The organism is Mycobacterium sp. IDUB_17, assembly GCF_055419465.1.
The window spans coordinates 1,416,130-1,471,963 of the sequence record NZ_JBVAXS010000001.1; the positions used below are offsets into that span (position 1 = coordinate 1,416,130).

Annotated in this window: 58 protein-coding genes and 1 tRNA gene (2 of these 59 running past the window's edge); 29 read left to right on the forward strand and 30 right to left on the reverse strand. The window is 66.5% G+C overall.

Annotation, left to right across the window (positions count from 1 at the left end; genetic code table 11):
• Positions 1-33 carry the end of a metal-dependent hydrolase gene (locus ACZYZ7_RS06775; RefSeq protein ID WP_135455171.1) on the forward strand. It extends 867 nt beyond the left edge of the window, so only the last 33 of its 900 coding nucleotides appear in the window; the start codon falls outside the window, past its left edge; its stop codon occupies positions 31-33.
• An 11-nt stretch (positions 34-44) separates the two neighbouring features.
• A complete protein-coding gene (locus tag ACZYZ7_RS06780; protein WP_450071695.1) occupies positions 45-1,163 on the forward strand; it encodes a PDR/VanB family oxidoreductase in 1,119 nt (372 codons plus the stop codon).
• Positions 1,164-1,167: 4 nt separating this feature from the next.
• On the opposite strand, the gene ACZYZ7_RS06785 is transcribed toward ACZYZ7_RS06780, so the two are convergent.
• Positions 1,168-1,665, reverse strand: a complete 498-nt coding sequence (locus ACZYZ7_RS06785; protein WP_450071696.1) for an NUDIX hydrolase — start codon at positions 1,663-1,665, stop codon at positions 1,168-1,170.
• A 298-nt stretch (positions 1,666-1,963) separates the two neighbouring features.
• Here ACZYZ7_RS06785 and ACZYZ7_RS06790 point away from each other — a divergent pair, with 298 nt between their 5' ends.
• A complete protein-coding gene (locus ACZYZ7_RS06790; protein ID WP_450071697.1) occupies positions 1,964-2,263 on the forward strand; it encodes a hypothetical protein in 300 nt (99 codons plus the stop codon).
• 101 nt (positions 2,264-2,364) lie between these two features.
• Entirely contained in the window at positions 2,365-3,135 is a 771-nt protein-coding gene (locus tag ACZYZ7_RS06795; RefSeq protein ID WP_450071698.1) for an SGNH/GDSL hydrolase family protein, read from the forward strand.
• Here ACZYZ7_RS06795 and ACZYZ7_RS06800 read toward each other — a convergent pair.
• From ACZYZ7_RS06800 to ACZYZ7_RS06810, 3 genes are all read right to left on the reverse strand, one after another.
• A complete protein-coding gene (locus tag ACZYZ7_RS06800) occupies positions 3,132-3,533 on the reverse strand; it encodes a DUF732 domain-containing protein (protein WP_450071699.1) in 402 nt (133 codons plus the stop codon). The two genes, ACZYZ7_RS06795 and ACZYZ7_RS06800, sit on opposite strands and share 4 nt — an antisense overlap.
• A gap of 44 nt (positions 3,534-3,577) precedes the next feature.
• Complete coding sequence (locus tag ACZYZ7_RS06805; protein ID WP_135455180.1) at positions 3,578-4,141, reverse strand: hypothetical protein; 564 nt, start codon at positions 4,139-4,141, stop codon at positions 3,578-3,580.
• A 71-nt stretch (positions 4,142-4,212) separates the two neighbouring features.
• Entirely contained in the window at positions 4,213-5,013 is an 801-nt protein-coding gene (locus ACZYZ7_RS06810) for a ketosteroid isomerase family protein (RefSeq protein ID WP_450071700.1), read from the reverse strand.
• 89 nt (positions 5,014-5,102) lie between these two features.
• Here ACZYZ7_RS06810 and ACZYZ7_RS06815 point away from each other — a divergent pair, with 89 nt between their 5' ends.
• From ACZYZ7_RS06815 to ACZYZ7_RS06825, 3 genes are all read left to right on the forward strand, one after another.
• Positions 5,103-5,489: a hypothetical protein gene (locus ACZYZ7_RS06815; protein ID WP_135455184.1), complete on the forward strand. Its 387-nt coding sequence runs from the start codon at positions 5,103-5,105 to the stop codon at positions 5,487-5,489.
• 113 nt (positions 5,490-5,602) lie between these two features.
• The gene (locus tag ACZYZ7_RS06820) at positions 5,603-6,040 is read left to right on the forward strand and encodes a hypothetical protein (RefSeq protein ID WP_450071701.1); all 438 of its coding nucleotides are present in this window, start codon (positions 5,603-5,605) and stop codon (positions 6,038-6,040) included.
• A gap of 101 nt (positions 6,041-6,141) precedes the next feature.
• The gene (locus ACZYZ7_RS06825; RefSeq protein ID WP_450071702.1) at positions 6,142-7,812 is read left to right on the forward strand and encodes an acyl-CoA synthetase; all 1,671 of its coding nucleotides are present in this window, start codon (positions 6,142-6,144) and stop codon (positions 7,810-7,812) included.
• A gap of 26 nt (positions 7,813-7,838) precedes the next feature.
• Here ACZYZ7_RS06825 and ACZYZ7_RS06830 read toward each other — a convergent pair whose 3' ends face one another.
• Genes ACZYZ7_RS06830 through ACZYZ7_RS06840 form a run of 3 tightly spaced genes read right to left on the reverse strand, consistent with a single transcriptional unit; the run spans position 7,839 to position 10,319 of the window.
• Positions 7,839-8,297, reverse strand: coding sequence for an SRPBCC family protein (locus ACZYZ7_RS06830; protein WP_450071703.1), 459 nt, complete (start codon positions 8,295-8,297; stop codon positions 7,839-7,841).
• A 4-nt stretch (positions 8,298-8,301) separates the two neighbouring features.
• The gene (locus tag ACZYZ7_RS06835; protein WP_450071704.1) at positions 8,302-9,486 is read right to left on the reverse strand and encodes a cytochrome P450; all 1,185 of its coding nucleotides are present in this window, start codon (positions 9,484-9,486) and stop codon (positions 8,302-8,304) included.
• A complete protein-coding gene (locus ACZYZ7_RS06840) occupies positions 9,483-10,319 on the reverse strand; it encodes a mycofactocin-coupled SDR family oxidoreductase (protein WP_463740518.1) in 837 nt (278 codons plus the stop codon). Before ACZYZ7_RS06840 ends, ACZYZ7_RS06835 begins: the two co-directional genes overlap by 4 nt.
• A gap of 114 nt (positions 10,320-10,433) precedes the next feature.
• On the opposite strand from ACZYZ7_RS06840, the gene ACZYZ7_RS06845 reads away from it, so the two are divergent.
• From ACZYZ7_RS06845 to ACZYZ7_RS06865, 5 genes are all read left to right on the forward strand, one after another.
• A complete protein-coding gene (locus ACZYZ7_RS06845) occupies positions 10,434-11,027 on the forward strand; it encodes a TetR/AcrR family transcriptional regulator (protein ID WP_135455196.1) in 594 nt (197 codons plus the stop codon).
• Positions 11,024-12,544 carry an AMP-binding protein gene (locus ACZYZ7_RS06850; RefSeq protein WP_450071706.1) on the forward strand — a complete coding sequence of 507 codons (1,521 nt, stop codon included), beginning with the start codon at positions 11,024-11,026 and terminating at the stop codon, positions 12,542-12,544. The genes ACZYZ7_RS06845 and ACZYZ7_RS06850 overlap by 4 nt, the downstream gene beginning before the upstream one ends.
• Positions 12,545-12,809: 265 nt before the next feature.
• A complete protein-coding gene (locus tag ACZYZ7_RS06855) occupies positions 12,810-13,331 on the forward strand; it encodes a hypothetical protein (protein WP_135460087.1) in 522 nt (173 codons plus the stop codon).
• A 6-nt stretch (positions 13,332-13,337) separates the two neighbouring features.
• Positions 13,338-14,669, forward strand: a complete 1,332-nt coding sequence (locus tag ACZYZ7_RS06860; RefSeq protein ID WP_450071707.1) for a Dyp-type peroxidase — start codon at positions 13,338-13,340, stop codon at positions 14,667-14,669.
• Complete coding sequence (locus ACZYZ7_RS06865; RefSeq protein WP_450071708.1) at positions 14,666-15,670, forward strand: hypothetical protein; 1,005 nt, start codon at positions 14,666-14,668, stop codon at positions 15,668-15,670. Before ACZYZ7_RS06860 ends, ACZYZ7_RS06865 begins: the two co-directional genes overlap by 4 nt.
• A 19-nt stretch (positions 15,671-15,689) precedes the next feature.
• Here the strand turns inward: ACZYZ7_RS06865 and ACZYZ7_RS06870 are convergent, their stop codons facing one another.
• The 3 genes from ACZYZ7_RS06870 to ACZYZ7_RS06880 form a co-directional block, all read right to left on the reverse strand.
• A complete protein-coding gene (locus ACZYZ7_RS06870; RefSeq protein ID WP_450071709.1) occupies positions 15,690-16,748 on the reverse strand; it encodes a hypothetical protein in 1,059 nt (352 codons plus the stop codon).
• A 123-nt stretch (positions 16,749-16,871) separates the two neighbouring features.
• Positions 16,872-17,372 (reverse strand): nuclear transport factor 2 family protein, encoded by a 501-nt coding sequence (locus tag ACZYZ7_RS06875; RefSeq protein ID WP_450071710.1) that lies wholly within the window; start codon positions 17,370-17,372, stop codon positions 16,872-16,874.
• Positions 17,369-18,169, reverse strand: a complete 801-nt coding sequence (locus ACZYZ7_RS06880) for an SDR family NAD(P)-dependent oxidoreductase (protein WP_450071711.1) — start codon at positions 18,167-18,169, stop codon at positions 17,369-17,371. The genes ACZYZ7_RS06875 and ACZYZ7_RS06880 overlap by 4 nt, the downstream gene beginning before the upstream one ends.
• 60 nt (positions 18,170-18,229) lie before the next feature.
• Here ACZYZ7_RS06880 and ACZYZ7_RS06885 point away from each other — a divergent pair, with 60 nt between their 5' ends.
• Positions 18,230-19,084 (forward strand): SDR family oxidoreductase, encoded by an 855-nt coding sequence (locus tag ACZYZ7_RS06885; RefSeq protein ID WP_210115664.1) that lies wholly within the window; start codon positions 18,230-18,232, stop codon positions 19,082-19,084.
• On the forward strand, positions 19,077-20,378 hold the full coding sequence (locus ACZYZ7_RS06890; protein ID WP_450071712.1) for a spinster family MFS transporter: 1,302 nt from the start codon (positions 19,077-19,079) through the stop codon (positions 20,376-20,378). Before ACZYZ7_RS06885 ends, ACZYZ7_RS06890 begins: the two co-directional genes overlap by 8 nt.
• Before the next feature lie 6 nt (positions 20,379-20,384).
• Here ACZYZ7_RS06890 and ACZYZ7_RS06895 read toward each other — a convergent pair whose 3' ends face one another.
• The gene (locus ACZYZ7_RS06895) at positions 20,385-20,780 is read right to left on the reverse strand and encodes a DUF4267 domain-containing protein (RefSeq protein ID WP_450071713.1); all 396 of its coding nucleotides are present in this window, start codon (positions 20,778-20,780) and stop codon (positions 20,385-20,387) included.
• Positions 20,781-20,898: 118 nt separating this feature from the next.
• Here ACZYZ7_RS06895 and aceA point away from each other — a divergent pair, with 118 nt between their 5' ends.
• Positions 20,899-23,181 carry an isocitrate lyase ICL2 gene (aceA, locus tag ACZYZ7_RS06900; RefSeq protein WP_463740519.1) on the forward strand — a complete coding sequence of 761 codons (2,283 nt, stop codon included), beginning with the start codon at positions 20,899-20,901 and terminating at the stop codon, positions 23,179-23,181.
• Between the two features lie 140 nt (positions 23,182-23,321).
• Positions 23,322-23,630 (forward strand): hypothetical protein, encoded by a 309-nt coding sequence (locus ACZYZ7_RS06905; RefSeq protein WP_450071714.1) that lies wholly within the window; start codon positions 23,322-23,324, stop codon positions 23,628-23,630.
• A gap of 67 nt (positions 23,631-23,697) precedes the next feature.
• Here the strand turns inward: ACZYZ7_RS06905 and ACZYZ7_RS06910 are convergent, their stop codons facing one another.
• From ACZYZ7_RS06910 to ACZYZ7_RS06925, 4 genes are all read right to left on the reverse strand, one after another.
• A complete protein-coding gene (locus ACZYZ7_RS06910; RefSeq protein ID WP_450071715.1) occupies positions 23,698-25,086 on the reverse strand; it encodes an HNH endonuclease signature motif containing protein in 1,389 nt (462 codons plus the stop codon).
• 85 nt (positions 25,087-25,171) lie between these two features.
• Complete coding sequence (locus ACZYZ7_RS06915; protein WP_450071716.1) at positions 25,172-26,473, reverse strand: acyltransferase family protein; 1,302 nt, start codon at positions 26,471-26,473, stop codon at positions 25,172-25,174.
• Positions 26,474-26,477: 4 nt separating this feature from the next.
• Complete coding sequence (locus tag ACZYZ7_RS06920; RefSeq protein ID WP_450071717.1) at positions 26,478-27,740, reverse strand: hypothetical protein; 1,263 nt, start codon at positions 27,738-27,740, stop codon at positions 26,478-26,480.
• Positions 27,741-27,794: 54 nt separating this feature from the next.
• Positions 27,795-28,001: a three-helix bundle dimerization domain-containing protein gene (locus tag ACZYZ7_RS06925; protein ID WP_450071718.1), complete on the reverse strand. Its 207-nt coding sequence runs from the start codon at positions 27,999-28,001 to the stop codon at positions 27,795-27,797.
• Positions 28,002-28,085: 84 nt separating this feature from the next.
• Here ACZYZ7_RS06925 and ACZYZ7_RS06930 point away from each other — a divergent pair, with 84 nt between their 5' ends.
• Both ACZYZ7_RS06930 and ACZYZ7_RS06935 read left to right on the forward strand, forming a co-directional pair.
• A complete protein-coding gene (locus ACZYZ7_RS06930) occupies positions 28,086-28,340 on the forward strand; it encodes a hypothetical protein (RefSeq protein WP_450071719.1) in 255 nt (84 codons plus the stop codon).
• Between the two features lie 92 nt (positions 28,341-28,432).
• Entirely contained in the window at positions 28,433-29,083 is a 651-nt protein-coding gene (locus ACZYZ7_RS06935; protein WP_450071756.1) for a glycoside hydrolase, read from the forward strand.
• A 9-nt stretch (positions 29,084-29,092) separates the two neighbouring features.
• On the opposite strand, the gene ACZYZ7_RS06940 is transcribed toward ACZYZ7_RS06935, so the two are convergent.
• Positions 29,093-30,256 carry an oxygenase MpaB family protein gene (locus tag ACZYZ7_RS06940; RefSeq protein WP_450071757.1) on the reverse strand — a complete coding sequence of 388 codons (1,164 nt, stop codon included), beginning with the start codon at positions 30,254-30,256 and terminating at the stop codon, positions 29,093-29,095.
• Positions 30,257-30,388: 132 nt separating this feature from the next.
• Between ACZYZ7_RS06940 and ACZYZ7_RS06945 the strand changes: the two genes are divergently transcribed.
• Entirely contained in the window at positions 30,389-31,027 is a 639-nt protein-coding gene (locus ACZYZ7_RS06945) for a TetR/AcrR family transcriptional regulator (RefSeq protein ID WP_450071720.1), read from the forward strand.
• A 1-nt stretch (position 31,028) separates the two neighbouring features.
• Here ACZYZ7_RS06945 and ACZYZ7_RS06950 read toward each other — a convergent pair whose 3' ends face one another.
• The 5 genes from ACZYZ7_RS06950 to ACZYZ7_RS06970 form a co-directional block, all read right to left on the reverse strand.
• Positions 31,029-31,349 carry a DUF732 domain-containing protein gene (locus tag ACZYZ7_RS06950; protein WP_450071721.1) on the reverse strand — a complete coding sequence of 107 codons (321 nt, stop codon included), beginning with the start codon at positions 31,347-31,349 and terminating at the stop codon, positions 31,029-31,031.
• Positions 31,350-31,428: 79 nt separating this feature from the next.
• Entirely contained in the window at positions 31,429-33,420 is a 1,992-nt protein-coding gene (locus ACZYZ7_RS06955; protein WP_450071722.1) for a serine/threonine-protein kinase, read from the reverse strand.
• 1 nt (position 33,421) lies between these two features.
• Positions 33,422-34,363, reverse strand: coding sequence for a glutamate ABC transporter substrate-binding protein (locus ACZYZ7_RS06960; RefSeq protein ID WP_450071723.1), 942 nt, complete (start codon positions 34,361-34,363; stop codon positions 33,422-33,424).
• Positions 34,363-35,670, reverse strand: a complete 1,308-nt coding sequence (locus tag ACZYZ7_RS06965) for a hypothetical protein (protein ID WP_450071724.1) — start codon at positions 35,668-35,670, stop codon at positions 34,363-34,365. Before ACZYZ7_RS06965 ends, ACZYZ7_RS06960 begins: the two co-directional genes overlap by 1 nt.
• A gap of 103 nt (positions 35,671-35,773) precedes the next feature.
• The gene (locus ACZYZ7_RS06970; RefSeq protein ID WP_450071725.1) at positions 35,774-37,138 is read right to left on the reverse strand and encodes a flavin monoamine oxidase family protein; all 1,365 of its coding nucleotides are present in this window, start codon (positions 37,136-37,138) and stop codon (positions 35,774-35,776) included.
• 429 nt (positions 37,139-37,567) lie between these two features.
• Here ACZYZ7_RS06970 and ACZYZ7_RS06975 point away from each other — a divergent pair, with 429 nt between their 5' ends.
• The 3 genes from ACZYZ7_RS06975 to ACZYZ7_RS06985 all read left to right on the forward strand — a co-directional run bounded on the left by ACZYZ7_RS06975 (position 37,568) and on the right by ACZYZ7_RS06985 (position 41,686).
• The gene (locus ACZYZ7_RS06975) at positions 37,568-38,140 is read left to right on the forward strand and encodes a hypothetical protein (protein ID WP_135455241.1); all 573 of its coding nucleotides are present in this window, start codon (positions 37,568-37,570) and stop codon (positions 38,138-38,140) included.
• 211 nt (positions 38,141-38,351) lie between these two features.
• The gene (locus ACZYZ7_RS06980; protein ID WP_450071726.1) at positions 38,352-38,798 is read left to right on the forward strand and encodes an MmpS family transport accessory protein; all 447 of its coding nucleotides are present in this window, start codon (positions 38,352-38,354) and stop codon (positions 38,796-38,798) included.
• On the forward strand, positions 38,795-41,686 hold the full coding sequence (locus ACZYZ7_RS06985; protein WP_463740520.1) for an MMPL/RND family transporter: 2,892 nt from the start codon (positions 38,795-38,797) through the stop codon (positions 41,684-41,686). Before ACZYZ7_RS06980 ends, ACZYZ7_RS06985 begins: the two co-directional genes overlap by 4 nt.
• Positions 41,687-41,803: 117 nt before the next feature.
• On the opposite strand, the gene ACZYZ7_RS06990 is transcribed toward ACZYZ7_RS06985, so the two are convergent.
• Positions 41,804-42,271 carry a hypothetical protein gene (locus tag ACZYZ7_RS06990; protein WP_450071728.1) on the reverse strand — a complete coding sequence of 156 codons (468 nt, stop codon included), beginning with the start codon at positions 42,269-42,271 and terminating at the stop codon, positions 41,804-41,806.
• 148 nt (positions 42,272-42,419) lie between these two features.
• Positions 42,420-42,716 carry a hypothetical protein gene (locus ACZYZ7_RS06995; RefSeq protein ID WP_286175046.1) on the reverse strand — a complete coding sequence of 99 codons (297 nt, stop codon included), beginning with the start codon at positions 42,714-42,716 and terminating at the stop codon, positions 42,420-42,422.
• 148 nt (positions 42,717-42,864) lie between these two features.
• Between ACZYZ7_RS06995 and ACZYZ7_RS07000 the strand changes: the two genes are divergently transcribed.
• The 6 genes from ACZYZ7_RS07000 (at position 42,865) to ACZYZ7_RS07025 (ending at position 46,472) form a co-directional block, all read left to right on the forward strand.
• Positions 42,865-43,605 carry a hypothetical protein gene (locus ACZYZ7_RS07000; RefSeq protein ID WP_463740521.1) on the forward strand — a complete coding sequence of 247 codons (741 nt, stop codon included), beginning with the start codon at positions 42,865-42,867 and terminating at the stop codon, positions 43,603-43,605.
• Complete coding sequence (locus ACZYZ7_RS07005) at positions 43,602-43,964, forward strand: hypothetical protein (RefSeq protein ID WP_463740522.1); 363 nt, start codon at positions 43,602-43,604, stop codon at positions 43,962-43,964. The genes ACZYZ7_RS07000 and ACZYZ7_RS07005 overlap by 4 nt, the downstream gene beginning before the upstream one ends.
• A 70-nt stretch (positions 43,965-44,034) precedes the next feature.
• Positions 44,035-44,436, forward strand: coding sequence for an ester cyclase (locus ACZYZ7_RS07010; RefSeq protein WP_463740523.1), 402 nt, complete (start codon positions 44,035-44,037; stop codon positions 44,434-44,436).
• Between the two features lie 6 nt (positions 44,437-44,442).
• Positions 44,443-44,679 carry a hypothetical protein gene (locus tag ACZYZ7_RS07015; protein ID WP_463740524.1) on the forward strand — a complete coding sequence of 79 codons (237 nt, stop codon included), beginning with the start codon at positions 44,443-44,445 and terminating at the stop codon, positions 44,677-44,679.
• Between the two features lie 327 nt (positions 44,680-45,006).
• Positions 45,007-45,705, forward strand: a complete 699-nt coding sequence (locus ACZYZ7_RS07020) for an MspA family porin (protein ID WP_463740525.1) — start codon at positions 45,007-45,009, stop codon at positions 45,703-45,705.
• A 74-nt stretch (positions 45,706-45,779) separates the two neighbouring features.
• On the forward strand, positions 45,780-46,472 hold the full coding sequence (locus ACZYZ7_RS07025) for an MspA family porin (protein WP_463740526.1): 693 nt from the start codon (positions 45,780-45,782) through the stop codon (positions 46,470-46,472).
• Between the two features lie 322 nt (positions 46,473-46,794).
• Here the strand turns inward: ACZYZ7_RS07025 and ACZYZ7_RS07030 are convergent, their stop codons facing one another.
• The 4 genes from ACZYZ7_RS07030 to ACZYZ7_RS07045 all read right to left on the reverse strand — a co-directional run bounded on the left by ACZYZ7_RS07030 (position 46,795) and on the right by ACZYZ7_RS07045 (position 52,790).
• Entirely contained in the window at positions 46,795-49,968 is a 3,174-nt protein-coding gene (locus ACZYZ7_RS07030; RefSeq protein WP_463740527.1) for an adenylate/guanylate cyclase domain-containing protein, read from the reverse strand.
• A 375-nt stretch (positions 49,969-50,343) separates the two neighbouring features.
• A tRNA-Pro gene (locus ACZYZ7_RS07035) sits at positions 50,344-50,420 on the reverse strand.
• A gap of 91 nt (positions 50,421-50,511) precedes the next feature.
• A complete protein-coding gene (locus tag ACZYZ7_RS07040; RefSeq protein ID WP_450071735.1) occupies positions 50,512-51,888 on the reverse strand; it encodes an APC family permease in 1,377 nt (458 codons plus the stop codon).
• Positions 51,889-51,899: 11 nt separating this feature from the next.
• Entirely contained in the window at positions 51,900-52,790 is an 891-nt protein-coding gene (locus ACZYZ7_RS07045) for a carbon-nitrogen hydrolase family protein (RefSeq protein ID WP_450071736.1), read from the reverse strand.
• A gap of 100 nt (positions 52,791-52,890) precedes the next feature.
• Between ACZYZ7_RS07045 and ACZYZ7_RS07050 the strand changes: the two genes are divergently transcribed.
• Positions 52,891-53,652, forward strand: coding sequence for a FadR/GntR family transcriptional regulator (locus tag ACZYZ7_RS07050; protein ID WP_450071737.1), 762 nt, complete (start codon positions 52,891-52,893; stop codon positions 53,650-53,652).
• On the opposite strand, the gene ACZYZ7_RS07055 is transcribed toward ACZYZ7_RS07050, so the two are convergent.
• From ACZYZ7_RS07055 to der, 3 genes are all read right to left on the reverse strand, one after another.
• Positions 53,649-54,566 (reverse strand): sulfite exporter TauE/SafE family protein, encoded by a 918-nt coding sequence (locus tag ACZYZ7_RS07055; RefSeq protein ID WP_450071738.1) that lies wholly within the window; start codon positions 54,564-54,566, stop codon positions 53,649-53,651. The genes ACZYZ7_RS07050 and ACZYZ7_RS07055 overlap by 4 nt on opposite strands.
• Positions 54,567-54,809: 243 nt before the next feature.
• Positions 54,810-55,577 carry a sulfite exporter TauE/SafE family protein gene (locus ACZYZ7_RS07060; protein ID WP_450071759.1) on the reverse strand — a complete coding sequence of 256 codons (768 nt, stop codon included), beginning with the start codon at positions 55,575-55,577 and terminating at the stop codon, positions 54,810-54,812.
• Positions 55,578-55,662: 85 nt separating this feature from the next.
• On the reverse strand, positions 55,663-55,834 hold the 3' portion of the coding sequence (gene der / locus ACZYZ7_RS07065) for a ribosome biogenesis GTPase Der (RefSeq protein WP_135455288.1). It continues 1,247 nt past the right edge of the window; the window shows 172 of its 1,419 coding nt (coding positions 1,248-1,419); its start codon lies beyond the right edge, outside the window; it ends in the stop codon at positions 55,663-55,665.

The following is a 55,834-nucleotide window of genomic DNA, read 5'->3' on the forward strand; positions in this document are numbered from 1 at the left end:
AGTTCGCCTGCGGCGCGGGCCGCGCACCTGTGACGGGCTCAGCCATGCCGACGCTGTCACTGATATCCCGATACCGCCGGCTGCCACCGAGCATGTCGGGCCGTTTTCGCCACGATCCGATGCTCGGCGCCGCCGGTGCCGCCATCGCCACCATCTGGACGGTGGGCCGGCTCGTTCGGCGCACCAGTCCGCCGCCACCGGAGCTGGATCGCACGATCGCGCTGACGGTGACGGGCCGGCAGGTGGTGGCCCACGATCAGGACGTCATCGCGCTGACCCTGGCCGCCGCTGACGGCGAGAAGCTGCCGCAGTGGTTTCCGGGTTCGCATATCGACCTGCACCTGGCCAGCGGTCGGGTGCGGCAGTACTCGCTGTGCGGCGATCCGACGGTTACCGACAGTTATCGAATTGCGGTGCGGCGCATCCCCGATGGCGGCGGTGGCTCCGTCGAGGTGCACGACAGCCTGCAGATCGGCAGCCGGGTCAGCACCCACGGCCCACGCAATGCATTCGCCCTAACGGTGCCCGGCTACGGGTCGCCCACCCAGCGGTTCCGCTTCATCGCAGGCGGAATCGGCATCACCCCGATCCTCCCGATGCTCGGGTTGGCGGCGCGGTTGGGTATCGACTGGTCGATGGTCTACGCCGGGCGCAGTCGCGACAGCCTGCCGTTCCTGGACGAGCTCGCCCGGTTCGGCGACCGCATCGAGATCCGCACCGACGATGTCGACGGCCTGCCCAGTGCCGAGGATCTTCTCGGTGACTGCCCCGACGGCACCACGGTGTATGCCTGCGGTCCGGCCCCGATGCTGACCGGAATCCGGGCCGCACTCACGGGCCGGGACGACGTGGAGCTGCATTTCGAAAGATTCGCGGCGCCACCGGTTGTCGACGGTGCCGAGTTCTCGGTGACCATCGCCTCCACCGGCACCTCGGTGACCGTCGGAGCCGACGAGACCCTGCTCGCCGCGTTGGGCCGGGCCGGGGTGAATGCCCCGTACTCATGCCAACAAGGTTTCTGCGGAACGTGCCGGATCCGGGTGACCGACGGGACTGTGCAGCATCGCGATACGTTGTTGACCGACCCCGAGCGCGAAGCGGGCTACCTGCTGACCTGCGTGTCACGGGCCGAGGCCGGGGACCGGCTGACGCTCGATCTCTGAGTCGTCACCCGGCTTCCGGGTGACCCTCTCCGTAGCCGGCCAGCTCGGGCGCGGCCATCAACCGGTCCAACAGGGGACGCTGCCCATTCAGCAGCTTGGCGCGCGCTGTCGCCACCGAAACCCAAGCGACACGGTCGATTTCGGGGAACTCGACGAACCGCCCCGACCCTTTGGGCAACTCCACCGTGAACGTGTTGCTGACGGCCGTGGTGGTGTCGAAGTCCCCGTGCACCGCGAAGGCGGTGACCACCTTGCCGCCCGCCTGGCGTACCGGTTCGAGATCGATGCGCGGGCCTGCGGGTGGCGGGGCACCGAGCTCCTCGGTGAATTCACGTTGGGCCGCCGCCCAGGGATCTTCGCCGTCGTCGTACTCCCCCTTGGGCACCGACCACGCCCCGGCATCCTTGCGGGCCCAGAACGGCCCGCCGGGGTGGGCGATCAGCACCTCGACATCGGTTCCGGTGAAGCGGTACAGCAGCACCCCGGCACTCAGCTTGGCCACGGGTTGCACGCTACGCGGTGACGCCATTCCGGCAACATCGGTGATGCAGACCACTTTGCCAGATGTGCGTAATTCCAGTCACTTCGGCGTCGGCATCACGAACCCCGCCTGGCACCCATCCCCCAATTCCCGAATGTGACGCACCCCTCGTCAAACACTTTCGTACAGCCGGAATTTTATTTGTGAACTGCCGGTTAACTCTTAGGTAACACCTAAGAGAACTTGCTACGGCGCCAACCGACATGCGCTAACGGCGCGCCGCATGCGGCATAACAGAACAAGAAAGAAGGCACCAAAGATGATGAGACTCGGATTTGCTACAGCACTGGTCGGCGCAGCAGCCGCGGCGGTGATCGGCCTGGCCGCGCCCGCCCAAGCCGCACCCACCGGCCCGGGCAATGCCCAGCAGACCATCAGTCAATTGCAGTCGCAGGGCTACAAGGTGATCGTCAACCACGTCGGTTCCACCCCGTTGGACAAGGCCACCGTGGTCGCAGTGCGGCCGGGACAGACCTTCAGCAGGACGGATTCCAGCAGCCCGGGCGGCGATCTGCAGACCACCGTGCTCAACAGGACAGTTTACGTAGATGTGAAGTAAGCCCAAACATTGCGAAACATCAAGGAGGGGCGCCCTTTTCGGGCGCCCCTCCGACGTGTCTGGGTGCAAGGCCCGATCTGGTGCGCGCTAGAGTCCCCAGAGTGCGACGTTTCACCCGGTATGTCGCCCTCGGCGACAGCCAGACCGAAGGACTGTGGGATGGCGACGACACCGTCGGCCTGATGGGTTTCGCCGATCGGCTCGCGGTGCGCCTCGACGGGCTCTACCCGGGGTTGGGTTATGCCAATCTCGCCATTCGCGGCCACCGGATCGGCGATGTACTCCACACGCAGCTGCCCACCGCGATGTCCATGGGGCCCGACCTGGTCACCGTCTGCATCGGGATGAACGATGTGACCCGGCCCGGGCGCACGTTCACTCGGGCGTTGGGCGATCTCGAGCGCGTCTACCGCACGCTCGCGGAATCCGGGGCCACCGTCGTCACGACCACGTTCCCGGACATCACCCAGATCCTGCCCGTCGGCCGACTGCTCGGAAAGCGGGTGGTCCAGATCAACGACGCGATCAACGAGGCCGCCGATCGGTACGGCTTCCACCTTGTGGATCTGTACTCGGCACCCTCGATGCGCGAGCCGGAAACCTGGAGCCCCGACCGGGTACACGGGTCGGCGAAGGGACACCGCCTGTTCGCCGCCGCAGCTGCCGAGGCGCTCGGATTGCCTGGCAGTAACCATGATTGGGCGCTGGCAACCAGCCCCGACCAGACTCAGTCGTTCCGGTCCCGGGCGTACTCACAGGTGCTGTGGACGCAGAACATGCTCATGCCGTGGCTGTGGCGTCACTTTCGCGGGCAGTCCGGCGGCACCGGCCGCTTGCCGCGGCGGCCCGCCCTGATGTACCTGAGTGCCTAACCGAAGCCGAGGATCGACCAGGCGAGATCGGCCGGGCCGCCAGTCAGATTGCCCTCACCGGCCTTGGCCACCATCGCGGGGCAGAACGTCGAGATCGCGATCCCGGTGAACATCGTGGCCGGCCCCAGTGACATCCCGCCGGTATCGGCGACCTTGGCCGCCACATCGGCGGCGTTCTGACCCGGCTCGGCAAGCATCGGGCACACCGACTGCCCGAGCGTGACGGCCTGAGCCGGATCCACCGCGCCCACGCCCGCCTGACTCAGCGCATCGACGAAAGTCTGATCAACCGGATCGGCGTGGGCCGGCGCGGCGATCATCACAGCTGCGACCCCAGTCACCAGCGATGCCCCGACACTCGCGAGCACTCGACTGGACCGGATCACGTTGCGCTGCATGGCTTGAATCCTACGGGCCGTCACGCAGACGGCCCGCCGAGGTGTCAGATCCCGCCCCAGGCCGAGTCGAGTTCCTTCGCGACGTCAATCACCTTGGCCTGCTCGGATTCCGGGCTGTCGATCTCACCTGCCACGTGCGCGGCGATGAACCGTTTGATCTCCGCGTCGACTCCCGCCAGGATGCGCAGCACCTCGGCACGCAACGACTTGGAGGTGACATGGATCGAGATGTCGGACGGCCGCGGCTTCTTGACGTCGAGGATCAGCAGCAGCGGCTCGGCGGCCAACGCCGAGGCGCGCAAGGCGATCTCGCCGAACACCATGAACTTGGGGCGGTCGATGCGCAGGTCGATCACCATGTCGATCTCCAGCGGGATCCGGATGGAGAACGTGATGGTTTCGCCCACGATGCGACTCACCCGGGGCTTCTGGATCTTGACCCGCGCGGTGACCTTGGCGATCTTGCCTGGTCCCTGGCCGATCGGGCCCAGTTCGAACGCGTCGCCGGCGATCGCCCCGATGGCGTCGCCGACCCGGTCCTCGGATACGGCCACCTCGAAGAACCGCCGACCGAATTCCTCGTAGGTGATGTAAGCGTGATCAGCCATGATCCTTCTACGGTCTCACGCCGGGATGTGGGGACGGTGCAGCCGGGCCCGTGTGCGTGTTCATGCCGCGTTCACGTCGCGTCAGCGAAGTACCGCAACCTGGCGACCGCGCGCGGCCCGCTATCCAGATCGGCGATCAGGATGGCCCGGCGGCCGTCGCGGTCCAGCCCGGCCACCAGACTCGACCCGGACGCGATCAGTTTGCGCCAGGACGCGCCGGAGGTGAGTTCCACCAGACCGGACGCACTCAACGGTCCGTCGTCGCCGGCACAGATGACGGTGTCGGCACCCAGCCGCCGTTGTACGGCCACCGCGTCCCCGGCACACAGGTCGTCGAGCAATCCGGCGATCACGCGCTTACCCGCCCGGCCGGCGCCGCCCATCCCCTTGGCGAACCCGAGCGTGCCCGACGGCCCCTGGTTACGCAGCAACGCCACGCTCAGGCGCAGCCCGACCGGCACCGCGCCGAGTCCTGCCCGGGCGAATTGCCCGATCATCGCGGGCAGCTCCCAGTAGGCCTGCAGCTCGGCGATACGCGGCCCGGCCGACGCGGGAACCACCGCGTAGCGCAGGTAAGCGGGGATCCGCATGGTGACCGACGGGCTCATGACGACCTCGAGCTCGAGGTCGCGGATGACCGTCGACCCGCTGACGATATCGACGTCTCGGTGGAAGGTGATGCCGCGCGGGGCGATGAAGGTGTCGTAGAACCGCTCGATCTGCGCGGGCCCGCGGTGTGGCCGTGAACCCACCGGGTCCTCGACCTGTCCGCCCGCAGCGAACAGCCCCACCCATCCCTGCCGGTCGTGCGCACCCGCTGCCTGCGGTGACAACTCGACAGTGGTCAATAGCTCGTCCCGTGTGAAGACCATATGGATCGTTTACCATCCCGCCCGGCCGCGCGTGCGCGCACACTGGTGTTGGACACGTGGGATTACCCACAACCACCGAGGAGAACGCAATGAGTGGCAGTGGACCGTTCGGGTTCGACCCCGAGGACTTCGACCGCGTCGCCCGCGAGGCGGGCGAAGGGTTACGCGATGCCCTCGACGGGTTGGGCAAATTCTTGGGCAACCCCGGTCAGGGCGGCGGCTGGGCAGGACTGCTGGATGAGGTGTCCCGGTTCTCGCGGCCGAGGACACAACCGGAGACCACCGGCGAGAAGGGTGACGGGGTGTGGGCGATCTACACCGTCGACGACGCCGGCGGTGCCCACATCGAGCAGGTGTACGCATGTGAGCTCGACGCCCTGCGGGCCAACGCCGGCAACACCGATCCCACCCGCCGGGTGCGGTTCTTGCCCTACGGCATCGCGGTCAGCGTGCTCGACACCGATACCGGTGAGTAACAACGACCCCAAATGTCGACTGATCGCCTTGGCGACCGGCTAGGCTTCTGGCCCAAAGTCAACGAACTGGCCAGCCTGATGCGACTGGCGGTCGGCAATGCTGAGGGTGGAACATGATTCGCGAACTCTTCGCCACGACGGCGGTCGCCGCGGCGGCACTGGCAACAGCGATCTCGGCAGCGCCGGGCGCCATGGCCGACGACGGCAGCAACATGTATCCCGACAATCCAGGCCGCTACCCCACCGATGTCCCGGGGATGAGCTACGAGGCTTCCAACGGTGCTCCCTGCTACAGCTGGGAGCGCAACGTGTTCGGCCGCGGCCCGGGCGGCACCGCCATGCAGTGCAAGTGGATTCCCAACCAGTGGCCACCGGTCTACACCGGCTTCTGGACCTACGCCTACCCGTTGAACGGCGTGCAGGAGATCGGGTCGCCGTGCCCGGGGCCGCAGGAGGCCGCTCAGTCGCCTGACGGCCGGCCGATGCTGTGCCTCGGACCGCAAGGGTGGCAGCCCGGTGTGCTGACCGGAGACGGGTTCTTCCCGGTCTGACGGGTACCTTCGCGAGCTGAGGCGCGCGTCACATCCCCCCGGCCATACAGCCGGGTGGTGCATGTATGGTCGTGGGGCCCGAATCCGTGACCAGGAGTGCCATGAGCGACGTCAAGTTCGACCTGTCCACAGTGTTCTCCACGGTGGCCAAAGCCGTGCCCGATCAGACCTTCCTGGTGTGGCGGGACCGCCGCTTGAGCTACGCCGAGTTCGACGCGCGCGTCGACGGCTTCGCCCACTATCTGGTGTCGGCCGGCCTCGGCACGCACACCGAGCGGGATGGGTTGGCCGGGCACGAATCAGGTCAGGACCACCTCGGCATCTACCTGCGCAACGGCAACGAGTACCTCGAGTCGATGATCGGCAGCTACCGCGCCCGGGTGGCACCGTTCAACGTCAGCTACCGCTACGTGGAGGAAGAACTCCTCTACCTGCTGAAGGATTCGAACGCCCGGGCAGTCATCTACAACGCCGAGTTCGCGCCCAGGGTGGCCGCGATCCGCGACCAGCTGCCGAATCTGCGGGTGCTCATCCAGGTCGCCGACGAATCGGGCAACGAACTGCTGCCGGGCGCCGTCGATTACGAGACGGTCCTGAAAACTCCTGCGCCACAGGCGGGAATGCCGACCCCGTCGGGCGATGATCTCTACGTCCTCTACACCGGCGGCACCACGGGCATGCCCAAGGGCGTGCTGTGGCGCCAGCACGACATCTTCCTGTCCTCTATGGGTGGCCGGCCGTTCGGCAGCGACACCTTCATCGCGTCGTACGAGGAACTCGCCGAGCGTGCCCGCACCGCGGGTGGCGGCTTGTCGCTGCTGATGATCCCGCCGTTCATGCACGGCGCCGCCCAGTGGGCCGCCTACAACGCCATCACCATGGGCGGAAAGCTCGTCATCCCCGACGATGTGGTCCGCATGCGCCCCGACAACGTGCTGACACTCGCTGCGCGCGAACGGGTGCTCAGTATCCCCGTCGTCGGCGACGCGATCGCCCGGCCGCTGATCGACGAGATCGAGAAGGGCGACTACGACCTGTCCGGTCTGTTCACGATCAGCAACGGTGGCGCGCCGCTCTCGCCGACCGTGCGCGAGCGAATCCTGGCCGCACTGCCACATCTCATGCTGATCGACGCGGTGGGCGCCTCGGAGTCCGGCGCACAGATGAGCACCGCGTCGACCGCGGGCACCGAGTCCGAGGCGGCCACCTTCAACGCCCAGTCCGATACCGCGGTGGTCGCCGAGGATATGTCCCGAGTGCTCGGCCCCGGCGAAGGCGGCGGCTGGCTGGCGCGGCGCGACCTGATCCCGCTGGGCTACCTGGGCGACGAGGCCAAGACCGCACGCACCTTCCCCACCATCGACGGAGTGCGCTGGTCGGTTCCGGGTGACCGGGCAAACGTCTTGGAAGACGGACGGATTCAGCTGCTGGGCCGCGATTCTGTCACCATCAACTCCGGCGGCGAGAAGATCTTCGTCGAGGAGGTCGAGCGGGCCATCGCCGCGCACCCCGCCGTCTACGACGTGGTCGTGGTCGGCCGCCCCTCGGAGCGTTGGGGCAACGAGGTCGTGGCGGTCGTCCAGTTCGCCGAAGGCGCCTCGGCCACCGATGAGGAACTCGTGGCGGTGTGTGAGCGTGCGATCGCGCGCTACAAGATCCCGAAGGCCTTCGTCCGGTCACCCCAGATCGTGCGCTCCCCCGCCGGCAAGGCCGACTACCGCTGGGCGAAGTCGGTGGCCACCGAGCACGCCGAGGCGGTCGCCACCTCGTAGTCCGAGTAGTCCCTTTCGCGAACCGCTCAGACCGCGAACAGTTTCCCGATCGCCGCGAGCATCGTGGCGTGGGCGTCCACCGCCTGCTCCACGGTGATCGCCAACAACGGCCTGGGCGCGGCAATGGTCAGCTCCTCGGTGATCCGGGTTCCGGTCTCTGTTGCCGCGAAGTCCACTTGGCTGTCCAGTTGCACCTGCGGGAACTGCCGAGCCTGCGCGGTCACCGCGCCTGCGGTGGGAACGATGAGCCGTGTCCGGTAGGTGATCGGAAGTGCAAACGGCCCCAATGGGATTCGATCGCGGATCTGATAGTCCTGCTGATACCCGTCGGCCAGGTCCACCCGGGACGTGCTGCGCACCCACTGCACGAGCGGGTGCACCTGCGAGATGTTGTCCAGGTCGACGTAGAGGGCCCGCACCTGCTCGGGTGGTGCGGGCACCTCACCGCTGACGCTGCGCCGGGCCCGTCCGATCCAGATGTTCACGTGCTCAGTTCACCACAAGGCGCAGTTGCTCCCAGCCGCGCACCGTGGAGGTCGGAGCGAGTTGCGCACTGTCGTAGTCGATCTCCCACTCGGGGAAGCGGTTGAGCAGCTCGTCGAGCGCGACGCGACCTTCCAGCCGGGCCAGGTTGGCACCCAGGCAGTAGTGCAACCCCTTGCCGAAGGTCAGGTGACTGATGTTGTCACGGTGGATGTCGAAGGTATCGGGGTTGCGGTAGCGACGCGGGTCGCGGTTTGCGGCCCCGAACAACAGCAGCATCGCGCTCCCGGCCGGCACCGTGGTGCCGTCGTACTCGAAATCCCTTGCCAACCAACGTGCCACGTGCGGTCCGGTTGGTTCGAAGCGGAGTGTCTCGTCGACCGCTCGGGTCAGCAGTGAGCGGTCCTGGGTCACCTCGCGACGCTGGTCGGGGTGTTCGGCGAGCACTTTCGCCAGCCAGCCGATGAGCCGGCCGGTGGTCTCGTTGCCCGCCCCGGCCACCACCTGGGTGTAGTGCAGGACCTCTTTGCGCTCAAGCTTGCGGGTGACACCGAACTGGTCGGTGAACTCGACGTTGAGCAGCGCCGTCATCAGGTCGTCGGAGGGGTTGTTGGCCCGCCACTCGACGTAGTCGGCGTAGATCCGGCCGTCGGCGATACGGTCGGCCTGGACGACCTTCATCGGCGCGCCGGGCCTGGTGCGCAGATTGGCGTCGTTGGCATCCCGAACCTCGATCTGCTCGGATTCCGGTATACCGAGCAGCATTCCGATCACCCGCATCGGCATCATCGAGGCCAGTTCGGCGATGATGTCGAATCCGCTCGAGCCGACCAGCGGGTCCAGACAGCGCACGCAGAACTGCCGGATCTGATCCTCGATCTCGGCCATCCGCCGCGGCGTGAACACCCGCGACATCAGCCCGCGCAACAGGGTGTGCATGGGCGGGTCTTCGAACATCATCACGCCCGGGGGCATGTCGAAATCGGACTTGACCAGTTCGAGGATGTCACTTCGGCTGTTGGAAAAGGTTTCCCAGTCCGACAACGCCTTTTCGACATCGGCGTGCCGCGACAACGCCCAGAAGTCGTAGCGCTCGTTGTGATAGATCGGCGCCTCGTCGCGCAGGCGGGCGTACACCGGATACGGGTCGGCGACGATGCCGACGTCGTACGGGTCGTAATAGACGGTCATTTCAGGCAGCTGCCGGCATCGACGGGCAGGGTGACCCCGGTGATGTACCGGGCTTCGTCCGACGCCAGGAACAGCACCGCATTGCTGATGTCCTCGGGCGTGACCCACGGGATCGGCAGCATGTGGAAGGTCTGGCAGATCGGCGCCAGATCGTCGGGTCCGGGATTCTCCAGATCCGGCCGGAACATGCGGTAGGTCTTCTCGTTCATCAGCATCGGGCTGTTGACGTGGGTCGGATGCACGGAGTTCACCCGGATCGAATGCGGGCCCAGCTCGACCGCGAAGCTGCGCATCAGGCCGACCACGCCGTGCTTGGCCGCGACATAGTGCCCCGTGAACGGGTAGGCCTTCGACCCGGCCACCGAACTGGTCAGGATGATCGAACCGCCGCGCCCACCCGCGAGCATGTGGGGCACACCGGCTTTCACCGTCTTCCACACCCCGCTCAGGTTGACGTCGATCATCTCCTGCCAGAGGTCCTCGTCCATCCGGTCCAGCTTCACCCCGGTGGTGCCGATGCCCGCGTTGGCCGCGATGATGTCGAGCCGGCCCAGCTGCTCGACGCCGCTGTCGACCGCTGTCTTGAGTGCGCTGAAATCGCGCACGTCGACCTCGGCGGTGACGATGCGTCGGCCCAGGTTCTTGACCAGATCGGCGGTCTCGGCGAGGTCCTCGGCCGTGGCGCCCGATGCCGGTGACCGGTCGAAGGTCGCGCAGATGTCCACGGCGATGATGTCGGCGCCCTCGGCTGCCAGCCGCACGGCATGGCTGCGCCCCTGCCCGCGTGCCGCCCCGGTGATCAGTGCAACCTTGCCGTCGACCCGTCCTGTCATTGCCCACCTTCGTTGCCGGGGCAGGTGCCACCGCACTGCCGAGATTGGGCGATCGCCCAATAATTACACTCAGGCCATGTCTAGCAGTCGTCGCCGCGCATGGTCAAGGGTGCGATGAGTACGCAAAAGGCCCCTTCCGGACGCGATTCGACCACCCGACGAGCGCTGATCCGGGCCACCGCCCAGGTCATGCTCGAAGAGGGATACGCCGCGGCGACGTCGCGGCGGGTGGCCGCGAAGGCCGGGGTCAAGCCCGCACTCGTGCACTACTACTTCCCCAGCATGGACGACCTGTTCGTGGCGGTGTTGCAGGCCGGCGCCGAGACGAACCTGAGCACCCAGCAGGAGGCGTTCGCCGAGGACTCCCCGCTGCACGCGCTGTGGGAACTCAACAGCGCGCAGGGTGCGGCGCTGTGGATGGAGTTCATGGCGCTGGCCAACCACCGCAAGGCCATCCGCAGCGAGATCGCCGGCTACGCCGACCGGTTCCGTGACCTTGAGGAGTCGGCGATGGCCTCGGCGCTGCGGGCCCACGGCGTCGACACCGACGAGTTCCCACCCGTGGTGATGTCGATGATCGTGGCGAGCCTGGCGCGCATCCTGGTGCTCGAGCAGGGCCTGGGCATCAGCCGCGGCCACAGGCAGGCACAGGATTTCGTGCGGCGATATCTGGACCGGTTCGAACTCCCCCCGGGTGGCCCGGCATGACCCTTCTGCATGAGTTGATCTCGGCGGCGGCCGCCGGTGCGCCTCAGCGCCGGGCCGTGGTGACCGACGACGGCACCACCGCGACATTCGCCGAGTTCGATCGCCAGATCCGTGGTGTCGCAGGCTGGGTGGCCGCCCGGACCGCCCCGGGCGACCGGGTCGCCGTGGTCGCCGACAACAGCGCGGCCTACGCCCAGCTGTATTACGCCGTACCGCGCAGTGGACGCGTACTGACGCTGATCAATCAGCGTCTCAGCCCGGCCGAGCAAGCCGCGCAGTTGGCCACCGCCGCGCCCGCCCTGTTGCTCGGCGACGAGCGCTATCTGTCGGCCCTGGCGGGCACCGGCGCTCCCGTCGAGCAGGCAATCGCGTTCGAAGACGAGCGGTGGCGGACCGCCCCCGCGGCCGATCTCCCCTGCCCTGAGGTCACGAACCCCGACGATCCGGCCTGGCTGTTGTTCACCAGCGGATCCACCGGTATTCCGAAAGCTGTTGTGCACAGCCACCGTTCGATCCTCACAGCGGTATGGGGGTCGGTCGAGGGCCGCTCCGTGCAGCCCGGCGGGGTGTATCTGCTGCCGTTCCCGATGTGTCACATCGCCGGATACAACATGCTGGTCCAGCATGCGGTCGCCGCCACCGTCGTGCTGTGCGCACAGTTCCGCCCGGAGGGTTTCGCACAGCTCGTCCGCATGCACGGGGTGACCTCGTGCTCGCTGGCGCCGACGATGCTGCACTCGCTGCTCGGCCATCTGAGCCGCACCGGGACCGAGTTGCCGAGCCTCCGGGCGATCGCCTACGGATCGGCCGCGATGCCGCTGGATCTGCTGCGCCGGGCCATCGAGATACTCGGGGTGGACTTCCACCAGGGCTACGGGATGACCGAAACCGGTGGGAACATCACGTTTCTCGGTCCCGACGACCATCGGGCCGGAGCCGCGGGGCGACCCGAGTTGCTCACGAGCGCCGGCTATCCGCACCGGGACGTCGAGATCGGGATCGCCGGCCCCACCGGCGGACTGCTGCCGTCCGGACAGGTCGGCGAGATCGTGGTGCGCGGCGCGCAGGTGACCCCCGGATACTGGCCCGACGGTGTGACTACCGAAGACGGTTGGCTGCACACCGGCGACATGGGCCGCACCGACGCCGACGGCCGACTGTTCGTGGTCGACCGGCTCAAGGACATCATCGTCACCGGCGGCGAGAACGTGTCGTCACGGGAAGTCGAGGATGTGTTGTCGGGCCACCCCGCGGTAGACCAGGTGGCCGTGGTCGCCGTCCCCGACGACTACTGGGGCGAGGCGGTGTGCGCGGTCATCGTCCTGGTGCAGGGACACCGACCTACTGCCGACGAGCTCGTCGACCACGTCCGGACAGAGATCGCGGGTTTCAAACGACCGCGGGTGGTGCTGTTCACCGACGCGCTACCGCTGACCGGCAACGGGAAGGTCGCCAAGGACCAGGTTCGCACCTTCGCTCGCGCTGCCGTGGACCGGCGCGGCGCCCAGGACGCGTAACAGATCGGGCCGCTGCCCAACCTCTGGCGCCCTGTCACTCGGGACGGTCGTGGCCTACCCCTCGAACGGCCCCGACACAGCGGACAATACGCCCGGTACGCGTGTTATCCAGGTTTTCTGAGAAATGCCCCGTCAAATTTAATGACCCGTCAACATATTCGCCGTTGGCGGGCCCCCGGCAGTGCTAGCGTTCCGCGTTATCTGAGATCGCATAGGGGGTCCCAAATTGACTGCCACAAATCCTGACTGGACCAAACCGGCTGCGATGGCCATCCCGCCGGAGGGGTACTTCGAACTCGAGGAGGGCCGCTACGGGCCCACCTACCCGAGAACTCCTGCCTGCCACGGCTTTTCCATCATCGCGAAGGTAAAAGAAGGCCGTGAAGAGGTGGTGCGCGCATACGGCAAGCAGATCGAGGAGGCGATCGCAGCCAGCCCGGACGTGCTGGCGCCGCTGCGGCTGCATTATTTGCGTTGGGTACTTTTCGACGTCGGCTCGGGACTGCATTTCCAATATCAGGGCATCTTCGACACCGACTTCGACAAGTACACCGAGGACGCGGTGCAATTGTTCAGCGCCACCGGCATCACCACCGTGTTCACCAATCTGGAGGGGTTCCCCGAGGACTGGAAGGAGAACCCCCAGGCATTCATCGAGTTCGTCCGGGCCCATCAGGTCCCGAGCTTCCTGGAGTACGGCGAATACCCGTACGTGACTGCCGACGAGATCAAGAAAGCACTGCGGCTCAAGGCCGCCTTCTCCACCATGCTCGATCAGATGCAGTAGCCGGCCGTGCTCGAGTTCGACGAGATCCAGCACATCCTGCTGACCCGTACCCCGGCCATCACCGGGCGCTACGAGTTCCTGACCTTCGACACCCCGGAAGGCGGCCGGGCCTGGCTCACCGAGCTGCTGGACAAGGTGCAGTCTGCGTCGGACGCGATGTCCACCATGGACGAATCCGACCGGTGGGTGACGCTGGCGTTCACCTGGACCGGACTGCGGGCACTCGGTGTCGGTGAGGAGTCGTTGGCCACGTTCCCGGATGCGTTCCGGCAAGGCATGGCGCAGCGTGCCACGATCCTTGGCGATACCGGCGAGGCGGCTCCCGAACACTGGTTGGGCGGTCTGGCCGGGGAGGATCTGCATGCGATCGCCATCCTGTTCTCCCGTACCGACGAGCAGTTCCACCGCTCCATCGAGGAGCACGACAAACTCCTGGACCGAACCGCCGGGGTGCGGAGCCTGTCCTATCTGGACCTGAACGCAACCCCGCCGTTCAACTATGCCCACGACCACTTCGGGTTCCGTGACCGGTTGTCCCAGCCGGTCATGAAGGGTACCGGGGAGGAGCCGACGCCGGGTTCAGGTGACCCGCTGGAGCCCGGTGAGTTCATCCTCGGCTATCCCGATGAGGATGGATCTATCCCCAATCTGCCGGAACCGGAAGTGCTTTCACGCAACGGCAGTTACATGGCCTACCGCCGGCTCGAGGAGCACGTCGGGTTGTTTCGGGACTACCTTCGCGAGCGGTCGGATTCGCCGGAGGCCGAGGAGCTGCTGGCCGCGAAGTTCATGGGCCGGTGGCGCAGCGGCGCTCCCCTGGTGCTGGCACCCGAGCACGATGATCCCGAGCTGGGCGCAGATCCCATGCGCAACAACGATTTCAACTACAGGGAGATGGACCCCTTCGGCTATGCCTGCCCGCTGGGGTCGCATGCGCGCCGGCTCAACCCACGGGACACCGCGCACTACATGAACCGGCGCCGGATGATCCGGCGCGGCGCCACGTACGGTCCGGCCCTGCCCGACGGTGCACCCGATGACGGAGCGGATCGCGGCATCGCCGCGTTCATCATCTGCGCCGACCTGGTGCGCCAGTTCGAATTCGCGCAGAACGTCTGGATCAACGACAAGACGTTCCACGAACTGGGCAATGAGCACGACCCGATCTGCGGCACCCAGGACGGAACCCTGGACTTCACCATCCCCAAGCGGCCGATACGCAAGGTGCACAAGGGAATTCCGGCGTTCACCACACTCCGGGGTGGCGCCTACTTCTTCCTGCCGGGCATGTCGGCGCTACGGTTTCTGGCCACCGCGGGTGGGGAGGCAGCCTCATGACCGGTGCCCGCACCTACAACCAGACGCATGTTCCGCGCCGGCACGACGGACGCCGCCGGATCAGCATCTACTGGACGTGGAGCTACCCGTGGGAAGCCCAGCGCGATCCGGCGGCCATGGAGAACCGGTTCTCCACGATGACCGAGGTCCGCAATGTGCTGTGGCCGGCTTACGAGACACCGGAATACGATGCCGCCGCCTTCCTGCAGGGCATCGCCGGCACGCTGGAGTTGTTCCACCGTTCGACGCTGGCTTTCCAGGAGTTGGCCGGTGACGTCACCGGGCATCCGGTGGCAGTGTTCCAGCGGATCGATCAGGCCGGATACCGCCTTCCGATCGATGAGCGGGTGCTCGACGATTGCGACACCCTGATGGTGTTCGGCCTCGACCACATCCTGTCCGAACAAGAGGCCGACCCGGCCGAGGTCGCGGCGATCCGCCGCTGGCTGCAGCGTGAGGGCACCTGCCTGCTCCTGGCGCCGCATCACGATGTCGGTGACACCGACGACTACGCCCGGCGCCAGGTGGAGTACCTGCATCACGGCGATCCGCTGGTGCCGCGGCAACAGCGCTTCGGGCAGTACACCCGCTCGCTGATGGCGGCGCTGGACGTCCCGGTGCACAACGTCTGGGGATTGCGCCCGGCAGTCGTGGAAGGCACCACCGAGATCGCGCCGTTGACGGCACTTCGCGATCTGGACTCCCCCGGACTGCTTGCCGATGTCACCACCTTCAACTTTCACCCGCACCTGCCGCATTACGAACTGACCGCGCCGGAAGGCGCTGCGCTGCGGGTGCTGGGGCGCCAACTGGTCGACCCCAACCGGCCGCATCCGTTCACCGAGGCGGGCAACTCCGAGTTCAACGCGCTGATCTGGATGCCGCCGGCGGCCGGCCGGGCCGGCGACATCGTGCTGGTCGATTCCACCAATTTCACGACGTTGTTCGGCGGCACCGACAGCCTCAGGCATTTCTGGAACAACCTGGCGACCATGCCGTGATTCGGGCGGCGGCTCCCCGCTAGGGCATCGCGCCGAGGAACCACAGGTCCGCTGGTGCGGGTGCGGGTGCGGGTGCGGGTGCCGGTGCGGGCAGTGGCACTGACGCGGGGCCGGGCGCCGGGTCTGTCGCAAGGTGCGGCTCGACCGCTGGTGGCCCGACGATCGGCCCGGTGACCGTCGCCGGGATGTGCTGCACCGGAGCGGCGCTCACTGGAACGGCAACCGGGACCGGCTGCTGGAGCTGCCTCGGGTCGACCGGCACCTGCGCGACGACCGGCACCGCCCCATGCGCCACCGGAATCGCTTGGGGTGCAGCGTTTTCCGCCGCAGCGACAGGCTGGACGGCCACCGCGGGCGGGGCGATTTCCGCCGACAGCGTCGACACCAACGGTTCGGCCGGTTCGGTGATCGGTGTCCGGGCGGCCCGCTCAGCCACGGGCTGCTCGTCGGGCAGCGCCACCGATCGTGCTGCCTCGCGCGGAGTGATCACGGTGACGAGCTGCGGTTCTGCGGCCGCAGAAATGTCAGCATCGTCGGTGGCCGGGACCGGTACCGGTTCGACGTACTGCGATCCCACTGTGAGCAGCCCCGTGGCAACCGCCGCTGCCGTGGCGGCCAGGGCGCGCGCGGCGGCGTACCTGCGGGGCGCCGGAGGCCGGACCGCGACCGGCCTGGGCGCCCTGACAACCGCGTTTGTCGCGACGGCCAGTGCTGCGGACCGCGCGGCCCGCAGCTGCGTGTCCGTCCCGGGGTCGTCTGCGTCGGTGGTGTCGGACGAATCGGGGACGAGCCGCACATCGTGGAATCCCGCGGCGGCAAGCAGGTCGAGGAGTTGGACCACGTGATCGTCGGCGACCGGGCCGACGGCCGAGACACCGATCGCGGCCACATCCTGACCGCTGGAGGCGGCGATCGCCTGGGCACTGCGGGCTGCGGCGGCAGCCCGGGCGGTCAGCTGGTCGGCGGAGTCGACATCGAACGCGTCGTCATCGAGCAGGGTCGCGTCCGCGCAGCGGCCGTCGACGAGTGCCCAGGCGATGCCGTGTGGAGTCACCGACAGCCCCAGCACTGCCTTCACCCTGCGACCTCGATTCCCCTCGTGCGGCCGACACCCGACCGCGACGAGCGTAAGTCGCCCCGCCTGCATCGGCATCTCGTAGGAGGGATCGGTAACCGCTTGGGCACCGAGAATTCATCTGGGTCAGATCGCGGGCTCTCCGGCCACGCCGGCGATCAGCAGCCGGTGTGCTGCCGGGTCGCCGTTGAGCAGGCGGCTGGACCGCCGGGTGATCTGCCAGTGCCCTTCTTTGCGGGCCAGTTCGAAGTGATTGGCCGTCGCCCGCCACACCACATATTCACTGGACCCCTCGGGGGTCTCGCGGCGGACGAGCACCAGCGACTCACACACGGCCACCGCGGTGTCGGCGTCGACGGTGACGACGGCGGGGCCGAGAAAGTGACTGCAGCCGGTGGCCACCAGGGCGCGGTGGGATTCCGAGCTGACCATCGCGTGGACGTCTGCCCGGCTGGCCATCGCCCAGCCTTCGACCTCATAGCGACCGTCGGTCGCCCACAGCGCTGCGGTTCCGTCGGCGTCGGCGGCGTCCACGTGCGGGCCGTATGACGCGATCAACCGGGCGATGTCGCGTTCGTCCTCGAGGCGGCGCAGTCGCGCCTCGAGCGCAGCCACCTCGGATGTCATTGCGGCGCCCGCTGATTGATCAGGTTGCGGATGGCGGCATCGGACTTGAGCACCACCTGAGCCCGGTCCGGCGCACTGTTCATCTCGGCGCGTTTGGCGTTGCCGCCTGCCACGTGAACCGGCCCCGCACCGAGGTGGTCCAGCCCTTCCCGGGCCACCTCGGCCGGATCGTTGATCCGCATTCCGGGTGCCTCGAAGTTGAGACCGGCGCGCTCCATCGCCGGGGTGCGGGTCACGCCGAGCACCAGCTCCAGCACGTCGACGTTGTACTCGCGCAACTCCAGCCACAGGCTCTCGGCGAACAGCCGGCCGTACGCCTTCACCCCGCCGTAGACGGTGTGCCGCATCGACCCCGCGTAGCCCGCCAGTGAACCCACCAGCAGGATGCCGCCCCGGCCTCGCGCGGCCATCGGCCGGCCGAAGTGCTGGACCAGCTCCATCATCCTGGTGATGTTGAGGTCGACGACCTTCTGGAAATCGGCCAGCGGCGCGTCCAGGAAACGTTCGCTGCAGGTGTTGGCGCCGGCGTTGTAGATCAGCAAGCCGACCTCCAGGTCGGCGGTCGCATCGGCGATCTCGGAGACCGACGCATCGTCCACCAGATCCACCGCCATCGTGCGCACCCGCACGCCCAGATCCCGGCAGCGCTGCGCGGTGGCTTCCAAGGGGCCTGGCTTACGCGCCAGAAGCACCAGGTTGAACCCGTCTTCGGCGAGCATACGAGCGAACTCTGCGCCGACCCCCTCGGAGCCGCCGGCGATAACAGCCCACGGGCCGTATTTGGGAAGGTCGGTCATGTCTCGGATGCTATCTTTGGCCGCCGAACTGCCCCACGGTCGGGCGGCAAGGAGGCGATCATCGGCACATACGCGGTTACCGGGTCCGCATCCGGCATGGGATTGCAGGCCGCCGAACGGCTGCGAGACCTCGGGCACACCGTGATCGGCGTGGACCTCAAGTCCGGTGAGGTGGTGGCCGATCTGTCCACCCCGCAGGGGCGCCGGGCAGCGGCCGATGGCGTGCTGGCGGCGTGCGACGGGGTGCTCGACGGGGCGGTGCTGGCCGCCGGGCTGGGCCCCGGACCCGGCGCTGACCGGAACCGGTTGATCGCCGAGGTCAACTTCCTCGGCGTGGTGGAGTTGCTGGATGCCGTGCGTCCCGCGCTGGCCGCCGCTGACCGAGCCAAAGTCGTTGTGATTTCGAGTAATTCGACGACAACCGTCCCGATCGTTCCACGCCGGACGATTCGGGCTCTGTTGGCGCGTGACACCGACAAGGCGGTGCGCTCGTTGCGACTGTTGGGTCGCAACGGGTCGGCCCTCATGTACGCGGCCTCGAAGATCGCCGTGAGCCGCTGGCTGCGGACCACTGCGGTCAGCACAGGGTGGGCCGGTGCCGGGATCCGGCTCAACGCGCTGGCTCCGGGGGCGATCCTGACCCCGCTGCTCGAGGCCCAACTTGCGGATCCGCGCGAAGGTGCCGCCGTGCGGCGGTTCCCGGTGCCGGTCGGCGGCTACGGCGACGCCGGCCACCTGGCCGACTGGATCTGCTTCATGCTGTCGGACTCGGCCGATTTCCTCTGCGGCAGTGTGGTGTTCGTGGACGGAGGCTCCGACGCGTTCTTCCGCCCTCGGGACTGGCCGACGTCCGTGCCGGCGCGCGGTCTGCCGCAGTACCTGTGGCGGTTCGCCCGCGGCGTAAGACATGAGTGAGACCGGCCCGGCGCCGCTGGTCGCCGTGCCGCCAAGGAAAGCCGGTGGGCACGGGCCGCGACGGGCGTGGGCGGCGGTCGCGCTGCTGACACTCGTCGGGACCCTCAACTACGTCGACCGGTTCCTGCCTTCGGTGCTGGCCGAGCCCATCAAACACGACCTCGCCCTGTCGGACACCGCGATCGGGGTGATCAACGGCTTCGGCTTCCTCATCGTGTACGCGGTGCTGGGCATCGCGGTGGCCCGGGTCGCCGACCGCGGAACGTACGGCGCGGTGGTCGCTACCTGCCTGACGCTGTGGGGCACCATGACCATGCTCGGCGGTGCCGTGCAGTCCGGATTTCAGCTCGCGCTTACGCGGGTGGGTGTCGCGGTCGGCGAGGCGGGCAGCACCCCGGCCGCGCACGCATACGTGGCCCGCAACTTCGCCCAGGACCGCCGGGCCGCGCCGCTGGCGGTGATCACGCTCGCGATCCCGCTGGCCAGCGGCGCCAGCCTGATCGGTGGCGGACTGTTGGCCGAAAACCTGGGCTGGCGAACGGCTTTCGTGGTGATGGGCGGGCTCAGCGTGGTGTTCGCACCGTTGGTGTTGCTGGTGGTCGGCTCACGTCAGGCGCTGCCGGATGCGACACCCCGGGAACAGGTCGCGACGGTCAAGTGGTGGGCACTGCTGCACAAACGCAGCTTCCTGTCACTGGTCGGCGGCACGGCGTTCATCGCGGCGGCCGGCTACTCGCTGACCACCTTCTCCCCCGCCTTCCTGATGCGAACCCGCTCCATGTCGCTCAGTGAGGTCGGGCTGGAATACGGCCTGGCCACCGGACTGGCCGGGGTGTTCGGGCTGGTGATCGTGGGCCGATTGGCCGACCGGCTGGCCGTGCGCGACCCGCGCTGGCTGCTGTGGATCGTGGTGCTGACCACGGCCCTGCTGCTTCCCGCCTCGGTGTTGGCGTTCACCGTCGAAAGCCGCCTGGCCTGCGTGTGGTTCCTGGCCCTCAGCTACGTCATCGGCACCGCGTACATGGCGCCGTCGATCGCCGCCATCCACCGTCTGGTGCTGCCCGAGCAGCGGGCCACCGCATCGGCGATCTTCTTGTTCTTCAATGCCACCCTGGGCGCTGTCGGCCCGTTCGTCACCGGCCTCATCAGTGACACGCTGACCCCCGATCTGGGCGCCCACGCGCTGGGCCGGGCACTGCTCATCCTGGTGCCGGTGCTGCAGCTGCTGGCCATGGGCTGCTATCTCATGGGAACGCGGTGGTACCGCAGCGACATCGTCGAGGCGGGTTCTTAGATCGACCTAGCCCGCAGCCGGGCCGGTCGCACGCTCCCGGCGGCGGGTGGCGCCCCACAGCCCCACCGCGATGCCGACCACCGCACCTCCGAGGCCGATGACCTGCTGCGACCGCGGCAGCTGGTCGTGTACCGCCATCCCGCCGAGCAGGTCGGCGGCGTCGGCGCCGCCGGAGGCCAGGAACCACCCGCGGGTGTTCTTGCCCCGCAGTCCCGCCGCCAGCAGCAGGCCGCCGATCAGCGCATCGCGATATCCCATCGACCGCCACATCAGCTGCGCGGTCGCATCTGGTGTTTCCCTTCCGCCCCATAACCGGTCGGCCCGCTTCGGGTCGACGAGAAACGAGACGCCCGACGCGAATCGGATGGCACCAGCGGCCAGCGCGGCCCGGTCGATCGACATGGCGTGCAGCCTAGAACCTCGAGCCACGGTGGGTGGCGGTCCTGAGAAATCTCCCAACCGGCTCCGGTGTCACGACTTGCCAGCAATGATTGGGGTACCCGAGTTCAGGAGCGCACCCATGGCCACCATCGAAGCCAACGCACAGACCAACTCGTCGTTCCAGGAGGATGTCGAGGCCACCCAGGTCTACATCGACAGTCCTCGGTTCGCAGGCATCACCCGGCTGTACTCAGCACGTCAGGTCGCCGAGCAACGCGGCACGATCCCGTCGGACTATCCGGTGGCCCGTGAGGCCGCCACGGCGTTCTTTCTCTACCTTCGCGATCTGTTCGCCCAGAAGATGAGCATCACAACGTTCGGGCCCTATTCACCGGGTCAGGCAGTGGTGATGAAACGGATGGGGATCAGAGGGATCTACCTCGGTGGATGGGCCACCTCGGCCAAGGGGTCGATCAGTGAGGATCCCGGGCCCGACCTGGCCAGCTACCCGCTGAGCCAGGTGCCCGACGAAGCGGCCGGGCTGGTGCGGGCGCTGCTGACCGCAGACCGCAATCAGCAGTATCTGCGGCTGCGGATGACCCCCGAACAGCTCGCGGCCACCCCGGCGGTCGACTACCGGCCGTTCATCATCGCCGACGCGGACACCGGTCACGGTGGCGATCCGCATGTGCGTAATCTGATCCGCCGCTTTGTCGAGTCCGGGGTGCCGGGTTATCACATCGAGGATCAGCGTCCCGGCACCAAGAAGTGCGGACACCAGGGCGGCAAGGTGTTGGTGCCCTCGGATGAGCAGATCAAAAGGCTCAACACCGCGCGATTCCAGCTGGACATCATGCGGGTGCCAGGCATCATCGTCGCGCGGACCGACGCCGAGGCCGCCAATCTGATCGACAGCCGCGCCGACGAGCGCGATCAGCCGTTCCTGCTGGGGGCGACGAACCTGTCGGTGCCCACCTACAAGTCGTGTTTCCTGGCGATGATGCGCCGGTTCTACGACCTCGGTGTCACCGACCTCAATGGCCATCTGCTCTATGCGCTGCCTGCCGGCGAGTACGAGACCGCCGAGGCCTGGCTGGAACGCGAAGGCATCATGAGCACCATCGCCGAGGCCGTCAAGGGCCACCGCGCCGGACATTCGGTGGATGCCATGTTCGACAAGGTCGAGTCGGCGTTCGTCGAGGCGTGGCAGGCCGACGCCGGTCTGAACACCTACGGCGAGGCAGTTGCCGAACTTCTGGAGTACCGCGCGAAAGAAGGTGAGCCTGTCGCGATGAGTGCCGCGGACTGGCGTGCCTTCGCCGCGCGGGCGTCCTTGTACACGGCGCAGGAGAAGGCCCACGAATTGGGCGCCGACGTGGCCTGGGACTGTGAACGGGTCAAGACCCCCGAGGGCTACTACCAGGTTCGCGGCGGCATCCCGTACGCGATCGCGAAGTCGTTGGCGGCCGCGCCGTTCGCCGACATCCTATGGATGGAGACCAAGACCGCAGATCTGGCCGATGCCAAGCAGTTCGCCGATGCGATCCACGCCGAGTTCCCCGACCAGATGATGGCCTACAACCTCTCACCGTCGTTCAACTGGGACACCACCGGGATGACCGATGACGAGATGCGTGCCTTCCCAGCCGAACTCGGCAAGATGGGATTCGTCTTCAACTTCATCACCTATGGCGGCCACCAGGTCGACGGCGTGGCGTGCGAGGAGTTCGCGACGTCCCTGCAACAGGAGGGCATGTTGGCGCTGGCCCGGCTGCAGCGCAAGATGCGTCTGGTCGAATCTCCTTACCGCACACCGCAAACACTGGTCGGTGGCCCACGCAGCGATGCGGCGCTGGCCGCCTCGTCGGGTCGCACCGCCACCACCAAGGCGATGGGCGCCGGCTCCACGCAACACCAGCATCTGGTGCAGACCGAGGTACCCAAGAAGCTGCTCGAGGAGTGGCTGGCGATGTGGGGCGACTACTACAAGATCGGCGAGAATCTGCGCGTGCAGCTCCGGCCGCGCCGGGCCGGGTCGGACGTACTCGATCTCGGCATCTACGGCAACGGTGACGAACCGCTCGCCAACGTCGTCGTCGACCCGATCAAGGATCGGCACGGCCGCAACATCCTGACGGTCCGCGACCAGAACACCTTCGCCGAGAAGCTGCGCAAGAAGCGCCTGATGGATCTGATCCACGTGTGGCTGATCCATCGGTTCAAGCCGGAGATCGTCTACTACGTGACGCCCACCGAGGACAACGTCTATCAGACCGAGAAGATGAAGGCCCACGGCATCTTCAGCGATGTGTACCAGGAGGTCGGCGAGATCATCGTCGCCGATGTGAACCAGGCCCGCATCGACGAACTGCTGGCACCTGATCGCGAGGCACTGGGACGGTTGATCCGCAAGGAGGACTGATTGGTTCGCGGGTTCGCAGAATCCGACGCACGGTTGACAACAGACCGGTGCAGCCCACATTGAGGACCAACGTCCCTGTTGGCAGCGGCGGCGCCGGTACATACTGACGACAGCCACACTCGTTCAGGAGGGCCGCAGACATGACCGAAGCACCTCAACCCCGAACCGACGAATCCGTCAGCCGGCCCAACCGGCTCGGCCAAGCGGCTGCCGTGGTGGGCATCGTCGCCGGCATCCTCTTCATCGTTGCCGTCATCTTCTTCAGCGGACTGATGATCGGTGCGGGCCAGGGCTATCACCACGGCGGTTACCGCGGCATGTCCGGTGATCGGCCCACGAGTTCCTGCCCGATGATGGATCACGACGACATGATGGGTCCGGGCGGCATGATGGGTCCCGGCCATAATTCACCGATGATGCCGAGCCCCGCCCCCACACCGCGACCCTGATATCTGCCACCGACGCCCGCCTGCCGGTTGGACCGGAGGCGGCGTCGGAGCCCGCCGTGAAAAGCGCCTAGGGGTTGTCTTTTTCGGGTGGGTGGAAGAGGTCTTCGGGGTGCCAGTAGTGGTTGACGCGGTCTTGACCGGTGTCCAGTAGTGGGGGTGGGATCCATTCGACGCGGCCGTCGTCGCGGATGCTGGTGCGCCAGCCCTTGTCGTGGACGAGGCGGTTGCTTTTCGGGCAGGCCAGGGCGAGGTCGGTGATGTCGGTGCGCCCGCCTTGGCTGAAATCGGCTTTGGCGTGGTGGACTTGGCTACGGTCGGTGGGGCAGGTGCAGCCCGGCCGGGTGCAGCCCCGGTCGCGGTTGTGCAGGACGAGGCGTTGGGCGGGGCTCGCGATGCGCTTGCTGCGACCCAGATACAGCGGCACTTGGCGATGATTCTCGTAGACCACGAGGTAGTGGTGAGCGTGGGCGGCCATCCGGATCACATCGCTGATCGGTAACCGGGTGCCGGAGGTGGTGGTGCCGATACCGGCGGCCGATTCGAGTTCACGCAGGGTGGTGGATACCACGATCGTGACCGGTAATCCGTTGTGCTGGCCCAGTTCTCCTGACGACAGCACGCTTCGGCCGATGGCGACCAGGGCGTCGTGGTTGCGTTGGGCGGCGGTACGGGTATCGGCCGCGATCGCCTCTGCGCTGGGAGTGCCGGTGGTGCAGGGGTGTTCATCGGCGGGGTTGCACATGCCGGGAGCGCCGTAGCGACTGAGGATCGGGTCGAGGGTGGCGCGGGCTTCGGGCGTGAGCCGGCCACGGATTTCGCTCGTACCGTCGGCGTTTTGGGGCCCGATGATGATTTCCCCGTGGCTTTCGGGTTGTTCGTCACTGGGTGCGTCGCCGTCTTGATTGAGCAGGAAGGCGATGCGGTCGGCGCACTGTTTCAGAGTTTCCGGGCTGTTGCCGGCGGCGATGCGTGCCAGGTCGGCGTCGATCTGGGCGTGGGTGGCGGCATCCAGCGGCACGGGGGGCTTGGCGAAGAACTTTCGGATGATCGCGACGTGGTCGGTGTTGATGTCACCGGCAGCCTGGGCGGCGGCAGTGGCCGGCAATACCGGCGCCATGGACTGTCCGGTGACGGTGGTGCGTGGGCCCAGGTTGGCGGCTTCGGTGATGCGGCGTTTGGCTTCTCTGTTGCTGATGCGTAGCCGGACGGCCAGGACGTCGGCCCAGCTTTTCGCACCGATCTCGCCAGGGGTGGTCCGGGTTTGGATTTCGGTCAACAGGCGGTGGTCCACCGCAGGCGCGGACCGGACCTGATGTTCGCGGCGCGACTGCAGCTCGAGAAGCTCAGGCAGGCTCAACGTCTGATAGTTGAGGGCGGCCACTTTCGCGCAGACGGCGTCGTACTCGGCGTAGGCAGCCAGCACCGTCTCCCGATCAGAGACGATGTTCGAATGCATGTTCGAATTCTATCGCCGATCGCCGACTCCCAGAGAAGTTATCCACAGCGCGCGATCCATCCACAGATCGTGCCGCACAGGGCAATTAGGGCTTGACAGCCCGGCCCGCACTGGCCCGCGCAGCGATGGCCGCGAGGACAAATCCGCCGAGCGCAGACCAGCCCAGCACACCGTCGAGGCCGTTCTTGGCCATCAGGGTCAACGCGGCGCCCGCGACACACAACAGCACGCCGGTAACCACCGACTGGGCGCCGCTGATCTGGACCCGGTCGTCCCACCACGGCAGCGGGCGGTGCTCCAGCGGTGACAGCAGCCGGAAGGCCGCCGCCATGAGAACGGCGAAAACCACTGCGCGCAAGGCCAGATGGGCCCAGAAGCCCGGGGCGTGCGGGTCGAACGCATCCAGGCCGAGGGCATGCAGACTGAACGCGGCGATCGCGATCACCGGGATGTGCCACAGGTACAGCGTCATGGCTCCCCCGTTGCCCGTCGCCACCACGTACCAGACGCGCGGGCGCGCGGCCCAGCGCCGGATCGGGTTCGCAGCGGCGATGAACAGGCATGGCATCCACGTGCAGTGCAGTGCCAGCAGAAGGGTCGGCGGTGACACGTTCGATACGCGCTCGGTTCCGGTGACGACGAGGGACACGTCGTAAATGCCGGTGAGAGCGAGGATCACCTGCGCGGTGAAGGCGAGGACCGCGATCGCGATCGCCCGCCGCGCGCAGATCAGGTGGCGCGCGTAGGCCACCCCGATCACCACGGGAATCAGCCAGACGATGATCAGGTTGGCGGTGCCCGCCTCGGGGGTGCCGGCCGCGAAGCGGATGGCATCCACCACTCCGGACGCGACGATCAGTCCGGCAACCACCAATGCCAGTGCCCGGCCCGTGTGCAGGCGCATCAGTGCCGGGACGAAGGCGAGCACCATCAGGTAGACACCCAGGAACCACAGCAGGGCCACGCATTCGCGCCCGAGCGCAGCGGCGGACTCGGCCCCCATCGTCGCGTGCACCACGACCAGGACCACCGACCACACCGCCAGGTACCAGAACACCGGCCGGCAGAGGCGCTGGGCACGGGCGAGTAACCACGCGCCCCACGAGCGGCCGGAATGCCAGCTGTAGGCACCCGCGGCCCCACCGGCCAGGAAGAACAGCGGCATCACCTGCAGCACCCAGGTGATCGGGGCCAGTGCGGGCAACGCGCCGAGGATGTTGCCGACCCGTACGCCCCCGGAATCGATGGTGGCCAGCAGCAGGGCGCAGTGCCCGAAGATGACCACGAGCAGGGCGCCCAGGCGCGCGACGTCTACCGCGCGGTCGCGGTCGGGTTTGGCGTTGCGGGTCACGGCGTCTGCCGACGGCACCACATCGGGACTTGGCATGGGTTCAGTCTGCCGGGCGGTGGGCCGGGTAGGGATGCGTAGTCCTACCTTGTTTTCCGAGTTTTAGTCGGTTTCCGGGACGCCGTGTTCGTGGCCACAACGCCAGGGTCGCCGCAAGCAGCAACGCCGAAGGCACGGCCCACACCACAAACCACGGCGACCGCCCCGAGCCCGCATTCACCGCCACCTCACCCGCGGGTACTGTGCGCGCCCAGACGATGAACGCATCACCTACCGGGAGCGCACCGAACAAGTACCGCGTGGTGCGAAAACCCACCGGCACCCCGATCAGCTCGACCTGCCGATTCAGCCGACCGGCCAGGTCCCGGTCGCCATTGGCTCGCGCTGCCGCCAACCCGACCGCCGACGCACTCAGGCTCACCCCGAAGATCAACGGACCGCTGTCGACATCGGCGTCGCCGCCCGTACCGGACGGATACTCCAGAATGCCGACCAAGCCGGCCTTGCTGGTGACGAACCGGTCCGAAAATCGCTGCCACTGATCACCTTTGACCCCTACCACGGCATCGACCGCGGGCCAGAACGTCTGAATGATGGCCTGGGAAGACCCCCGTGGTCCCGTCAAGGCGCCGGCCCGGTCATCGACCTGATGCGGCAGCAGGCCCGTGTCCGGATCGGCGGCAGCCAGTGCCCGCTTCCGCCAGTCGGCGAGATCCTCGTGCCATGGCAGCTCGAGCAGCGAGATCGCCTGAGCGAGCGCTCCCGCTGCCACAACCGAATCACATGGCCAGTATTGGCCCGGATAGCTGGCCGGGAACGGTGAATCCGATTGCCTCAGAGCTGAATGCACGACGTGAGCGCGCTCCCGCACCGCTGCACGGTCCGCATCAGAGTCCGAAGCCCGCGCGATCGCGACAGCCAGAGCAAGTGACCAGCCCGCCGCGAAGATCCCGTGTTCCGGGACCATTCCGCTGCCGAAAACCGCCACGGATTCCGGGGTTTCGATGGCGGCAAGCCGAGTCCGGGCTCGGGTGAGATACCCGGCGGACCGAGGGTCCGCCCCGAGCTGCGCGGCGACCTGGGCCTCGGCGAGACCGGTCAGCACCCTGGTGAAGTACTCGCCCTCCGGGAACAGGCCCTGCATCTGGGTGTCGCGACCGGATGCCAGGGCTGCGTCGAGGAATCCGAGTTGACGTTCAGCGCGGTCAGGCAGTGGGCCGAACCCGATGTAGAGCACATGGACCAGGGACGCCAATCCGAGCACAACTACCAGCGTCGCGGCCACCATCCGCGCCCGAGTGAGCATCCCGGCAGTTTAGGAGCCGCAGGTCAGCACGGGCGTCCGGAGACCGCCCTGGAGCTAGACCCCGACGATCGGCCTGGCGAGCTCCGACCGCGCCCGCCTCTCCACGAGCAGCGGCACGAACTCGCGAATGGGACTGGACTGGAAGCGCTCCTGGGCGCGGTGGACGCATCCCGTGATGTCCTCGTCGGATGCGTCTGGATAGGCCGCGCCAAGGCGGATCAGCAGTTCGGCGATCATGATTTCTTCGCTGATCCTCACCATGGCTTCAGAATCCGCTGGACGTGCCCCATAGTCAAGATCTGGGGAAGTGAGCGGAATGAAGACACAGGTGGCACGATCCGTAACGTGAATCACTCCGCCGACACTGCGCAGGCGCAGTCCCTTCTGGGTGAGTTGTGGCGCCACGTGGAGGACGTATCGACACGCCTGGAGAAGGCGGAGCGGCGCAAGCGCCGATCGTCGGCATGTGATCGCCGCGAGGTCAGCAAGTTGCGTGCCGATCTGTACGAGACGCATCACCTGATCGACGCCATTCACCGGAGGTTCCCCGAAACCTGCCCGCACCGCCTGCACGCAGAAACCGCACCGGGCGGGTCCTGACGGCCGGAATTCAGCCAACTCAGGGTGCCGTGGAGACAGACATCAGGTTGCCGGACGCGGTTCCCGTCCCGTCGGACCAGCGAGCGCAGTAAATTGCTGCCGTGGGGAAACGACGGTTGGCCGACGGCAGGGGCCGGTTGCTGGCGCTCGCGGTCTCGGTCACCGTTGCGGCGGGCATGGTCTACGTCCAGAACACCGAGGCGAAGTGCTGCGCGGAGGTCCCCGCAGCGACGCCGCCCGCAGGCCGGCAACAGCCGGTGCCGGCGGCTCCGCAAGCCGCGTTGGTGGCGGCCAGCGCGCCCGTAGTGGCCCGCGACTTCCAGTTCTCCCTACCGAAGGGCCCGGCACCCGAGGGCGGCCTACAGGTCAAGACCATCTGGGTGGCCCGCGCCATCGCGGTGATGTTCCCCGAGATCACCACCATCGGCGGGTATCGGCAGGATGCGCTGAAATGGCATCCCAACGGTCTGGCGATCGACGTGATGATCCCGAACTATCACTCCAAGGAAGGCATCGAACTCGGTAACCAGATCGCCGGTTTCGCCCTGGCCAATGCCAAGCGCTGGGGCGTGCTTCACGTGATCTGGCGGCAGGGCCTCTATCCGGGGATCGGCGCGCCGCATTGGACCGCCGACTACGGGAACGAGACCCTCAACCACTTCGACCACGTGCACATCGCCACCGACGGCGGCGGCTACCCCACGGGCCACGAAACCTATTTCATCGGCTCCATGGCCCGCTAAGCCCCCCAGTCAGGCTGCGCTGCTCACGTGCACTGCCGACTCGCCGATGTTGGCCGCGCTGTCACCGATGATGGTCTGCAGCAAGGCTTGTTGCTCCCGTCGGCCTCGCGTGACGGCGCGATCCATGCCACCGGGCAGCGCCATCGCCCCCACACTGCGGATCAGATTGACCGGCAGCTTCACCACCGGATACCACGGCGGCATGTAGGCGGGCAGGCCCAGAACGCGCATCGCGCCAGGCCCGAGGAATGCGCTGGTGATCGACAGGTGCTGCGCCCATGCCAGGCGGCGACGCAGGCCCCGGATGCCGCGGTAGTGCCACGACAGCGGGTCGGCGGCCATCGGCACCGAGAGCTGCTGCGTGGTCTCATCGGGGACGGCCAGTGCGGTGGACGTGTGGTGCAGCACGCGGATGCTCTCGCGGAAGCTACGGGGCAACCATTCGTCCTCGACGCCGATCAGCCAGCCGACATAGCGGGTCAAGTGCGCGATGGCGTCGAGTTCGCCTGGCGCAGGCAGGATTCCCATGGCGAGCGAGGCCACCGGCGGCGCCACGAGCGCACCCACCAGCGTCGCGGCCATGTCGGTCTGATTGACGGGTAGACCCCATTCATCGGCGCGCCAGTCCGGCAACTCTGCCACGTGCCGGCGCACGAATGCGTGGATCAACCGCACGTGCAGGGTGGACCGGTATCCGACTCCGAGTGGGTCGAGACCGCCGTCGGAGATGACGTCCATCGCCCACTGCATCGTCTCGGCGAAACGCTTGTTGGAACCTTTCTCCAGGGCTCCCGTGCGCAGCAGGGTCTTGTTGAATCCGGAGAACTGGTAACCACCGAGCAGAGACACGTCCCGCGCGATCGACATGCCGTCGGAACCGCCTCGAAGCAGTGCCCGCTGTCCTTTGCGCAATTTGTCCCGGTCCACCCACGCCGGGGCCGTCTCCACACCGATCAAGAACTCGCGCAACGGTTCCGGCGCGTCGGGCACATTGTCGATTCCTTCGGCGAGCGCCTTCTCGAACAACGGCCGCATCTGCGTCATCCCCGCTGACGACATCCACGCGACCAGGCGGTCCATCGGCTCGTCCCCGACGGTCAGCCGCTCGCCGAGCCGCCGCCACTGCTGTGCGTCGGGGTTGCGAACGCCGAGCATCATCGCGAACGTCCGCATTGCACCGGGAACGGCAAGTGGCCGTTCGGGATGGCGAGCCGGGATGTTCAACGGTGACCTCCTGGGCAGAACGGACCGAAACGATTGACTACGTCCGTAGTCAGAATTTAGGCGCCGGGTAGGGTGCTGTCAATGAAGCGCGTACAGGTGGTGCGCGGCTACGGCGGCGTCAGTGCGGCCGACCGCCGCACAGAACGACGAGGCAAGCTGCTCGCCGCCGGCCGCCAGATCTGGGGCGAATCGGGGATCACCGAGGTGACCGTGCGCGCCGTCTGCACCGCCGCCGGGCTGACCTCGCGCTACTTCTACGAACAGTTCGAGAGCCGAGACGCATTGCTGTTCGCCATTTCCGACGACGTGCGGGACCAGCTGCTCACCGCGCTGGTGAACGCAGGCGTCGGCGACCCGGGCACGCTGACCGACAAGCTGCGGTCAGCGCTCACCGCGTTCCTCGACATCATCGCCGCCGACCCGCACATCCACCGCATCGCCACCGGCGATGTGAGCAGCGTTGCGGGGCTGACCGAACACCGCACACACATTCTGGGGATGATCACCGGTCTGATCGTCCAGCACGCGCCGGATGTTCTGCCTGCGGTGTCACCGAGCCCTGCCGAATTGCGCCGCGGCGCACAGTTCATGGTCGGTGGCGTGAACCAGATCATCGAAGCCTGGCTTGCAGATCCGACCGAGAGCACCGAGGATCTCGCGGCCGAATGCGCCGACCTGTGCGTCGCGGTCGTGCGAGGGGTCACCCGGTCGGGCGAGTAGTTCACCCGCCTGGTGTGGCCGTCACATCCGGGCAGAAGTTGTGCAGAGCGGCGGTCACCACGAGCGTGGCCTTCTCGAACGGGTAGGCCGACCGGGCCTCGGCGATCTGCATCGCCAGATCATCGGGCCGCATCGCCGGATCTTCGTGGGCGGTCACACACGCCTGCCGGCCGAGCTGCAGCACAACGTCCCGATTGTCATCGGAGACCGGCAAGCCCAACGAGGACACCTCCGCGAGATAGCCCTCATCGTCGGCGAAAGCCGCCGGGGCCGACGCGAGCCCAGCTGCAACCGCCAGCACGGAGATCATCAGCGCCTTCATGCTCGCCACAATGACAGATCTCCGCCAGGATCCCGCGGACGCGCGCCGTCGGCGCAGCCCGGAGCTCACCGCGCCGACCTCACATCCAGCTCGGCGGCCTGATCGAATTCGCCACGTCGACAAGCCGGTAGCGATGACGCCGCCGTGGCGAGTGCCTGGCCAACTCCCGCAGCACCTCCTCGATGCCGACGCGCAGACCCCGTTGGTCGAAGGCGTGGTCGAGTATCGGGTCGCCGGTGGAGGTCGCACCGCCGGACCGGAGCCAGTCGAGGGCGACGCCGAGGACGAACGCGCGAATCTGCAGAACGCGCGGTTCGGTCTCGGGTAGACCACCCACGCGCCGTGCGGCATCGCGCAAGTCTGCCTCGGTGATCTCCGCGCTTGTGCGCCCGTCGAGCAGCATCACCACCGACGTCAGTTGGGCCTCGCCGTAGTGGCGTGAGGTCACCGGCACCTGATCGAGCACATCGATCGCTCCGGTCCGGTCGGCCTGCCCGGCGAGAAGTCGGGCCAGGCCGAACGCGGCGCTGACCATCGCGTGGTCGGTGCGCCACAACGTCCGGTAAGACCGTTCCGCCAACTGCCGCAAGCGTTCCGCCCTCGGCGCGTCCGCGGTGGCGAGCAGCAGTTCGGCAGTCGCAGCCGTTGCCAGCTTGGGCGCCGCCTCACCCGGAAGCAGGGCGACGACCCGCTCGAAACATGGCAGGGCCGCCCCCAGATCGCCGGTCTGCAGGCCGGCGATCCCATCGGCCCAGTCCTCCCGCCATTCGTCGTCGGCTTCCTCGACCGGTACCGGCTCCGGCAGGGCATGTGCGACATCGCGAGCGTCCAGCGCAACGGTGCGCCGGCGGCCGTCGACGAACACATCGGTGCCCTGCAACGCCAGATCGGCGCCGAATGTGGAGCGTGGCACGCTGAAGAGCGTCGACGTCCGGGGACTCGGCGAGCCCGTCTGCTCGGCGAGGATTTCGTGCAGTACGCCCCGGCACTGGTCGGCCATGTCGTCGACGGACGAGAACCGTTGCGCCGGACGGGGATTTGTCGCGCGGGCCAGCAACTGATAGAAGGACTCATACCGCTCGAACAGGGGCGCCTCGTCGCGGGCGGGCAACGCCTCGGCGTAGCGATCGTTGGGCAGTTCGACGGTCAGCTTGGCCAGCGTACGGCCCACCGTGTAGACATCGGTGGCGATGGACGGTCCAGTCCTGACGATCTCGGGCGCCTGAAATCCCTTGGTGCCGTAGATATATCCGAAATCCCCGACGCCCGATACTGCACCCATGTCGATCAACTCGATGTTGTCCTCGGTGAGCATGATGTTGTCGGGCTTGAGGTCGTTGTAGACAAGGCCGAGTGAGTGCAGATAAGACAGCGACGGCATGACGTCGAGCAGGTAGCCGAGCGCCTGCTCCACCGGCATCATCTGTGTGGTTGCCCCTGACACCGCCTGCTGCTTCGCCAGGATGGCTTCCAGTGTGGTCCCGCCGATGTACTCCATCACGATGTAGCCGACCGGACGCCCATCGAACCCCGGGTGTTCGACGAAGTTGTAGATCTTGACGATACCGGGGTGGTTCACCATCGCGAGGAACTGGCGTTCGGCGACGACGATCGCCTGCGCCTGTTGCGCTTCGGGCTGGAGCAGCCCCTTGAGCACCACCCACCGATCGCTGACATTGCGGTCGACCGCCAGGTAGATCCAGCCGACACCGCCGTGGGCGATGCAGCCCTGGACCTCGTACTGGCCCGCCACGAGCTCGCCGGTCTCCAGTTGCGGTGAGAACGAGAACAGTGCGCCGCAATGCGGGCACACCCCTTCGCACGGCCCGGGTTTACCGGCACTCCCCCGGCCCACCGGTCGCCCGCAGCCGCTGCACTCCCGTTTGGACTCGGCGACAACGGGATTGGTGAGGATCGCACCGGCCGGCTCGATATCCTCCCGAACCGGGATCTCGACCAGGCCATCCCCGATCCGACGGCGCCCGGTACGCAACCGCGGACGGGTGCCCTCGACCTTGACCGGTGACGATTCGGTCACCAGGACGGCCCGCGTTCCCTCTTGTCCCGCCATGTCAGTCCCGGTACCTCGGCGGCGGCGGACTCGGCGGCGGGCCGAGCACGGTGAGCCATCTCCGGTACAGCGCCAACCATGTCCCGTCCCGGCGGATCCGTTCCAGGCTCGCGTTGACGGCCCGCACAAGATCCTGGCGGGACTTGTTCATACCGATGCCGTAGGGCTCGTCCTCCAGACTGGGACCGACGAGGTGCAGGTACGGATCCTGCACAGCCATCCCGGCCAGAATGGAGTCGTCGGTACTGACCGCATCTGCCTGCCCCTGCTGCAGCGCCACCAGGCAATCGTCCCAATTCTGAACCGCCAGCAGGATCGCCGCCGGCGCCACCCGGGCGACCGTCGCCAGCGATGTCGTGTCCACCTGCGAACACACCCGTTTCCCGGCCAGGTCAGCCGGCCCCCGTATCGGCGAGTCCTTGGGCACGAGCAGCCGTTGGTGTGCATCGAAATACACCGTGGAGAAAGCTATCTGATCGGCACGAGCGCAGGTGATCGTCATCGCCTTCACGACAATGTCGACGGAGCCATCCTGCAAGGCCGTGATCCGCTCGGGCGATGTCAGCAGGCGGAACTCCACCATGCCGGGATCACCGAGCAGGTCGCGAGCCACCTCGCGAGCGATATCGACATCGAAACCGGTCAGTTCACCCGACACCGGATCGCGAAAACTCATCAGATTGGTGCTCTGGTCGATACCGACCACCAGCCGGCCCCGCTGCCGGATCGCCTGCACTGCCGGTCCGGACACTGCTGACGGGCGCAAACTCGCTGTGGCATCGCAACTCTCGACCGGCACACCATGAACCCCCGACGCGACAACGGCGCCGCTCGGCGTCGGCAGCGTGGTGAGCGAGGCCGGCACCTGGACAAGCGGTTGCGTCGTGGAACATGCCACCGCCACGGTCGCGGCGAGGACGAGGAATCCGGCTACGGCCCGCATCAGTGGTACTCGCTCAGTCTCGGCGCGACACCCGCGGCAACGGCAAGCGCAGCCAGCACACTGATGGCCGCAGCGCCGGCGGGCAGCGCATTCAGCGCGGCGTACGCACGGGTGATCCCGTCACGCTGCCGGTCCCGCAATCGGGCAATGTCGTCTCCCAACGTCTGATCCAGCCGGGTGAACTGCGCCGTCGCCCCTTGCGGACTGTCGCCCCGCGCAATCGCCACGGCGCCCGGATAGTCACCGCTGCCCAGCTTGCCGCGGATCTCCGTATGCGCGGCTTTCCAGCCCTGCAGCGCATCCTGCGCCCCGTTGACCGCATGCCTGTCGAGGATCCGGCCGACCTGCGTGGTCCGCTCCTCGAATCGGACGTCGGAGAGCGTGTCGGAGCCGCGTTTGAGCAGCCCGAGGATTTCGTCCGCGCGGGCCTGCTGCACCAGGATCCGGGCGGTCACCGCCGATTCCAGCGGTTCACCTCCCTCGGTGCGGGCACCGTTTACGGCGTGCGTCACAACGAGTCCCGCCACCGTCAGCCACACTGCGAGCACCGTCATCAACACCGATGCCAGCACCAGGCCGGGGTTGAGGCGACGATGGCTGCGCCTGGCGAGGAAGACCTGCGCGAATACCAACAACCCCACCGCAAGCGCGGCTCCCACGATCAATGCGGGCGGCGCGGCCGCCGCCCGTCCCGATGCGGTGACGGCCTCGGCCTGCGTCCGGTACAGCTGCTCGGCATCCGGAAGCATGGACTGTTGCAGCAGCGTGGACGATTCGCTGAGGTACGCGACGCCGATCGGGCGACCGTCGCGATTGCCCGCACGGGCGGTCGCCACCATGCCGGTGTACACCGCCAACTGGTTGGACAGGTCGGTGAGCAACGTCAGCGAGTGGGTGTCGTTGGGCGACACCCCATTTGATGCGGTTACCAGGCCGGCTGACGCCTCTCCGACAGCGGCGTCGTAGCGATCACGGATATCGCGCGGTTCGACACCGCCGGCCAGAAACGCGGTGGCCGCGGTCGTATTGGCGGACGAAAGTGCGCTGTAGATCCGTTGCGCGGCATCGGCCAGCGGCTCGGTGTGCAAGCGCAGAGTCTCAAGCTCGCGTTGCCGATTGGCCGCCGTCACCGATGCCGCCACGCCCACGGTGAGCACCGCCGCGATCAGAATGACGGCCAGCACCGCTATCCGGCCGGGTGTGGCTCGCAGGAAGTCGACGACCGGGCGGTCCTGTTCCTCGGCGTCGGCCAGCACGGACTCGTCGAGCGTGAGTGCCTGCCGACTCTCCAACTCACCGCTGTGCACTCGACATCACCTCGTCGCAGGCTGGCCCGGACCAGCGATACCGGACTCGATCGAACGCCGACGAATGCACGGTAGCCCCCGCAAACGCGCTACGTGGGCTTTATTACGCGGCTACCACGCTCTCGGCTGCCATCACCTCCGCGGCAGCGCGCTCACCTGACCGGACCGCACCATCGATCCAGCCGCACATGATGGCCGAACTCTCCGTACCGGCCCAGTGGATCCGTCCGCACGGGGCCCGCAACGCGGGCCCGAACTCGGTGAGCACACCGGGCGGGGCGTGACTGATCATTCCGCCACCCGAATACCGTTCGACCGTCCAGTTCTGCTCGTGGTAGCTCACCGGTGATGCGGCCTGCGGACCGAACCGGTCGATCAACTCACCGATCACCACGGCTTTGCGCTCGGCCGCGTCGAGCAGCCCGAGCCGACGGGCGGCGGGCCCTTCGGTGATGACGCACATGATTCCCGGCGTACCGGTGTCGGTACAGGCGTCGATGGTCAGCGTCGCAGGGCTGCCGGGCGCGGCGGACTGGCCGCACAGCCCGTCGGCGCGCCAGAATGCCGATTCGTATACGACCGAGATCTTGAAGACCGCGCCGCTGGGCATCCGCTGATGAAGAAACATGCGGTCCACGGGAAGCGTTGGCTCATAGATGATCTGGCTCGCCACCGCCAAAGGGACGGCGACGATCGCCTGCCGCGCTCGTACGGTCATGTCCTCGGCGTGGACCGTCACGTAGTCGTCGTCGTGCGAGATAAGGTGCACCGGTTGCGAAAGGTGCAGCGCGCCACCCAGTTCGGCTGCCATCGGCCCGTAGACGGCACCCATGCCCCCGTGCACCCGCGCATCCTGGGCACCGCCCTTGTTGGAGATGACGAAGACCGGCCCGCCGCCTGATCCCATCTGGTGAAGGGCCCACAACAATGACACCTCAGATCCTGCCGAGGTGTAGATGCCGGCGAGCGCCATGTCGAGCATCTCGCGCGCATGCTTGGAGCGCATGTGACGGTTGATCCACTCCCCCAAGCTGATCCGGTCCCACTCGACCGCCCTCTTCGCTTCCCACGGGGCGTCGAACGGAATGGTCCTGCACATGAGCTCCACCTCGAGCAATCCGGCGCCGAGGTTGGCGATCGCCCAGGGGCTCATCGCCCAGGGAATCGTGCCGGAATAGCGGTGCTGTTTGCCGTCGAGGATCATCATGGCGTCGCCGTCGACGTACTCCTTGTACTCTTCGACGCCGAACTCGGCCATCAGGGCTTTGATCCGGTCCTGCCCAGGTCCGATCCAGGCACCGCCGCGGTCGATCCACGTTCCGTCATCGAGCACCTCGGTGAAGGTCCGGCCACCGACCCGATCACGAGCCTCGAGCAGGGCCACGGAGTGACCCGCCTGCTTGAGCCGCAACGCCGCGGTCAGGCCGGCAAAGCCCGCGCCCACTACGCAACAATCGACGTCTTTCATGGGTCGCCCCTCCCGTTTTTTACGGGCCAGATTCGCTCAAATTACGCCGTCGTCAACCGCTCCGTGGGCACTGTGGACCGACCGGTGTGGTAAATGCCATAAATTTTGCCCACCCGGGCACAGGTCACCCCGATCGAGTCGACTTCGGCCGGCCTCGAACATCGCGCCCGCCCCCTGATATCCGTACCGGATGTCGGGTGTGCGATGATTTCTGACCTGCCGATTCGCCGGGGTGCGCCCATTGTTCACCGCGCGTTCGCCGGGCACCCGCGCCCGTCAAGCCTCGGTTGACGCCGGACCGCGAAAATGGTTGCCATCGACAGCACCAGACAACTTCGTGATTCCGGGGATCGTTCACCCCGCCGGTAGGGTCCGGTCCTCGTGGGTAGAGACCAGTTGAAAAAGGATCGGTGCCGCCGATCTGCAGTCATGGCTGCGGTCGTCGTGCCTGCCGCCGCACTCCTCGTCGTCGGCGCAGACACCGCGCCGGCCCCCCAGAGCAACGCCGAGGCGGTAGCCGCCCCCGTCGTCGCGCCGGCCGCCGCGCCCGCAGCACCGGCCGTACCCGCCGAGCGCCCCGTACGACGGAACATGCGGTTCCCACTGCCCGCCGGCCGGGCCTCGGAGAAGGGCCTGCAGGTCGAGACCATCCTGGCCGCCCGGTCCGTCAGCGCGCGATTCCCGCAGATTCTGGACATCGGCGGAGTCCGGGCCGATTCCATGAAGTGGCATCCCAATGGTCAGGCGATCGACGTGATGATCCCGAACTACGGCACCCCGGAAGGTAAAGCGCTCGGCGACCGGATCGTGGCCTATGCCCTCGACAATGCCGATCGGTTCGGCGTGAACCACGTGATCTTCCGCCAGCAGATCTACTCCCGCGACAGGGCTCCCCGAATGATGTCGGACCGCGGCGGGATCACCGCCAACCACTACGACCACGTGCACATCGCCACCAACGGCGGCGGTTTCCCCACCGGGCACGAAACGTACCTGACCTAATTCAGGCCGTAGCGGTTCCCTTACGGCTGCCTCCCCACCGGCAGCAGCGTGCTTCATCGACCCCGTTCACAGGCGACGCACAGCATTATTCCCGAGCCACATGGTTGTGGTGTCCGGCCCCGTGCCATACCGTGTCAACCTAGTTGATTAGTAGTCCTAGGGGAAAACTCCCACGGTCCGCGCCTGCCACCGCGCATTGAAAGGGTCACGGATGCAGCGGTTTTCGATCGGACGCCGGCTGATCCGACGCTGGATGTATCTGGTGGCGGTGGTGGTGATCGCGCTGGCCGGTTTCCTGGTGTTCCGCCTGCATGGCATCTTCGCATCCGAGGACGTCACGTCGACCCCCAGCGGCTCCGGCAACGACATCGTTCCGTTCAACCCCAAGCACGTGGTCCTGGAGGTTTTCGGGCCTCCCGGCACGGTGGCAACCATCACCTACCTGGACGTCAACGCCCAACCCCAGCGCGCCGACGCCGTCACGCTGCCCTGGACCTACGACACGACCACCACCCAGCCCGCCGTCGCGGTAAACGTTTCCGCGCAGGGCGACAGTGACTCGATCGGCTGCCGGATCAAGATCGACGACGTGATCAAGGACGAGAGAACAGTGAACACCGTGAACGCCTTCACCTACTGTCTGGACAAATCCGGATGAGCAGCCAGCGGGTTCCGGATCTGATCCGGCGGTTCTCGGTGCTCATCGCACTGTTCTGGCTGGGCCTGGCGGTGGTGACGAATGTTTTTGTGCCGCAGCTGGAGACCGTCGCCGAGTCGCACAACGTGTCGCTGAGCCCGCAGGATGCGCCGTCGCTGCAGGCCGCAAAGCGGATCGGCAAGGTGTTCGACGAGTTCGATTCCGACAGTTCGGCAATGATCGTCCTGGAGGGCGATCAGCCGCTCGGCGCCGACGCGCACCATTACTACGACGGCTTGGTTCAAAAGCTCCGGCAGGACACCAAGCACGTCCAGCACATCCAAGATTTCTGGGGCGATCCGCTCACGGCGGCCGGCTCGCAGAGCGCCGACGGCAAGGCAGCGCTGGTGCAGGTGTACCTCGCCGGCAACCAGGGCGAGTCGTTGGCGAATGAGTCCGTCGATTCGGTGCGTCGCATCGTCGATGAGACGCCGTCGCCGCCCGGCGTCCGGGCCTACGTCACCGGCGCCGCTCCCCTGGTCACCGATCAGTTCGAGGTGGGCCGCCACGGCACCCTGAAAACCACGCTGATCACCCTCAGCGTGATCGCCGTGATGCTGTTCTCGCTGTATCGCCGTCTCACCACAGTGTTTCTCGTCCTCTTCACCGTGATGATCGAGCTGACAGCATCCCGCGGCGTCGTCGCCGTGCTCGCGAACGCGGGCATCATCGAGCTGTCGACATACTCGACCAATCTGCTGACGCTCTTGGTCATCGCGGCCGGAACCGACTATGCCATCTTCATTCTCGGCCGTTTTCACGAAGCGCGTCACGCCGGTCAGGACCGCGTCTCGGCGTTCAACACGATGTATCACGGAACCGCGCACATCATCCTGGGTTCGGGCCTGACGATCGCCGGTGCGGTGTTGTGCCTGACGTTCACCCGGCTCCCCTACTTCAACAGTCTTGGCGTGCCTGCCGGAATCGGTGTCCTCGTCGCCGTGGTCGCGGCACTGACCCTGGCCCCGGCGCTGCTGGTGATCGGCCGGCACTTCGGCCTGTTCGAGCCGTCCCGTCCGATGCGCACCCGCGGGTGGCGACACATCGGTACCGCCGTGGTCCGCTGGCCCGGGCCCATCCTGGTGGTGACGATCGCCATCGCGCTGATCGGTCTGCTCGCCCTGCCGAGATACTCCACGAGCTACGACGCCCGGCCCTACATGCCGGCCGGCGCCCCGGCCAATATCGGTTATGCGGCAGCGGAACGTCATTTCTCGCAGGCCCGGCTGAATCCCGAACTGCTGATGGTCGAAACCGACCATGACCTACGCAATCCCACCGACATGATCCTGCTGGAGCGCGTCGCCAAGGCGGTCTTTCACACCGACGGCATCGCTCAGGTGCAGTCGATCACCCGCCCGCTCGGCACGCCGCTGGACCACACGTCGATTCCGTTTCAGATAAGCGCGAGCAGTGCGGCCCAGATCAACAATCTGCCTTTCCAGCAGGCCCGCACCAACGATCTGCTCAAACAGGTGGGCGTGATCAACAACTCGATCGAAATTCTGCGGCAGCAGTATGCGCTTCAACAGCAGTCCAGCGCCATCACCGACGAGCAGAGCAAGGCGTTCCAACAGACGGTCGCCACGACCAAGAACCTGCGCGACAAGATCGCCGACTTCGATGACCAGTTCCGCCCGCTGCGCAATTACTTCTATTGGGAGCCACACTGTTTCGACATCCCGATGTGCGCGGCACTGCGGTCGGTATTCGACGCCCTCGACGGCATCGACGCGCTGACCGAACAGCTGGGCAACGTCTCGGGCAGTATCGCCAAGCTGGATGCGCTGCAGCCGAAGTTGCTGGCGCTGATTCCGCCTCAGATCGCCAGCCAACAAACCAACCGTGACCTGACGATGACGAACTACGCCACCAATTCGGGACTCAACGACCAGAGTGCGGCGGCATTGCAGAACGCCACCGCCTTGGGCCAGGCATACGACGCATCGAAGACCGACGACTCGTTCTACCTGCCGCCGGAGGCGTTCACCAACCCTGAATTCCAGCGTGGACTCAAGCTTTTCCTGTCACCGGACGGCAAAGCCGCCCGCATGATCATCACCCACGAGGGCGATCCCGCTACGCCCGAAGGCATTTCGCACATCGACGCCATCAGGCATGCCGCGCAGGATGCCGTCAAGGGCACTCCCCTGGCCGGGTCCAGGATCTACCTGGCCGGTACTGCCGCCACCTACAAGGACATCCAGGACGGCGCCAGGTACGACCTGATGATCGCGGCAATCGCGGCACTCAGCCTGATCCTTCTGGTGATGATGTTCATCACCCGCAGCATCGTCGCCGCGATCGTCATCGTGGGCACTGTGGCACTGTCCTTGGGCGCGTCATTCGGGCTGTCCGTGCTGATCTGGCAGGACATTCTCGGGATCGACTTGTACTGGATCGTTCTCGCGCTGGCCGTCATCCTGCTGCTGGCCGTGGGGTCGGACTACAACCTGCTGCTGGTGTCCCGGTTCAAGGAAGAGATCGGCGCCGGCCTGAACACCGGCATCATCCGGGCGATGGCCGGCTCCGGTGCCGTGGTGACTTCCGCCGGTCTGGTGTTCGCGGCCACCATGGCCTCGTTCGTGTTCGCCGACTTGCGGATCCTCGGTCAGATCGGCACCACGATCGCCCTCGGTCTGTTGTTCGACACGCTGATCGTGCGCTCGTTCATGACGCCGGCGATCGCCACCCTGCTCGGGCGCTGGTTCTGGTGGCCGCTGCGGGTGCGTCCCCGCCCCGCGAGCCAGATGCTTCAGCCCTACGGATCGCGTTCGGCGGTACGTCAGCTCCTGCTGTGGGAGGACGGAGACCCGATCGCTGGGTCGTCACGCCCCAACAAGGCCTAAGCCGAAACTGTCCGAGAGACTGAAATAGCTTGTCCTTCACCGAAACTGCACTCAGGGACAGAAATTGTGCCGATTCTGACCCTGAGTACAGTCTCGGCGACGATCCGGACGTCCGGTTCAGGTGCCTACCTGCGCCACCGGTTCAGAGACCAGCGTCGGCGCTGACGGCAGCTTTCCCTTCAACGCCGCGACCCGGCGCAGCTGCGCGGCGATGTTCATCGACGTCAGCATCGGGATCCCCCCGATGAACGTCCGGAACGAGGGGTTGCCGCCGTGGACGTGGAGTTCGTACAGACAGCCGACCACGTAGAAGAATCCCATGCTGAACAGGACGGCGGGCATCGCGTACGCCAGCGGGGATCTCGCGTCATTCACCAGTTCGGTCGCGTAGTCGAACTCGTCCTGGGACATCGGCTCGCGCTTGCGCAGTTTGGCCAGCACCGCCTTGTGCGCGCCCACCTTTTCGCCGAGCGATGCGGGGGTGCGGCGCTCCAACCGGCCGATGTACACGAAGACGCACGCGGCGAACGTCGCTGCCATCACGCCGGCAAGAATCGTGAGATCACCCCAGACGCCGAGATCCACGTGGCCGCTCCTCTGCTTGCTGCCCGGACGTCGCCATCGGCCCGAAATGCGACAGCGCCGGATTACCTAGAGCCGCTAACAACGCTACCGCAGGTTCGACTCGCGCAGACAGCGGAAACAGGCCTTTCGCAGGAAAGCCGGCCGGGTGCTACTCGGTGTCGTCGAAGGCTTCGAGGCGCTGGCCCACCCGAGCCAGCGCCTCGTCGAAGATCTCGACCTTGTCGCCGCGCTTCTCGTTGGCCGGTTGGGCGGCGCCACGGGCGCCCTCGGCCTCAACTCGGGCCGCACCCTGGCGCCGCAACAGGCTGAAGTTCTTCTCACGTACTTGTCTGAGCCGGCTCTGCAGGTCCTTCAGCGACTTCTCGTCCATGCGTGCCAGAGCCTCGGGATGACTCTCGGCGATCAACGAGCTTTCCTGCTGGGTCAGGTTCACGTGGTTGCTCACCAATGATTCATAGCGCGCCCCGGCTACGCGGGGAAGGGATTAGCCATGTGAGGCAACACCAGGCCGTGGAATTGCAGATCTTCGGCGCGCCGGAACCGGCATCGGACGCAACCGGCGCGATGATGCAGATGTGGTTGATGATGCGAATGTGACAAACGTCGTGCCGGCGCCCCAGACATCCGGGCCGGAGCCTGACGAGGGGCGGGGTGAACCACAGACGGTTGCCGGCTCGCAGTCGCAGCAGCAGCGCGTGTGGTCAATGCCCAAGCCCGCGGTGACGCGCAAGCAGGCCGACGAGGTGGGACGAATCGCGCGCAATGCCGCCACGGCGGTGATCCGGTTCGTCGCCGACATTGCTCGTTATGGCGCCCACGCCGTGAGGCAGCTGTCCCGCGCGATCGAGGCGGTGCCGCCGACCGTCCGCCTGCTGACCCTGGTGGGTGTGACGATGCTGCTGGGCATCGTCGGCGCAATCGCACTGCAGAACTCACTCGGCCTGGCCTGCATCGTCGTGGTGGTCCCGGTGTGCTCGATCACCCTCGGCGCGCTCGGACACCGTTGGTACAACGGACTCGGCATCCAGCCCGTGGCGCGCGAGGAAAACCCGGCCGCCGCAACCTCGGCGCCGGAGCTGCAGCGTTCGGTCGAATATGTCGACAAGAAGCTCACCGTCGCCCTCAACGCATTCAGCGCTGACCGTCAGCAACACGCGATGATCGCGCTGTTCCAGGCCAAGACGGCCATCGAACTCACCCTCGGGACGGAACCGGACGCGGCGAGCGACATCGACGCGCTGCTGCCTGCGGAAGACCACGATCCACGGCCGCGCATCAGGGCAGGCTCCGCGCCCAAATCCTTGCGAGAAAGCAATTCCCTGGCGGCGTCATGACCGACGGGCACACCCTCTCCGGCCAGGTCGCGCTCATCGAGGACGACTACACATTGGTCATCAATCGCGGTGCCCAGGCAGGTGTCGTGCCCGGCATGATCTTTGCCGTGCAGTCCGAGTCGGGTCAGGTGATCACCGATCCCGAATCCGGCCGGGAATTAGGCAGACTCACACGGGAGAAGCTGCGGGTGCGGGTGTTCGATGTACAGCCGCTGTTCTCCCGCGCGCACACATTCGCCAGGACCGATGACTTCTACGGTCTGTTTCAGGCGACGGCCGTGGTCACGGTAGACGTCGGCGACAGCCTTGAACTGGTGGTAGACGAAACCGGGTCTCGTCGGGCTGCTGCGTCCGGGTAGCGCGAGCGCTGCCTCCTGCGGGCATCCCGAAACCCCTACGGCCACGGCAGAAGAGTGGGATCGTGCAGACATGCGATCAACAGAGATCGTCACCGCATTCTGGAACGACGTCTGGAACGCCCACGATGCCGATGCCGTCGGCCGCTTCGCCGCCGCCGACGTCGTCATCGAAGCAGGCGGTCAGAAAATCTCGGGGCTGGACAACGTCAAACACTGGGTGCAGCAGTTCCTCGACCACGTCAACGACTTGCACGTCAACGCACTCGAAACCTTTCAAAACGAGGATGGCACCCGCGTGACCTCCCGGTGGGTACTGACGGGGACCAATAACGGCATCCTTGGCACCGAACCCGACGGTAAACCGATCGCCTTGACCGGCACAGCCGTCTGGTCCGTGGCCGACGGCAAGCTACAGCACGGTTGGGTCGAACAGGCCTCATTCGAGCTGTACCACCTGTTGCTCTCGAAGTAGCGCGCTGTGCGGGCACGACTCGGGCGGCGTGCGATGGCAGCGAGCGCGCTCGCGCTGTCCGCCATCATCGGCGCGCCGAGCGCCTCGGCCGAACCGATCGCGACCTGCACCAGCGACGTTGTCGATGGCGTCGAGGTCGATTACTGCATCGGCAACCCGAACGCGAACACGGACACCGTCACCGGTGTGCCGGGCGTCAACGTGGACTTCGAATTCGGTTTGGGAATCGGTCTGGGCTTCTGAGCCCCGCGTCCGCGGATCGGAGTGTTTCGAATCATCCCGATTTTTGCCCGTATCAACGACGTTGGTTTTCGCTAGCGTCTAGCGATCGTCGCAATGCGGGAGGAACACGGTTGAGATCAAGACACACGGGCAGGTGCCTTTGATGTGTTGCATGGCTGGCGCAGAGGTCCTGCCGGACCCCCACTAGATGGAACGCCGCCTCAATTCCTCGCCTTTGTTCACCGTTTGAAACTCGACCCATCGATGCGGCAGTTCCCCCTCACCACAGGGATCCCAAAGCTCTATGTCACTCCCCAAATCTCAACCACGAGAGGCGTATTAACACGCATGTTGAATCGTTTCGCCACCCTGGCTGCCGTCTGCATGTTGGCACCCGTAGCGTTGGCGCCCCTCGCGTCGGCCGACCCGCCCCCGCCGGACCCCGCAGCGCCCGTCGCGGCCGCCGCGCCGGCCGGTCCGTCGCCGGACACCGGCGCCGTGCCGTCCTCACCCCCAGGAGTCCTGGACACCCCCGACGGCTGGCACGTGAGCGTGGCCGGCTCCAACGAGACCCTGCTGCCGGTCGCACCACTGACCACCGCGGTGTCCTCACGCGAATACCTCGTCGGCGGCACCTTCACCGGCAAGGTCTCCGGCGGCGGCAAGACCAAGCTCACCGGCGGCACGCTGGAGGCCGGCGCCCAGATCGGTTGCGGCATCATCACCGACGAAACCGAAATCAACCCCGGCGCCAGCTTCACCCCGGGTCTCAGGATTCCGTTCACCGGCTCGGCCAGCGACGGCAGCCTGGGTACCGGTATCAGCTTGCAGGGCAAGGTCTATCTCAAGCCGGGCACCGTCACCATCGTCCCGATCGACAAGAAGTCGTTCAAGGGCACCGGAACCCGCGTGACCATCACCGGTGTGCGGATCAAGTTCGATCAGTGCGCGGGCCAGTCGTTCATTCGCACCTACGCGACCCTGACCAGCTCCACCGACAACACCGACGACGTCATCACCTACCTCGGCGTCACCAAAGCCGTCTGACCGTGACGATGATTCGCCCCGCTGACCACGCTGATCCCTCGGATTCGAAACCCATGAGAGGCACAAGTTCCCGCATGATGAATCGCTTCGCCACCTTGGCCGCCGTTTGCCTCTTGGCCCCGGTTGCGTTGGCGCCCCTGGCGTCGGCCGACCCGCCACCGCCGCCGCCGGCAGACCCCGCCGCACAACCTGTTGACGCCGGGCCGCCGCCCGACAACGGACTGGTCGCCTCCGCCGAACCAGGTGTCGTCACCACCCCCGACGGCTGGAAGCTCACCGTTTCCGCCAAAGACGAGAGCCAGCTGCCGGTCGCACCACTGACCACCGCCGCCTCCTCCCGCGAATACCTCGTCGCCGGCACCTTCACCGGCACCGTCACCGGCGGCGGGTCCACCTCGCTGACCGGCGGCACACTCGACACCGGCTACCAGATCGGCTGCGGTATCGAACTCGGCCAGGTCCGCCTCGTCGGGTCGATCGGTCTGAGCACCTCGGGCTCCACCCTGGCCGGCATCATCCCGACCGGCGTGAGCATGCCGATGTCGGGCACCGTGGAGATCCACCCCAAGCCCGGCACCGTCACCAACGTCTCGGTGAACAAGAAGTCGTTCAAGGCCGCCCCGGTGCGCGTCACCCTCAAAGACGTTCACATCAAGGTCGACGGCTGCGTCGGTCAGTCCTTCCTGCGCTCCTACGCCACCCTGACCAGCTCCACCACCGACACCGATGATGTGGTGGCTTACTACGGCGTCACCAAGTCGGTCTGACGGGCTGATGTGAAAGCGAAACACGAAGGCATGAGCGAGAACCCGTCCGGCGCGTCGACCGTCAAGAACGCGATGGCCAACCTCGCCACAGCTGGTGATCAGCTCCGCAGGCGTCGCGAAGTACCCGACCCCGATGGGTCTCCGTAGACATACCAAAGCTCGCGCCGGCCGCGGCATCGTCACGGCGTTCTGGGACGACGTCTGGAACGCCCATGAAGCCGATGCCATCGGCCGGTTCGCCGCGGACGACTTCGTCATCGAACAGTGCCGACGGTCTAGACGTGTTGTCAGCTGGCGAGAACCAGAACAGCTCCGCGTGTCATTACATTGCTTCGGCCCACGCGATATGGCCGTCGAGGCCAAGCTTTTTCGCCATGGCGAGGTGGCGGGCCCGCAGGTCCGCGTAAGCCGTGGCATCCCCGCGAGCCCGCGCGAGGCGAGCACGGAGCCTCAAAAGCCAGATGTCGCGCATCACAAAATGCTGTTCAGCTGGTGCGGCCGCTACCCGGTCGATTGCTGCCTCGGCCTCAGCTACATCACCATCGCGTCCGCGATCAAGCAGTGTCTCGACCAGTACATCGGTTGCAACAATGCCCCACCCCTGCAGCCATCCGTCCGGGAACAAGTGATCGACGGCGGTACGCATGAGCGACATCCCCTCATCACACTGTCCATGCCGCGCCATCTCACGGGCGGCGTAGACGTTGACGATCGGTAGATCACCCAGGTTGTGGCTCCCGCTTACGAACATTTCGCGGACTTCCGTCAGTAGCTGCCGTCCGCGGTCGCGCTCCGCAGCCGTGGGGCGATGCATCAACGCAAGGCCCAACGTCCACCGGGCGAAGGCCAACGCTAGGTCATCACTGGATCGTTCGGCAATCCGCAATGCATCTTCGATCTCGCACATCGTGCGATCGTCGGGCCTCAACGCGCCGAAGGGAATGCCCGGGAGGTAGATGTAGGTGATCACCGTGGTGTAGGACATGGGGTCGGCGTTGCGGGCGATGTCCAGACTGTGTTGCAGGACGTCGCGCCAACCCGTAAGGCCCAGGCAATACCGGGCAAAAGCCAGCGACGTGTACGCAAGGGCTAGCGGTGATCCGAAGATGAAGTTGCCTTTCGACGGATCACCGTCGGCCAGGTCGATAACCTGCTGTGACCAGCGCAGTACGTCGCTGACCTCGGCGCACTCCATCTTGACGTAGATCGCGGGCCAAGATAGCCCCACTGTCAACGTCGCGTCGCCGATTGACTCGATAAGGGTCATGGCTTCGGATGCCAGCTGCGACGCGTCACGTATCCGGTCCTGAAACGCCAGATCGATCACCAGTCCTGCCATGGCGATGGCCAGCGACGCTTTGTCTCCGGCGGCACTGCACAGCTTGTGTAATTCATCAAAGCGGTCGCCTGCCACGTTGGCATGGACGCGATACGCGGTTCCGCACAACATGGTGCGAGGAGCGATACGCATCGCCGCTCGGTACGGATCGTCGACCGGTAGCGCGTCGGCGATCTCTACGGCTCGCTCCCAGCTTTGCCGCGCCGCGCCGATGTCACGGTTGGTCGCCCAGGTTGCTGCCCGCATGTGCCAGCCGTAGGCGGTCTGCAGATCACCGCTGGCCTGTAGGTGTTCGGCGATCAGCGCTGCATTCTCATCGGCCGCTGCCGGGTCCCGGGATTCGATCGCGGCCGCGACTCGCCGATGCAGCTCTGCTCGATCGGATTTCAGCTGAGCCTCGTAGGCCACCATACGAATCAGCGGATGGTGGAACACATACTTGGGTTTCCGGGTGAAGCTGACCTGATCGATGAGCTGAGCGGCCAGCAGATCGTCGACGACAGCTTCGACGCCCAGCGCAGTGAGCAGGTCCGGGCCAAACCGCGAGCCAATGACCGCTGCCGCGCTGAGCGTGCGCTTGGCTTTTGAATTCAACCGGTCCACGCGAGCGGCGATGGCGGCCTGCAACGTGGCAGGCACACTGATCTCTCCACCCGCTGCGGTCGATACGTATACGCCGGTCTGTCCCAGCAACACGCCCCGCTCGGCCAGTTCGCGCACGATTTCCCCGGCGAAAAATGGGTTGCCGGCCGCCCGCTCGCCGATCTTTTGGCCGATCTCGCCTACGGAAGGGTCCTGGCCGATCAACTCGAAGACCAGCTCCATGGTTTCTGAATCACTCAGCGGTGCAAGGGCGACGGTCTGGGCCCCGGCCACGCGGCTCAAGACGCCGTGGTATTCGGGTCGGTAGGTAACCAGCACCAGCGAGGGGGTCTGCGGGATCACAGTGAGGAACTCGGCCAGCATCGATTCGCTGACCTCATCGATCCAGTGGGCGTCTTCGATGACGTAGACCGTTGCGGCCTGGCGGGCCAGGGAAGCGCCATTGACCAACGCAGTCAACCGCCTGCGCCGCGCGTCCGGGTCGATGTTCGGTAGCTCGATGTCGGGATCAGCGATACCTAGCAGGTCCTCGAAGAGCGTCAGGTCCTCGGGGTCGGCGTCGCGAACTCGCGTACGAATATGGGCGCGGGCCACGTGTGCGGCAAGACCCTCAACCCCGGTGGCGGCGCGCAATAGTCGGGCCACCACACGAAACGGAACGTCAGTGGCGTGCGATTCGCAGAATGTGGTGAACACCTCCACGTTGCGGCTTCGGGCTATCGCGGCAACGTCGCGTACTAAACGGCTCTTACCGATGCCAGGTGAGCCCACCACGCCGACCACACAGCCATGGCCTTCGATGGCGCGGTCCAACAGACCTTCGACGGTGGACATCTCCCATTGCCGTCCAACGAGATTCGACTCAGTCCGCCGGACAATGTGACGGCCCTCCGGCACGCCCAGGAGACGTTGGGCACGCGCTGGTCGATCGGTGCCTTTGATGTCGACACGCTCAACTTCACTGACGGTCGCCGCGCCGTCGACCAACCGCGCGGTGGACGCGCTGAGCATCACTCCGCCGGGCGGGGCCACCGATTCCATTCGTTGCGCCATTCCGACTTGCTCACCGATCGTGGTGTAACCGAATGGTCCTCGACCAAGTTCACCGGCGATCACCTCGCCAGAGTTCAGGCCCACTCGCAGAGCCAGTTCCACGCCGTCGCGGACGTCAATGTCGACGGCGAGCCGCTTCGCCTCCTCCTGGATGCCCAGCGCCGCGAGACAGGCACGAAGAGCGTGATCCTCCAGTGCGACCGGCGCACCGAACACGGCCATGAGGCCATCGCCGGTGAACTTGTCCACCGTGCCGCCGTAACGCTGCACGACAGCTGTCGCGCTGTTGACCAAGTTGGTCATGATCTCGCGCAATCGCTCCGCCCCGACTGCTGCCGCGATGTCCATCGAGTGCACCACGTCGGCGAACAGCACGGTGACCTGCTTGTACTCGGCCGGTGGCGAATCGGCCGAGACGGCTGCACCGCACTCGCTGCAGAACTTGGCCTTCTCGTTCAGCGCAGTGCCGCACGATCCGCAGGACCGCTCTGCGGTGGTCACCTCACGGACCTGACTCCGTTTCGATCACCTCAGTATCGTGTCACCACCGGTCAGACTTGTCTTCCGTGATTCCGATACGGACGTGCACTTTGTTCGCAATCACCCAACGCGTGTGGTTCCGGCTGGCTTCGCATGTTCGGGTTGAAGAGCCCTTGCCGTAGTCGACAGCGCAGGGTCAATGACGTTTGCGCCAAGCCGCCGAAAAACTGCCGAAAGGGAACCCTCCGCATGCGCGAAAGTGCCTTTGATCTGTGTCGGGCTGACAGGAGCCGCCGGCGCGACCGCCTCGTACCTCCGCGGGCGCTTCGGCTCCCGGCATCACGTCCCCCGAACATGAAAAAACTCGCTCGGCTTCCGCCGGCGAGTTTATTTTCATGGTCGGGCTGACAGGATTTGAACCTGCGACCACTTGACCCCCAGTCAAGTGCGCTACCAAGCTGCGCCACAGCCCGCTTGCTTCCGGCTTGCACCGGCAGCGAGTCGAAAGCTTACCGTAGCCGTCCACCCTTCTTCTAATCCGCCCCACCGGTCACACGGTGAGGCTCACTGCGCCGCGGGTTCGGCGATCGCCGTCTCGGCCTCGTCGACGGCGATCTCCGGTGGCAGCCCCTTGAAACCGTGACTCGTCACGGCCAGCACGACGATGCCGACACCCAGCCAGCACAACCCGAGGATGATCGCCCGGTGGTCGAGCTGCAGCAGCAGGTACGACGTGATGACCGCACCGATCGCCGGCGCGACGACGTACAGCAGCGGGTTGTGTACCTCGCCTGCGGCGCGGCGACGGAAGTAGTAGACGACCACCGACACGTTCACAAGGGTGAACGCCACGAATGCCCCGAAGTTGATGAATGACGTCGAGGTCGCCACATCGAGGAACATCGCCAGTAGGCCCACCGTGCCGACCATGACGAGGTTCGCCGCCGGGGTACGGAACTTGGCGCTGAGGGTGCCGAAAACCGACCGTGGCAGGGTGCCGTCGCGGCCCATCGCGAACAGCAGACGCGAGGCCGAGGCCTGCGCGGCGATGCCGGACGCGAACTGAGCGAGGATCAGGCCCGCCAGGAACACCGCTCCGAACAGGTTGCCGCCGATCTGCTTGGCGATCTCCAGTGCCGCCGACGACGAATCGCTGAACTCCCCACCGGGATGCACCAATTGGGTGGTGTAGGCGACGATCAGGAATATCGAACCGCCGATCAACGCGATGAGCATGATGGCGCGCGGCATGTTCTTGCGCGGGTCGATGGCTTCTTCGGTGAACGTGGTGACCGCGTCGAAACCCAGGAAGCAGTAGGCGGCGATCGCGGCACCGGCCGTCACTCCCCCGATGCCGGCGCCGACTCCGGTGAACGGGCTGGCACTGACCAGCCCACCGGCACCACCGCTGCGGAACACCGAGGCGACCGACAGCGCCACGAACAACACGATGACGAGCAACTGGAACGCCATCAGCACGTAGTTGGCCTTGTCGGCGACCTTGATGCCGACGACGTTGAGCACGGTGGTGATCGCGATGAACCCGAGCACCCACACCCAGCCGGGCACCCCGGGGAACTGAGCCTCCAGGTAGGCCGCCCCGATCAGCCAGATCACCATGGGCAGGAACAGATAGTCGAGCAGCACCGCCCAGCCGGTGAGGAATCCGATGCGCGGATCGATCGTGCGACGCACGTAGGTGTAGGCCGATCCGGACACCGGGTAGGCCGCCGCCATCCGGCCATAGCTGGACGCCGTGAACAGCATGGCCACCAACGCGATCAGGTACGCCGACGCCGACGCCCCGGCTGTCGCGGCCGCGACCACGCCGAAGATGCCGAGCACGATCAGCGGCGTCATGTACGCCAGACCGAACAGCACCAGTGAGCGCAGCCCTAGGGCACGCACCAAAGTCGTTTGCCCGCTTGATGTGCCTGTCATTGCGGTGCCTTTCAGTCGGCGTTGACGGTCGAGGCTGACCAGCGCTGCGGATCGATCCGCCCGTCGTACAGCGGCAGTGCTATCGGGCGGTCGGACGGCCCGAACTGATCCCACATCCGGTTGGTCCCGGCGGTGCCGCGCTCGCGTACCGCGGCGACGACCCCGAAGTCGATGTGCTGGTAGAGCACCCCGGGCGTCTCGTCTGAACTCTCCTGCAGTACAGCACCTTCCGGGTCGACGATGATGCTGCGCCCCATCCCGACCGGGCCCGCACAGTTGACGCTCACCGTGAATACCTGGTTCACAATCGAATTGGCGCGTGCGAGCACCAGCTCCTGATGCCGGTCGGCGGTGGTGGTCTTGACGACGTTGACGATCACGTCGGCACCCATCCAGGCGAGATGGCGACTCACCTCGGGGAACCAGGCGTCGTAGCAGATCGACAAGCCGAGCCGGCCCACGTCGGGGATATCGGCGGTGACGAAATGTACACCCGGCGTGTACTTCTCGAACGGCCGCCACGGGAAGATCTTGCGGTAGAACGCCGCCAGGTGTCCGTCGGGCGCGAAAACCGGTGCGGTGTTGAAGAATTCACCGTTTTCTCCCAGCTCACAGACGGAACCGGGTACGAGCCAGGCGTCAGCGGCGCGGGCAACCTCGCCGAGCGCCGCGATCAGCGGACCGTCCAGCGGCTCGGCTGCCGCGGCCAGTAATCCGGTGTCGTCGGTGCCGAAGAGGTGGATCTCCGGATACACGATCAGCGCGGGGCCTGCCACGTCCGACCGAACCCGCAGCACGTCGGCCGCGAACTGCGCGACGGTGTCGTCCCGGCCGAATATCGGCAGACCCGCCAAGTCCAGAGGCGCCGCCTGAACGGCAGCGACCGTGATGGATCCGGACACCCGGGACCTCCGAAAAGTTAATAGCCCAAATTGAGCGAATTTAGCGAGATATTAGTTCAGCATGAACGAATAGCGCAATAGCTCCCGTACCCTGAGTGCCATGACGTTGCAGGTCGGTGACGCGCACCCGGCGTTGAGCGCCCCAGCGGTCGCGGGCATCACCCGACTCAGTGCGGCCGATACGGTTCGGGCGCGCCTTGAACTGGCCATGGAGTTGGACCTGATGGCCACCGGGGAACGGCTGCCCGCCGAACCCGACATCGCCGAAGCCCTCGACGTCAGCGTCGCCACCGTCCGCCGGGCCCTGCAGTCAATGGCCGACGAGGGTTTGGTGATCCGTCGGCGCGGCCGGGCCGGCGGGACATTCGTCGCCCACAGCGGTGCCCGCGTCACGCCCGACGCCGATCGTCCGTCAGCCGCGTTCCGCGCCGACGCCGCCGAGGTGCGCCGCCTGATCGACCTGCGCGCACTGGCTGAGGACGCGCTCAGCGCCGCCGCGGCGCACACCGCAACCGACGAGGAACTCGATGCACTCGCGGCCATCGTCGCAGAGGCGGCCGCGACCACCGACTGGACCGGCTTCCACAGCGCCGATCAGCGCTTCCACGAATCAGTCGCCGCGGCAAGCGGTCTCGACTGGGCAATGAACACGTACTGCGACGTGCTGCACGGGCTGTACCGCTACTTCATCCCGTACCCGATCGGTTACCTACACCAGTCCAATCGCGAACACGCGCAACTGGTGGAGGCGCTACGCCGACGCGACAGCCGAGCGGCATCCGAGATCGCCCGCAATCACGTACTGTCGCTCCACAAGACGATGTACGTCGGTTTACCGCAGCGTGCAAACGGGTCCGGCTAGCCCCGTCCCACCGGCTCTCCGACAGTGGCGACCACCGAATCGGCGACATCCCGCGGCGACCTCGAGGTCTGCCAAGCCCGGACCAACAGCGCCGCCCACGCCACCACGATCGCCGCGTAGATCCCTGTCGACCACGGCCAGTGCACGCCGAAGTAGTGCACCAGCTTCTGACTGTTGGTCAGCAGGATGACGCCACCGACGGCCGCACCGAGCAGCGCCGGGTTGACCCGGCTCACCAACCAGGCGGCGAATGGTGCGGCAATCACTCCGCCGACCATGAGCCCGAGCACCACGGGCCAGTTCTCCAGGAATTCCTGGCGGAGCCCGACCAGGAAGCCGATCGACGCCGACACCGATACCAGAAATTCCGAGGCACTCACCGAACCGATCACGGTCCGCGGGGCCGTCTTACCCTGCGACAGCAGGGTGCTGGTGGTCACCGGACCCCAGCCGCCCCCACCCGATGCGTCGATGAAGCCGCCGAACAGGCCCAGTGGGGCGAGAAACTTCGCGCTGTGACTGGTGCCGTGCTCCCCCAGGTTCAGCGGAGCGCCCAACGAGAAACGCAACAGCACGTAGATACCGATACCCAACAAGATTGCCGCCATGAGCGGTGCCGCGGATTCCGTCGACAACGATGACAGCACCGTGGCACCTGCGAACGCACCTACCGCGCCCGGAATCCCGAGCTTGGCCACCAGCGGCCAATCGATGTTCTTGAAACGCCAGTGCGACACCGCTGACGCCAGCGTCGTCCCCACCTCGGCCAGGTGCACCGCGGCACTGGCCTGCGCCGAAGCCACCCCGCTGAGCACCAGCATGGTCGTGGCCGTGACACCGAACGCCATGCCGAGAGCACCATCGACCAACTGGGCTCCGAGGCCGACGAGCGTGAAGATCAGAAGCGAACGCATGGGTTCGGCTGCTTTCGATTGTGGTCGCCGGGCGACCTGATGACTAACGGGCGCGGATCAGATGCGCGCGCGACACCATTCGTCGAAAGCCATCAACCGGCGCGACGGCCAGAACGGCTCGAGAGCAGCAAGGGCAGAAGGTGCAGTGCGGTATGCACGTTCAGCCACCGGTCGCCCCTCTCCCTCGTCGTCAGACAGACTGGGCAAGCCTACAAGAGTCCAGGGGGAAACCCGCCGACGGGCTCACACCGTCAACAGTCGGTACAGCCCGATCAGGCCCACCACCACGATGACCGCGCGCAATGCGTTCGGCGACAGCCGGCGGCCGTAGTGGGCCCCGAGGAAGCCACCGATCAGCGAACCGACTGCGATCAGACCCGCCGCTTCCCAGCTGATCCGGTCGAATGCGACGAGCGTGTAAGCGAGCGCGGCCACGATATTGACCAGCAACGACAACAGGTTCTTGGCGGCGTTCATGCGCTGCATGGACTCCGGCAGCAGCGCACCCATCACCGCGATCAGCAGGATCCCCTGGGCTGCGGTGAAGTATCCGCCGTAGACACCAACGGCGAACGTGCCGATCACCAGCACAACCATGCGCTGCGGGCTGACATGGTCTGCCGACTGACCCGAGGCCTCGGCGCGCTGCCGCACCCAGGCTTGGATCCGCGGGCCGACCACCACCAGCACCAGCGCCAGGATGAGCAGGATCGGCACCACCGTGACGAACACTTTTTCCGGCAGGTGCAGCAGCAGCCAGGAGCCCAGCCCGGCACCGATCAGCGATCCGGGAATCTGCCAGCGCAGCCGCTTCCACTGCCCGCGCAGTTCTCGCCGGTAACCCCAGGTGCCCGACACCCCGCCGGCGACCAGACCGACGGCATTCGACATCGTCGACGTGACCGGCGGAATCCCCAGCGCCACCAGCGTGGGGAAAGTGATCAGCGTGCCGGACCCGACGATGGCGTTGATCGCTCCCGCGCCGACGCCGGCCAGTGCGATCAGGATCATGTGGGTGACAGACACTCGGGCCACCCTATCGGCCCGACTCGTGTACGGCGCGTCACGCTGGGCGTAACCCAGCGTGCACAGATCGCTAGCGCTTCTTCGGTGCTCCGCGCTTCTCGCGGACCCGGACATTGATCCGCACCGGGCTGCCCTCGAAACCGAACTGCTCACGCAGGCGTCGCTCCAGGAACCGGCGGTAACCGGCCTCCAGGAACCCGGAGGTGAACAGCACGAAGGTCGGGGGCCGGGTGGCCGCCTGG

Coding starts and splice junctions, on each gene's coding strand:
- ACZYZ7_RS06790 (WP_450071697.1), top strand. CDS start 1,964: ATGATGAGACTCGGATTTGCTACAGCACTGGTCGGCGCAGCAGCCGCG.
- ACZYZ7_RS06815 (WP_135455184.1), top strand. CDS start 5,103: ATGAGTGGCAGTGGACCGTTCGGGTTCGACCCCGAGGACTTCGACCGC.
- ACZYZ7_RS06780 (WP_450071695.1), top strand. CDS start 45: ATGCCGACGCTGTCACTGATATCCCGATACCGCCGGCTGCCACCGAGC.
- ACZYZ7_RS06970 (WP_450071725.1), bottom strand. CDS start 37,138: ATGAAAGACGTCGATTGTTGCGTAGTGGGCGCGGGCTTTGCCGGCCTG.
- ACZYZ7_RS07020 (WP_463740525.1), top strand. CDS start 45,007: ATGTTGAATCGTTTCGCCACCCTGGCTGCCGTCTGCATGTTGGCACCC.
- ACZYZ7_RS06945 (WP_450071720.1), top strand. CDS start 30,389: ATGAAGCGCGTACAGGTGGTGCGCGGCTACGGCGGCGTCAGTGCGGCC.
- ACZYZ7_RS06820 (WP_450071701.1), top strand. CDS start 5,603: ATGATTCGCGAACTCTTCGCCACGACGGCGGTCGCCGCGGCGGCACTG.
- ACZYZ7_RS06895 (WP_450071713.1), bottom strand. CDS start 20,780: ATGTCGATCGACCGGGCCGCGCTGGCCGCTGGTGCCATCCGATTCGCG.
- ACZYZ7_RS06800 (WP_450071699.1), bottom strand. CDS start 3,533: ATGCAGCGCAACGTGATCCGGTCCAGTCGAGTGCTCGCGAGTGTCGGG.
- ACZYZ7_RS06855 (WP_135460087.1), top strand. CDS start 12,810: ATGGCCATCCCGCCGGAGGGGTACTTCGAACTCGAGGAGGGCCGCTAC.
- ACZYZ7_RS06905 (WP_450071714.1), top strand. CDS start 23,322: ATGACCGAAGCACCTCAACCCCGAACCGACGAATCCGTCAGCCGGCCC.
- ACZYZ7_RS07005 (WP_463740522.1), top strand. CDS start 43,602: ATGACCGACGGGCACACCCTCTCCGGCCAGGTCGCGCTCATCGAGGAC.
- ACZYZ7_RS06955 (WP_450071722.1), bottom strand. CDS start 33,420: ATGGCGGGACAAGAGGGAACGCGGGCCGTCCTGGTGACCGAATCGTCA.
- ACZYZ7_RS06875 (WP_450071710.1), bottom strand. CDS start 17,372: ATGACATCCGAGGTGGCTGCGCTCGAGGCGCGACTGCGCCGCCTCGAG.
- ACZYZ7_RS06840 (WP_463740518.1), bottom strand. CDS start 10,319: ATGACAGGACGGGTCGACGGCAAGGTTGCACTGATCACCGGGGCGGCA.
- ACZYZ7_RS07025 (WP_463740526.1), top strand. CDS start 45,780: ATGATGAATCGCTTCGCCACCTTGGCCGCCGTTTGCCTCTTGGCCCCG.
- ACZYZ7_RS06845 (WP_135455196.1), top strand. CDS start 10,434: ATGAGTACGCAAAAGGCCCCTTCCGGACGCGATTCGACCACCCGACGA.
- ACZYZ7_RS07050 (WP_450071737.1), top strand. CDS start 52,891: ATGACGTTGCAGGTCGGTGACGCGCACCCGGCGTTGAGCGCCCCAGCG.
- ACZYZ7_RS06925 (WP_450071718.1), bottom strand. CDS start 28,001: ATGGTGAGGATCAGCGAAGAAATCATGATCGCCGAACTGCTGATCCGC.
- ACZYZ7_RS06915 (WP_450071716.1), bottom strand. CDS start 26,473: ATGCCAAGTCCCGATGTGGTGCCGTCGGCAGACGCCGTGACCCGCAAC.
- ACZYZ7_RS06985 (WP_463740520.1), top strand. CDS start 38,795: ATGAGCAGCCAGCGGGTTCCGGATCTGATCCGGCGGTTCTCGGTGCTC.
- ACZYZ7_RS06980 (WP_450071726.1), top strand. CDS start 38,352: ATGCAGCGGTTTTCGATCGGACGCCGGCTGATCCGACGCTGGATGTAT.
- ACZYZ7_RS06920 (WP_450071717.1), bottom strand. CDS start 27,740: ATGCTCACTCGGGCGCGGATGGTGGCCGCGACGCTGGTAGTTGTGCTC.
- ACZYZ7_RS06865 (WP_450071708.1), top strand. CDS start 14,666: ATGACCGGTGCCCGCACCTACAACCAGACGCATGTTCCGCGCCGGCAC.
- ACZYZ7_RS06890 (WP_450071712.1), top strand. CDS start 19,077: ATGAGTGAGACCGGCCCGGCGCCGCTGGTCGCCGTGCCGCCAAGGAAA.
- ACZYZ7_RS07010 (WP_463740523.1), top strand. CDS start 44,035: ATGCGATCAACAGAGATCGTCACCGCATTCTGGAACGACGTCTGGAAC.
- ACZYZ7_RS06835 (WP_450071704.1), bottom strand. CDS start 9,486: ATGACCGTCTATTACGACCCGTACGACGTCGGCATCGTCGCCGACCCG.
- ACZYZ7_RS06880 (WP_450071711.1), bottom strand. CDS start 18,169: ATGACCGACCTTCCCAAATACGGCCCGTGGGCTGTTATCGCCGGCGGC.
- ACZYZ7_RS06805 (WP_135455180.1), bottom strand. CDS start 4,141: ATGGCTGATCACGCTTACATCACCTACGAGGAATTCGGTCGGCGGTTC.
- ACZYZ7_RS06825 (WP_450071702.1), top strand. CDS start 6,142: ATGAGCGACGTCAAGTTCGACCTGTCCACAGTGTTCTCCACGGTGGCC.
- ACZYZ7_RS07040 (WP_450071735.1), bottom strand. CDS start 51,888: ATGACAGGCACATCAAGCGGGCAAACGACTTTGGTGCGTGCCCTAGGG.
- ACZYZ7_RS06850 (WP_450071706.1), top strand. CDS start 11,024: ATGACCCTTCTGCATGAGTTGATCTCGGCGGCGGCCGCCGGTGCGCCT.
- ACZYZ7_RS06975 (WP_135455241.1), top strand. CDS start 37,568: ATGGCTGCGGTCGTCGTGCCTGCCGCCGCACTCCTCGTCGTCGGCGCA.
- ACZYZ7_RS06960 (WP_450071723.1), bottom strand. CDS start 34,363: ATGCGGGCCGTAGCCGGATTCCTCGTCCTCGCCGCGACCGTGGCGGTG.
- ACZYZ7_RS07055 (WP_450071738.1), bottom strand. CDS start 54,566: ATGCGTTCGCTTCTGATCTTCACGCTCGTCGGCCTCGGAGCCCAGTTG.
- ACZYZ7_RS06910 (WP_450071715.1), bottom strand. CDS start 25,086: ATGCATTCGAACATCGTCTCTGATCGGGAGACGGTGCTGGCTGCCTAC.
- aceA (WP_463740519.1), top strand. CDS start 20,899: ATGGCCACCATCGAAGCCAACGCACAGACCAACTCGTCGTTCCAGGAG.
- ACZYZ7_RS07060 (WP_450071759.1), bottom strand. CDS start 55,577: ATGATCCTGATCGCACTGGCCGGCGTCGGCGCGGGAGCGATCAACGCC.
- ACZYZ7_RS06950 (WP_450071721.1), bottom strand. CDS start 31,349: ATGAAGGCGCTGATGATCTCCGTGCTGGCGGTTGCAGCTGGGCTCGCG.
- ACZYZ7_RS06940 (WP_450071757.1), bottom strand. CDS start 30,256: ATGCGGACGTTCGCGATGATGCTCGGCGTTCGCAACCCCGACGCACAG.
- ACZYZ7_RS06810 (WP_450071700.1), bottom strand. CDS start 5,013: ATGGTCTTCACACGGGACGAGCTATTGACCACTGTCGAGTTGTCACCG.